The organism is Salinivibrio sp. PR5 (assembly GCF_001996085.1).
In the GTDB taxonomy this organism is placed as follows: domain Bacteria; phylum Pseudomonadota; class Gammaproteobacteria; order Enterobacterales; family Vibrionaceae; genus Salinivibrio; species Salinivibrio proteolyticus.
In genome coordinates, this window is the sequence record NZ_MUFK01000001.1 from 1 (window position 1) to 57,671 (window position 57,671).

Here is a 57,671-nt window from a genome sequence, read left to right on the forward strand (position 1 = left end):
AAATGAATTTATAGAATTTCAGGTAATAGTTGCTGGGCGATATAGTGGCTGCATTGTCATCAAGGGAATGCGCGATCATGGATTATCTCCCCCTCTTTGCTCAGCTTAAACATCGTCCTTGCCTCGTGGTAGGTGGCGGCGAAGTCGCATGGCGCAAAACGCGCATGTTGCTCAAGGTAGGTGCGGCCGTCACTGTGGTTGCCCCTGACGTCGACCGTGAAATTGCGGAGGCGAAAGCGCAAGGAAAGCTGACGGTATTGCGTGAGGCGTTTCGTCCCGATCATCTGGACGGAAAGATGCTGGCGATTGCGGCGACTGACAACGCCCTCGTCAATGAGCTGGTCTCCACTGCCGCTGATAGCCGTAATATCTTAGTCAATGTCGTTGATGATACCCCTAAATGCAGCTTTATTGTCCCTTCTTTGGTTGATCGCTCTCCCATCATTATTGCCATCTCATCGGGCGGCAAAGCGCCGGTATTGGCGCGGATGTTACGAGAAAAAATTGAAACCCTAGTGCCGCAACATATCGGCAAAATGGCGGCAATGGCGGGTGCGTTTCGCGACAAACTGAAAACGCGTATTCCGACCTTAACGGGCCGGCGCAAATTCTGGGAGGCCGCTTTTAGTGGGCGGTTTGCCGATTTAGTCGCGGCAGGCAAACACCAGCAAGCCGAGCAAGCGCTGGAGCAGCTTAGTGGACAAATCACCACCCAAGGCGAAGTGGCGTTGATTGGTGCCGGGCCGGGGGATCCTGGGTTATTGACCTTGCGCGCGTTGCAGTTGATGCAGCAAGCCGATGTAGTGCTTTACGACTACTTGGTGGCTGAACCGATTATGGAGCTGTGCCGCCGAGATGCGGAGCTGATTTGTGTGGGCAAACGGGCGAGCTACCACAGTGTGAGCCAAGACGATATCAATCGTCTGTTGGTCGAGCATGCTCAAGCCGGAAAACGGGTGGTGCGCTTAAAAGGGGGCGATCCTTTCATGTTTGGCCGTGGTGGTGAGGAATTACAAACCCTTGCCAACGCTGGTGTCTCGTTTCAAGTGGTACCCGGGATTACTGCGGCGGCAGGGGCGACGGCCTATGCCGGTATTCCGCTCACCCATCGCGATCATGCCCAGACCGCGCTGTTTATTACCGGTCATTTGAAAAAAGAACAAGACACCTTGGAGTGGGCGACGTTAGCCCGCCCGCGTCAGACCTTGGTGATCTATATGGGCTTGATGAAATCTGCCCATATTCAAAGCCAACTGATTGCTCACGGCCGATCGCCGGACACCCCTGTGGCGGTGATTGAAAACGGCACGCGTCCGGAGCAGAAAGTCTTTACCGGTCAACTCAACAACTTACCGTCGCTGGCGGACCAAGCTGCGTCGCCCGCGCTTATCGTGGTGGGCGAAGTGGCGGCACTCGCCGGTCAGCTGACATGGTTTGGCGAGGGGCGCGCGGTAAGCGATGCCGACCCCACGCAAGCCCCCACCGCTGTGGTTAACTTCGCTTAAAGGATAGTTAGGATGGATGCAAAAACACTCACTCACCTCCAGCAGTTAGAAGCCGAAAGCATTCATATACTGCGGGAAGTCGCGGCGGAGTTTGATAACCCCGTGATGCTGTATTCGATTGGCAAAGACTCGTCAGTGATGCTGCATTTGGCGCGAAAAGCTTTTTACCCTGGAAAGATCCCGTTTCCGCTGCTGCATGTCGATACCGACTGGAAGTTTCGCGACATGATTGCCTTTCGCGATCGCACCGCTAAAGAGCTCGGGCTAGATCTGATTGTGCACAAAAACCCAGAAGGGATGGCTCAGGGGATCAATCCTTTTGATCACGGCTCCGACAAGCACACCGATATCATGAAAACCCAAGCGCTGAAGCAGGCGCTGGATCAGCACAAGTTTGATGYGGCGTTTGGCRGCGCGCGTCGGGATGAAGAAAAATCCCGCGCCAAAGAGCGTGTCTATTCGTTCCGTGATAAGAACCATCGCTGGGATCCCAAAAACCAACGGCCAGAGCTGTGGCGCAACTATAACGGTCAAGTGAACCCGGGCGAGAGTATTCGCGTCTTTCCGCTCTCTAACTGGACTGAGCTCGATATCTGGCAATACATCTATCTGGAAAATATCGACATTGTTCCGCTTTATTTAGCGGCCGAGCGCCCAGTGGTAGAGCGTGATGGCACCTTGTACATGGTGGATGATGCGCGGATGCCGATTGGGCCCAACGAAACCGTGACCCATAAATCGGTGCGTTTTCGCACCCTAGGCTGTTACCCGCTCACCGGGGCGATTGAATCTACCGCGACCACCTTGCCCGAGATTATCGAAGAGATGTTGGTCGCTACCTCAAGTGAACGCCAAGGGCGGGCGATCGACCACGATCAGTCCGGATCCATGGAGCGCAAAAAGCGTCAGGGTTATTTCTAAGGAGCAGTCATGAATCCAGCAATTCAACAACAGGTGGCCGATCTGGGTATTGAGGGTTATCTGCAACAGCACCAACACAAAAGTTTATTGCGCTTTTTGACCTGTGGCTCTGTCGATGATGGTAAGTCGACTTTGATTGGCCGCTTGCTGCACGACTCACAGCAGATTTATGAAGATCAGCTGGCTGCTGTTCATGCCGATAGCCAGCGTGTTGGCACCACGGGCGAGAAACCGGATCTGGCGCTATTGGTAGACGGCCTACAAGCCGAGCGCGAGCAGGGGATCACCATTGATGTGGCGTACCGGTATTTCTCCACCTCCAAACGTAAGTTTATCATTGCCGATACCCCCGGCCATGAGCAGTACACCCGGAATATGGCCACCGGTGCGTCGACTTGTGACGTGGCGGTGATCTTAATCGACGCGCGTCACGGCATCTTGGATCAGACTCGTCGCCATTCATACATCGCTAACTTGCTAGGTATTCAGCATTTTGTGGTAGCGGTGAACAAAATGGACTTGGTGGAATATAGCCAAGCTCGGTTTGATGAAATCCAAGAGCAGTATCTGGCGTTTGCCGATCAGCTCAACCCCGGCTTGTCAGTGTCTATGGTGCCCTTGTCGGCACTGGAAGGTGACAATGTGGTCAATGCCAGTGACGCGATGGCGTGGTATCAAGGCGAGCCGCTACTCAGCCAGCTAGAAGCCATCGATATTGAAAAATCGCGCGGGACGGGCGCGTTCCGTTTTCCGGTGCAGTATGTCAATCGACCGGATCTGAACTTTCGCGGTTACGCGGGCACCCTTGCCAGTGGCGAGTTACATGTGGGCGATGAGATTAAGGTACTCCCCTCTGGGCTTACCGCGAAGGTCGCGCGCATCGTCACCTTTGACGGTGATCGTGAATTTGCCTTTAGCGGTCAAGCGGTCACTCTCACTTTAGATAGAGAAATTGATATCTCGCGTGGCGACCTCCTGGTGCGTGCGGCCGATGACGTGGCGGTGGGGCAACGATTTGACGCCGACGTGGTGTGGATGACGCAAACCCCACTGGCACCGGGGCGAGAATACGACATTAAGTTGGCCAGCAAGAAAACCTCGGCGCAGGTTGAGTCACTGTCCTATGGGGTCGATGTGAATACGCTTAACACCCATGACGCAGACACCTTGCCGCTCAATGGCATTGGTCGTTGCACCTTGACCCTGAGCGAAGCGGTGCCGCTGGATACCTATCAAGATAGCCCGAATACCGGTGGCTTTATCCTGATTGATCGTCTCACCAATGTGACGGTCGGCGCGGGCATGATCCGTCATGTGACTGAGGCGCAGCCACAAATCACCTCGTCGTTCTCAGCCTTTGAGCTTGAGTTAAACCAGCTGATCCGCAAGCACTTTCCGCATTGGCAAGCGCAGGATCTACGCCAACTGGGGTAAACGATGAGTTGGCAAGAAACCACGGTACTCACCTTGCTGGTGGCGATTGTCGCCGGCTTGGTGCTCACCCGTATAAAGCCTGTACTCTTGTTTGCGGGGGCCGCGTTTGTGGCGTTCCAAACTGGGCTCACCTCGGTTGAAGCGCTGACGGCGAACTTTACCGCGCCATCACTGCTGACCTTGGTATTGCTGATTTTGGTTTCTTGTGCGTTGGAGAAAACCCATTTGACCAGCTGGGTTGCGCAGCAGGCGTCGCACGGCACACTCCCCACCGTGATTGCCAAATTAGGCATATCGAGCGCGCTGCTATCGGCGCTGGTCAATAACACCGCTGTGGTGGTGTCGATGATTGGCGCGATCAAGCGCAACCGACGTCACTCACCCTCGCAGCTTTTGATCCCATTGTCATATAGCGCCATTCTCGGCGGCACCCTAACGCTGATTGGCACGTCCACCAATCTCATTGTGAACAGCTTTGTTGAGCGGGCGGGTTTACCCAGTTTGGGCTTTTTCACCCCAACGGTCATTGGTGCTGCTGCATTGGTGGCAGGGCTATTGGTATTAATTCCGTTTAGCTATCGGTTGCCACGCCATGATGGTGAACAAGAAGAGAGCTTGCCGTATGTGCTTGAAGCACGGTTGGCCGCCGACTCACCCTTATGCGGTCGCAGTGTGGCAGACAATGGCTTGCGGGCACTACGCCGTTTGTACTTGGCCGAAATTCATCGTCAAGACGGCGTCATTGCGCCTGTGTGTCCGGATACGCCGTTATTGGCCGGTGACAAGTTGCAGTTTGCTGGCGATGTGGAAAGTGTCGCGACCTTACAAGAGATCCCGGGCCTGACCTTGTTCGGCCAGCATCACATTGATGGGCAAAATTTGATTGAGGTGGTGGTGAGCCACAGCGCCAGCATTTGTGGCAAAACCCTCAAAGCCGCCCGTTTTCGCGAGACCTTTGATGCCGTGGTGGTCGCCATTCGCCGCGGCCATGAAAAACTCGACGGGGGACTGGGCAATATTCCTTTGCATGCCGGCGATACGCTGGTGTTGGTGCCGGGCAAAACCTTTCGCCAAGACAGCCAAGCGTTGCGGCGTGAATTCGTGCTCTTTAATGGCTTGGAAGCCAGTACCCGTCTTTCCGAGCGGAAAAGCGTTGCGGTACTGGCGGGATTTGTCGCGGTGATTGGCGCGGCCTTGCTCACTCCAATGCCGCTGCTTAATGGCTTAGCCGCTTATTTGGTGGTGTTGCTGGTCACAGGCATTGTCTCCTTGCACGATTTACAACGCCGATTTCCGGTTGAAGTGGTGGTGATTGTCGGCGCGGCGCTGACATTGGCACAACTGATGTTGGCGTCAGGGCTTTCAGCACGCTTTAGTGATTGGTTTATGGCGACCTTTAGCGCAGGGGGCGCGATAGGCGCGCTGGTGGCGGTGTACTTGCTGACTTTGTTGCTAACAGAGCTTATCACCAATAATGCCGCGGCGGCGCTGGCTTTCCCGCTGGGCTATAGCTTGGCGCTAGGGTATGGGGTTGATCCTATGCCCTTTGTGATGGCGGTGCTGTTTGGCGCCAGTGCCAGTTTTATTTCCCCTTATGGGTATCAAACCAATTTATTGGTATACAGCGTGGGTAATTACCAGCTACGTGATTATTTGCGTCTGGGACTGCCATTATCTGTGGTGTATTCCGCAGTAGTGCTCACCCTGTTACCGATTGTTTTTCCTTTAACGGCGGTCGCCCCTTGATTATGGCGTGGCCAACGAAATAGCGGAGACTTTCATGACTGACACTGTATCTGCGCCAACGGATCCCAATGTGGTCTGGCATCAGCATCATGTTGACCAAGCCCAGCGCAGTGAACAAAAACAGCAGCAACCCGTGGTGCTTTGGTTTACCGGCTTGTCTGGCTCGGGCAAATCGACCATTGCTGGCGCGCTAGAGGCGGCCTTGGTGGCCGAAGGGCACCATACCTATTTGCTGGATGGCGATAATATTCGTCATGGCTTATGTCGCGATCTTGGGTTTTCCGATCAAGACAGGCGCGAGAATATTCGCCGGATTGGTGAAGTGGCCAAGTTGATGACCGATGCGGGTCTTATTGTCTTGAGTGCCTTTATCTCACCGTTTCGCGCGGAGAGAGAGATGGTGCGCGAGTGTTTGCCAGAGGGACAATTTATCGAAGTCTTTGTTGATACGCCGCTGGCAGTGTGTGAGCAGCGCGACCCTAAAGGGCTTTACAAAAAGGCGCGTGCCGGCGAGATCCCTGCTTTTACTGGCATATCGTCAGACTATGAGCCACCGCAAAAACCGGCGGTCCATTTGACCGGTGATCACAGCGTCGCCGAGCATGTGGCGATCTGTCTTCGCGTACTGCGTGAGCGCCGAGTGTTGCGCTCGTCGGATTAAGCGTGAGTGTTGACTGTATCACCCACATCGCTGTGCATCTCAAAGCCTTCGGCGAGCAACTCACAAATGGCGTGGTGATAATCGGGATGCACGCGTTTACCGACCAGTTTTGCTAGCTCATGGCCGGTGGGGCTAAAGCGGTAGTAATAAAGACGCATCCCTTTGTGGAGCGGGGTAAGCATGTATTGGGTGTTTTGCAGTTTAAACGGCATGGCCGGTTGCATTTCAATCACGCCGGATTCGAGCTCAGTGCGCAGGATCAGCCCCAAGTCCATCAACAGCATTAAGTCGGTGTAAGACAGTTGATAGTGACCCAGCGAGAGCTTATGGGGCGGCTCTGGGCGCAGCAGTTGCACCAAGCCTTGGCGGCGGCGAAAACCGGTCACCAGCTTTTTGGTGCTGTCTTGCCCAAAGGTGCTGGACAATGCACAAGCGCGTTGCAGTGCTTGCGCTTCACGTTGCGTCATGGTTTCGAGAATGGTCAGGGCTTTAATCGAGGTGCTGCCGGGTCGTTGCATTTCTTGTTTGAGAATCTTCGCCCACAGCTGCTGCATCGCATGGCCGTGAATATTGCGGGCCAAATCGAAAAAGCGAACTAACCAGTCAGGATCGGGGGTATGGGCGGTTTCGCTGTGACACTGGTCGTAGGTCAGAGCAATGATGGCTTCGAGATTGGCCTGCTGCTTTTGCATCACATGACGTTGGCGATTGGCACTGCGATGGGCGAGATCTTCCTGCTCGACCTCTTGCAGACGCGCATCGACGTGATACTCATTGGCAATCGCTTTTAGCCGCCCTTTACTGCCACGTAGGTCAGCGTCTTCTTTATAACTATGTTCCTGATGCTGCCGTTTATCGGGATGGGCATCGATGACCACAGGTTTGTCTTGCTCTACCATGCGCGTCTCACACTGATTGTCAGCAAAATTTAATGCTGGCAAATATGTTAATTAAAGATTAAATTTGTTAACATTATGAGCGTTAACAATCAAGTGTAGGGATGCGTGTGCGTAAGCAAAAACTCAACCCCATCAATCTGCTGTTGATTGCCGTGTACATAGGCGCACTGGCGATCTTGTCTCATTATATTGCCTGACAACATCGTGTGCGCCGATCGGGCTCACTGATTGATAGGGATTTATCCGTCGTCGTAGTCAGTTAATTGTGTACCTTGTAGCACATAACCCACTTCTGCTAAGTCATGGCTGACATGTTCGGTTTTCAGCGTGCCTTCGACATAAACCACATCCCATAACTGTTGAATCGGCGCACCGCCAGCAAACTTTACATAAATTATCTGATTGGGGGGCGGGGGTGGAACATGAATACAGGCGCCAAGAAAGGGCACCAGTAGGAATTCCGTTACCACTTTGTCGTCGCCTTCTAGAGGGATCACAAAGCCGGGAATTTTGACTTGGCTGTTGTTGAGCTCAGGGCGAACTGAGCCAACCAAGCTTTGTGGGTTTTCACCATCGTGAGTAATTTCTGGCATGCCCCGACTATCGAATTGAGCACGTTCGTGCTCAGGCACCAAATCAATCCAATCCAGCGTGAGTGGCTCATTGCTCGCCCACGTAGGCGAGCTCAAAACACCGCTCAGTAAGGCAATAAGCCCGAGCATTATTCGTTTTTTCATCTGTTATACCTTAATTGTCATGCCATCGGCGAGCGCCTGTCGGTAGGCGCGCCAAGCCGGAATTAATCCCACGATAAAGCCAGCGACTAACACTCCGGCCATCAATGAAAGCTCATAAGAGGACGGCCAGTCGAGCGGTAAGAATAAGCCAAATTCACTGAGAATATAGGGCTGTGCTAGAGCGAGTCCACCATAAAGCAGGAACACGCCAGAGACGATCCCTGCAAGAGTGATCGCGACCGCCTCACTGACCAATAGCAAAATAATATGCAAAGGACGCGCGCCCATCGCACGTAAGATTGCCATTTCGCGTCGACGCTCGTTCAAGCTAGTGAGCAGGCTTGAGAGCATACCCAACAGCCCGGCGACGGCCACAAAGCCAGAGATCACCAACAGGGCTTGTTCGCCAACTCGCATCATGCCCCACAGCTCGTGCAAGGCAATACCGGGCATAATGGCGGTTAATGGTTCGCGTGGATAAGTATTAACCCAGCGTTGGACGGCAAAGGTTTTGATTTTGCTGTTTAGTCCCACCATCACCGCGGTCAGTTGTTCTGGTTGTAGCTCGCGTTGTTGCGCTTGCGCTTGGGTGAGGCCTTGGCCGAGTCGTGCGCCACTTTCCCAGCCGACATGAATCGCTTCGATGGCTTCGAGCGACACATGTACGCTACGGTCGACGGGGGTGCCTGTGGGCGCTAAGATCCCAGTGACCGTAAAGGGCAAGTTGTCATGCTGATTAAAGCCTTTGTCGGCCAGTCCATGGGCAATGACCAGACTATCGCCCATCTTGTATCCCAGCTCTCTTGCCACTTGGGCGCCAATCACGGTATCAAATAAGCCGGAAAATGGGCCGCCTTGGCGAAAGGCCAGTGGTTGTTTTTGACCATATTGATAATGGTCAAAGTAATCATTGGTGGTGCCGACCACGCGAAAGCCGCGGTGAGAGTCCCCCAGTGAAATGGGGATGGTCCAACTCACATCCGGATGCTCACGAAGGCGCTGGTAACTGTCCCAGCCGATATTGTTGGTGGCGTTACCAATACGAAACACGGAATAGAGCAGTAAATTAATGGGACCGGAGCGGGCACCGACAATTAAATCGGTGTTGGAGATGGTGTTGGCAAAGCTGGCTTTAGCTTGGGTGCGCACCTTCTCCACCCCGAGCAAGAGCACTACGGCGATGGTGACAGTCAGCAAAGAAAGCAGGGCGGTGGCGCGGCGATTCTTGAGGCTTTGTCCTGCCAATCCTAATAGTGAAATCATTGGTTAGCCTCCTCGCGTTGTATGGCGCGATTAAGCGCGAGAAGCGAGATATCGCGGTCAAACAAGGGCGCTAATTGGCTGTCATGGCTGACAAACAATAAGCTGCTATTGGCCTCTCGGCATCGGTCTTGAAGCAATTGAATAAAGGTATTGCGGGTGTCCGCATCAAGCGCAGAAGTGGGCTCGTCAGCGATAATCAATGCTGGCGCACCAATTAATGCCCGTGCCGCTGCAACTCGCTGTTGCTGGCCGATACTTAGCGCAGTGACTGGCTGATGGTAACAGTGCGCGGGAAGACCAAGCTTATCGAGTAAATTGGCCGCCTCTTGGTGTGCTGGTTGGCTGAGTGCCTGACGCCGCGTGTGAGAAAAGCGCAGCGGGACGGTGACATTATCAATCACCGATAAATAGGGCAGCAGATTAAATTGCTGAAAAATATAACCAATATGGTTAGCACGGAACTGATCCCGTTGGCGATCATTCAGTGCGGTTAGCGCTTGATGATTGACCGTCAGTGTTCCCGATTGTGGGGTATGAATGCCTGCAATCAGGCTCAGCAGGGTGGATTTCCCGCTGCCACTGGGGCCTTTTAAAAATACATGCTCGCCCTCACCGACCGCAAAGCTCTCGATATCTAAGATCGGTTGCGGCTGAGCTGGCCAAGTAAAACGTAGTTGTTCGATGGTTATCATGCCTGACAGGGGCGCTAGATGCGCCCCGCCTCCTTGTTCACTACCACTGGATGTGCGACTTGGCACGATTCAAGGTTTCAACCCAGACCTTGTCATCAGTAAAGGCCTGAATCTTCATGGTTTCTGTGTTGGGGAATAGGCTAAACCAATCAGTTTGCAATTCGGTGAAGGCTTGCGGGTTTTGGCAAACGAATTGGTAGTTCGCTGATAAGGTGTTGTGGTTACCGTGATCATGCCCATGATGATCGTCATGGTGCTCATCATGCTTGTCGTGATCATGATGGCCTTCATGCGCATGATGGCTGTGATCATGGTGGTCACCATGATCCTCATGATGAGCATCTTTGCCGTCTCGGCCATCGCGACCGTCATGGCCTGCGTGACCATCTTCGCCATCTTCACCGTGAATGCTATTGTGCTCATGCTCATGCTTGTGGTCATGGTCTTCAAAGCTGCTCGTTACCTTGACGTCGACCAGCTGGCAATTCGCCGCTTCAGCAAGCTGGAAGCGTTTCCCGCCATCGCGCAGCAGTGTATAAGCATCTTCGAGCGTTTGCTGATCCTTGGCGTTTTTAGGGTGGTGCTCAAAACCAACCACATCATGGCCGGGGGCGGTCAGTTCAATCAGCACACGCTCACCGTCTTGGGCAAGGCTTGCGGTGACTTCACCGTGCACATGGGCATCGAACGACTGATAGTTGGCTTCGTCAGCAAATGTGGCTGTGGACGCGGTTGCGATGGTCATGGCGATAACATTGGGTAAAAAACGCGTTTTCATTGGGTTCTCCTAGTGAATAAATGGGTTAAATCATTGCGGTATTTATTCGACTAGGTGGGTCGCGCGCCGAAAAGGCGATGGCGATGTGGTAAGCACGTGGTGGCTTAGAAAGGGTAATAATTGCGTTGACCACATAGGTGGGGGCCGGTGGTGAGGCCGCATACGCGATCAGTGCGGGAGGCGCCAAATGACAGAGGCTGCAATGTTCGCTGTGATGTGTGGGCGTGAAGGTATCGAGGTGATGATGCGCCCACAGCCCAGATTGGCTGAGTACGACGATCAACAGCAGATGGACGATCAATGGCCGAGTCATGCAGGCATCCACACCTTTAAGAGTAATGTAATAACATAACAATTATCACCATCGACGCCAAGTGTTGAAAAACGCGGGCTTTGCCCGCGCATGGCACTATTGATTGACCAGTTGAGTGACTAAGCTAATCACTTGGTTCACCTCGTCGGGACTTAATTTGCCTTCTTTGACAAAACGCACCGTGCCTTGGTCGTCGAGTACCGCGATCAGCGAGCTTTCTTCTTTTAAGCGCCACGCCTGTGCGACACTGCCGTTTTCGTCGAGCACAATTGAGGACCAACTAAAATCCCGCTTACTGTCTTCTGCCGACGATTTAACAAAACCGCCGGTGCCCCAAATCGCATCATCTTGATTAATGATGGTGGTGGTTTGGTAGCGAGAGTCGTCAAAGTCTGCGGCGGTGATGGCTTCCATCAAGGGGGCATTCATTTCTTTGGCGCTGCTGCGTCCGGCGATGGCTTGGATCACGCGTACTTTGCCCGGCAGTTGTTCGGTTTGCCAAGCTTGATAAACAATATCGTCGCCATTCAAGGTCAGCTCGCCGTGCTCGGCGACTTTGGCTGAAGGTAAATGTGCACCATTTTGGATCGTATGCGCCCAACTGGTGCCTGTGAATAGCGCAAAGGTGAGAGCAAGTAGGGTGGTCTTTTTCATTCTTTATCATCCATGTCTGTGGTCATTATTTGGCATCAGGTGCCAAGTTATCTATGGTTACGCCAGACGGTGAGTTGTGCCAAGTGGCAAAGGTTAATCCGTGCGCAAGATCGGACTTTTCTGCGTCGATCGAACTTACGCTGCAAAACGTATTTATCTAAATCGGGAACTTCTGTTCGCTAGCAGGCTCTAATGCTGTGATTGCCATCTTATTGAGGTGGCACTTTGCTTGCTTAGCTTTATACGCGGAGATTGCCAGATAATATTCGGCGCTCCAAGGTGGCAATATCATACGGTCATCGTGACTGTGAAAGAAATGAATTGCCGTTTCGGTCTGCTTAGACAGACTTTGAGAACAAGAAAGGGATCCTTATGCTCAGAATCTTTCGTCAATATCGGCCAACCCAGATTGCGCGGTATGTGAAACGATTTTTTAAGGGCCGACTCTATATTGAAGGTGTAGGCGCGTTTGAATTTGATGGTGGACGTTTACTGCCGCCCGGGCATAGTGATAGACGTGCACTGTCGGTGATGACTGAGGTGAATAAAGAAATTAAAGCCATGGCCATTACCGCATAAACATCGCCACACTGAAAAACACGTCCAAACGGACGTGTTTTTTTATGCCTAGCCATTTAGCAGTGGTTAATTGCCAAAGGCTTATTGTGGTGGGAAACACACACCTGTGCCACCCAAGCCGCAGTAGCCTTGCGGGTTTTTGTGTAGGTACTGCTGGTGGTCAGTTTCAGCAAAGTAGTAAGCGCCAGCCGGTGCGATCTCAGTGGTGACCGCATCTGACTTGCCGGCCTCTCTCAATGCCGCTTGATAGGTCGCCAGGCTTGCCTCGACGCTGGCTTGGTCCGCCGGATCACAATAGTAAATCGCGGAACGATATTGCGGGCCAATGTCATTGCCTTGACGCATGCCTTGGGTCGGATCGTGGTTTTCCCAGAACACCGCCAGTAGGGTGTCTAAACTCACCACGGACGGGTCGAAAATCACATTGACCACTTCGGCATGACCGGTTTTTCCCGTGCACACGTCTTGATAACGCGGGTGTTGGGTGACGCCGCCACTGTATCCGACCGAGGTCATCACGACACCCGGCTGTTGCCACCATTTGCGTTCGGCACCCCAAAAACAGCCCATGCCAAAAATAACCTGTTTTTGACCTGCCGCGGGGGTGGCCGTGATAGGCTGATTAAAGACCGCGTGCGGTTCGGCTGGAACAATCGGGTCGGTGCGATCGGCTATCGCATTCTCGGGTTGGGTAAAGGAAGATTGCATCGACATAGGCATCCTTTGACTGCTGTGGTGTAAAAGCGCAAAGCGGACTGCTGTGCGCGTCAGTGGGTTGGCATACAGGCATGGATTCCGCATCTTGTCATCAACATGATGCTGGCATCCTGCCCCGCTCAACACGTAATATGGCAAGATATCATCAATTTAGCCGGGCGACACCCGGGTATTGGATCTCACTGCATGAATATACGGCTATTCCCCCTATTCGCGATCGCTATCAGCGTGATATCTAGCATCGCCCATGCGGAAGTCGACATTGATATTGAAGGGCTCGATGGTATTGCACAAGACAATGTCGAGACCTATTTAGCCGCGATTGCTCCAGAAGAGCGGGACGGCTCCTACCGGTTTATTGCCCGTGTTGAGCAGGATGTGCGTAAAGCACTGCAAGCGGTGGGGTTTTATCAGCCTAAGATCACTATGCGAATGGACGGAGACGCTACGCTGGAAGTCAAGGTTGATCCGGGCAAACCCGTTCGTTTGGCACAAGTGGATGTGGTGTTTAGCGGTGAAGCGGGCATGGATGACGATTTTCATGCTCTCAAGGCTGACGGGCCGCAGCCGGGCGCGATTCTTAACCACGGAGACTATGAGTCCCTGAAAAGCCAAATCCAAAGCTTGGCGGTGAAAAAGGGATACTTTGACGGTCGTTTTACGCAAACACGTCTCGAAGTCTCTCCCACCCGCCAACAAGCATTTATTCGTCTGCACTTTGCCAGTGGTAAGCGTTACCACTTTGGCGCGATTCGCTACCAAGGTGCGCAAATTCAGTTGCAGCGTCTCGACACTTTACGTGATTTTTCCCCGGGCGAGCCGTATCGCGTGTCGGCATTGGGTGAGTTTAACCAAGCGCTTGCCAACACCGGGTGGTTTTCCAGTGCGTTAGTCCAAGCAGACATGGAAGAAGCCGAAGACACTGAAGTGCCGATCAAGGTGACACTGACCCCTGAAGCACGCAACAAATTTGAAACTGGGGTCGGGTATTCCACCGACATTGGCCCGCGGCTCAAGTTTAATTGGCGCAAGCCTTGGTATAACTCGCGCGGTCACAGTATCACCACATCATTGGCGATTTCTGAGCCCGAGCAGACGTTGACCTCTACCTACAAGGTTCCCTTGGAGGATGTTTCTCGCGAGTATTATCAAGTGCAGTTAGGGTTACAAAATACCGAACAACGCGATACCTCCAGCCTTGAGGTATCGACCTCGATTTCCAGGCATTGGCTGTATGATACCGGCTGGCAACGCAGTGTCTCGTTACGCTGGCTTTATGAAGACTACACCCAAGGGCTAGATGAAGATAGCGTCAGCGTGGTGCTGCCAGGGATCAATTTTACCCGCACCCGCGCTCGCGGTGGATTAATGCCGCATTGGGGAGACAAACAATCTATTACATTGGAAGCGGCCGATCCGATTTGGCTGTCCGATATTAGTTTGGTGCGCTTGCAAGGGCGGAGTGCGTGGATTCGTAGCCTCAATAAAAACCATCGCGGCTTATTACGCGTTGATGGTGGTGCCCTGATTTCTGAAGAGTTCAGTGAAGCGCCGCCATCGTTACGCTTTTTCGCCGGGGGCGATAACAGTATTCGCGGTTATGCTTTTGAAACCGTTTCCCCTGTCGATGACAGCGGTCAGCTCAGTGGCGCCCGCTACATGTTAACCGGTACGTTGGAGTACCAATATCGTCTAGGTGGCAACTGGTGGTGGGCGTTATTTGCTGATGGTGGTGACGCGTGGACCCACAATTTATCGTGGAAGCGTGCGGCTGGTACCGGTATTCGCTGGTCATCGCCGGTAGGTCCGATTCGTCTTGATGTCGCGCGTGGTTTTGATAATGACGATGATGATTTTCGTATACACCTTACGCTAGGGCCTGAGTTATGAGTCGTTGGTTAGTCAGGCTAACGTTTATTGCGTTAATCAGTATTTTTTCTTTGGTGGGGCTGGTAGCGGCCGCGCTTTTTACACCAGTGGGCTTGCAGGTCGGGATTTGGGGTGCGCAGAAAGCGCTACCTGCGTTATCAGTCGATGAGGCCGACGGCAGTCTACTCACCGGCTTTGTGCTGCAAGGGGTGCGCTATGATGATGAGCAGCTACGACTGAATGCCGAACAGCTAAGGCTTGTCATCCAAGGTAAGTGCTTACTGACGCCTGCGCTTTGTATTGATCAATTGGCCGCCGAGGGGGTCACGCTCGATATTGATTTGCCCGTGAGTGAGGAGGATACATCCTCGCAAGACGTATCCACGTCGGCTATCCAAGCGCCGCTGCCTATTCACATCAATGCCTTTGCCTTTAAGGATGTGGCGATTCAGGTTGCCGAACAGTCGGTGAGTTGGCACCAACTGCAAGGGGGCGTGCATTTTGTTGGCGACACCTTAACTTTATCGCCGACCGATTGGCAGCAGCTGGTGGTGAGCCTGCCGAGTGAGCCCCAAGAAAATACCGACCAAGCGGTCGGTAAGCCGGATAGCGCGGTGGCAAGCACGCCATGGCATTACCCAGGCCTGGAGTTACCCACGGTGGCGCTGCCGCTGGCTATCGAGGTGGAGCAGCTTCGCCTGCAAGATACGCGGATTGAAGCGGGCACAGTACAAACCCTCTCAGCGTTATCTTTGGCGGGTAGCGTTCGAGGCAGTGCGGTGACTATTGATAGTTTCTCGGTGACCGCCCCCCAAGGCACGGCAAGCCTTGCAGGTGATATTACACTTGAAGGTAAGTACCCACTTACCTTACAAACCCAGTTGACCAGTAATCTTTCCCCGCTTCAAGGCCAAGCTTTATCACTGTCGGCCTCTGGAAGCCTGGCCGCGCTTGAGCTAAACGCGACCGCGCGCGGTCCGGTGACAGCGACGCTGGAAGGAGAGGCAAACCTGCTGGCGGCAAACTTACCTTTTGCGGTGCAGTTGCAGAGCAAAGCCTTGGCGTGGCCGCTGACGGGGGAAGCGATCGCGGCATTACGCGAGCTACAATTTCACGCCGATGGGGATCTGTCCGACTATCAGCTCGGTTTACAAACCGGCGTCGAGGGCCCTGAGATTCCGACCACCCAGCTGAATTTAACCGGCCAAGGCAGTCTAACGGCGCTGACCCTCTCGCAGCTGGAGGCCAATATACTGGGTGGAAAGGTGGCCGGTCGTGCCAGCGTGGATTGGTCCAGCGAGCCTTTTTGGCAAGCTGAGTTAGGGTTTGCCAACATCCAACCTCAGCAGCAATGGCCAGAGGTCACGGGGGATTTAACCGGTGCAATCAGCCATCGTGGTCGCTTAACCGCCCAAGGCGGCTGGGATGTTTCGGTGCCTACGTTGGTGGTGCATGGGGAGTTACAAAAACTGCCGCTAGCGGTCGCGGGCGCACTTAACGCGCATGATCGTGATGGCGATGGCCAGCCGAGCGTGTCGACGCCGGGGCTGACGCTGTCGCATGGTCCCAATCACGTCACGGCACAAGGGCAAGTGCGTGATGAGTGGCAAATGGGACTGTCGGTCGATATTGCCGATTTGTCGCAATCCTTGCCGATGCTCACTGGTGTGATCCGTGGCGATGCACGATTGAGCGGGCCGTTTGCACAGCCAACCGCAAAGTTGGCGCTTCATGCTAAGCAATTGCGTTGGCAAGATGTGCGCATTAATCAGCTAACGGTAGACGGTGATCTGGCCGTAAAAGATCGCTTAGGCGGCGAGCTGACGGTGTCGGTATTAGGCGGGCGCTATCAAACCGCGCGCTTAGACAACCTTGATTTAACCGTGCGCGGTGATGAAGCGGCACACCAGCTGGATTTGCGCTGGCAAGGGGCGCCGGCGTCTGGCGCGTTACGTGTTGAAGGTGCATTGGCGCGAGACACTGGCTGGAAAGGTAAACTGCTTGATACATCGGTGAACGTGGAAGAACTTGGCGACATTGTGCAGAAAAGTGCGGCACCCATTGCGTTTAGTTTCACTGATATGCAAACCGAGGTTGGCGAACATTGTTGGCAGTGGCAAGCAACGTCTTTGTGCTTATCGCAACCGGCGACAATCGGCGAGCAAGGGGAGGTGGTTGCCAAGATTGAAGGCTTTGAAGCGAAGCAAATCGCTGCCTTCTTACCGCCGGAATGGCAAATTGATACACGTGCCAATGCCGAGGTTCATGCACGCTGGCAGCCTGACGCCTCGCCGGATGTGCAAGCCTCGATTGATATCGCGGATGGCAATCTGCGCCAGCAGGCCGACACGCCACTGGTGATTGGCTGGCAGCATGCCAACTTCAATGCGCGTTGGCATCAAGATGCACTGCAAGGTGCGTTGGCACTCACCTTGTCTGAGGGCGGCACACTGGCCTCAGCCTTTACCTTGAATGATCTGTTAGCGTCGACACGTACGATTGATGGGAATGTGCACATGAATGCGGTGCAACTTGCCAAGCTGGAGCCGTTACTCGGCGGTGACAAACAGGCCGATGTTAATGGCGAAGTGAATGCTAACTTACGCGTTCAAGGTCCGATTACATTGCCGAAAGTCTTTGGCAAGCTGGATATCAGCGCATTACGTGTGAAAGGGTTATCATCGCCGGTTGATGTTAATGACGGGCAGGTGACGGTCAACCTTGATGGTCAGCAGGGACAGTTAACCGGCCAGCTGATTACTCCCGATGGCACCTTACGCCTCAAAGGCGAGGGTCGGTGGCCGACCGTGAGAGATTGGTTGTTTAATCTGAATGTCGCGGGCGATGCGTTGCGAGTGAATGTGCCGCCGATGGTCCGTCTTGATGTTGCGCCTGACTTAACGGTTTCAGCAACCCCAGAACAAGTGGCGATTCGGGGGAATATTGAGGTGCCATGGGGACGGATTGAGGTGGAGCACTTGCCGGAATCGGCCGTCACTGTGTCGGATGATACGGTGATCCTCAATCAAAACTATGAGCCTGAAGACGCGGAACAAAAAGATGCGGTTCCTTTTAATTTGGTCACGGATGTACGCTTAGTGCTTGGTGATGAAGTTCGGCTGGCGGCGTTTGGTTTGAAGTCGCGCTTGGCAGGAGAGCTTAACATTAAGAACAACCGTAAAGGCGCCTTGATTGTCGGTAACGTGAGCTTGTTGGAAGGAACCTATCGATCATTTGGACAAGATTTGATTATCCGTAAAGGGGAAATCTTATTTAATGGCCCTGCTGATCAGCCGTATTTGCAAGTCGAAGCGATTCGCAATCCCGAGCGCACTGAGGGCGATGTCATCGCGGGGATCCGACTTACAGGACCTGCCGATGAGCCGGTGGCGACTGTATTTATGGATCCGGCCGGTTCGCAGGCCAATGCCTTGTCATACCTGTTACGCGGCCGAGCACTTGATGCTGGCGCCGGTGATGCCAATATGACCTCGATGCTGATTGGGTTGGGCTTAGCGCAAAGTGGCAAACTGGTGGGCGAAATTGGTCAGGCGTTTGGGGTCGAGGATCTTACTCTCGATACCTCTGGCGCCGGCGATGAGCAAAAAGTCGAGGTCTCGGGATATATTCTGCCTGACTTGGAAGTGAAGTATGGGGTGGGGATCTTTGATGCGATAGGGGTGTTCACGGTGCGCTATCGATTGATGAAAGATCTTTATCTAGAAGCGGTGTCGGGAGTCGATCAGGCGGTGGATCTACTCTATCAGTTTGAGATTAAATAGAAAAAAGCCCGCGTGTTGACGCGGGCTTCTAGCTTCATGGCGATGGCACGATTATTTTTGCGCGCGCTCAAATGAAGACAGGATTTCGTCTTTTGCGGCTTGGGCATCTTCCCAGCCATCCACTTTCACCCATTTGCCAGCTTCTAGCTCTTTATAGCGCTCGAAGAAGTGCGTGATTTGTGCTTTTAGCAGCTCAGGCAGGTCGTTCACGTCTTTCACGTGATCGTACTCTTTGGTCAGCTTGCTGTGCGGTACCGCGATCACTTTGGCATCTTCACCAGACTCGTCGGTCATTTTGAGCACACCAACAGGGCGGCAGCGGATCACTGAGCCGGGTACCAATGGGAATGGGGTTGGTACCAGCACGTCAACTGGGTCGCCGTCCAAAGACAAGGTGTGGTTTACATAGCCATAGTTACATGGGTAGAACATAGGCGTTGCCATGAAGCGATCAACGAATACGGCGCCGCTGTCTTTGTCGACTTCGTACTTAATTGGATCGGCGTTGGCAGGAATTTCAATCACCACATAAATATCTTCAGGCAGATCTTTGCCCGCTGGGACCTGGTTCAGGCTCATGGGATGTCCTTTTGTTTATCAAAAAAGTGTGTGCCAATTATAACCACCGAGCGTGAAAATAACAGAGGCGACCGCTGTGGTCGCCTCTTAATCATAAATTGCGGTGAAATCTCACCGTCTCACCGCACTTAGTTATCGTCGTGATCGGGGTAGCGTTCGAGGTATTCACCCACTTTGTCCACCATATTGCTGGAGCCGACAAAGAAAGGCACGCGTTGGTGCAACTCTTTCGGATCGATATCCAGGATGCGCTGGGTACCATCGGTCGCTTTACCACCCGCTTGCTCAATAATAAACGCCATGGGGTTGCACTCGTAAAGCAAGCGTAGCTTGCCGTTGGGATACGCGAGTGTGCTGGGGTATAAGTAAATACCGCCTTTTAGCAGGTTGCGGTGAAAGTCCGCGACCAAAGAGCCAATATAGCGTGAGGTGTAGGGACGCTTCTCATTAGGGACGTTTTCTTGACAGTACTTGATATATTTTTTGACGCCTTGCGGGAATTTGATGTAGTTCCCCTCATTAATTGAGTAAATGTTACCGTCTTGGGGAATGGTCATGTTCTCATGCGACAAGCAGAATAGCCCAAGTGATGGGTCATAGGTAAAACCGTGCACGCCATCGCCTGTGGTGTAAACCAACATGGTCGATGAGCCGTAAATGACGTAACCGGCAGCCACTTGGCGGTGACCCGGCTGTAAGAAGTCTTCCTCGGTGGGGGGAGTACCCACCGGCGATACGCGGTGGTAAATGGAAAAAATGGTGCCGACAGAGACGTTGACATCAATATTGGAAGAACCATCGAGTGGATCGATGAGGACCACATACTTGGCATTGCGGTTGAGCTGCTTGTTGAAAATAACCGCTTCATCTTCCTCTTCGCTGGCAACGCCACAGACGTGGTCGCGGGCTTCCATGGCGGCTTTAAACTTTTCGTTGGCGTAGACATCGAGCTTTTGCTGCTCTTCGCCTTGTGCGTTTTCTGTGCCAATCGCGCCGGCAATATCGACCAGACCGGCTTTGTTGACTTCACGGTTAACAATTTTGGCGGCCAGACGGATGGAGGCGAGAAGAGAAGATAAATCACCGCTGGCGTGCGGGAAGGCGTGCTGTTTCTCAACAATATACTCGCCGAGGGTCTTAATGTCGGGCATTCTCAATCCTTAATGATGATGAACTTTCTTTCTGATGCAATCGGATACATGGGCAGTCAGCTGCCTCTTAAAATCGCTGATATTCTAGCGCCAGCGACTTTTTAATCGTACTGAAGAAATACATGAAGCAAGGGAAGTGTGATCGCCACATAAAAACCATGTCAGATGTACGCAAGCGATAAGACCCAAGCGCCAATCCAAGGCATAATGACAGCCTTATGCCGGATGGCTGAGCAACCAATACAACACAGTGAAGGCTATGCATATTCATATTCTCGGCATCTGTGGCACCTTTATGGGTGGCGCCGCGATGCTCGCAAAACAATTGGGACACAGGGTGACGGGCTCTGATAGCCATGTTTACCCCCCGATGAGTACGTTACTCGAATCTCAGGGTATTGAGATTATCGAAGGTTATGATCCGGCTCAGCTTGCTCCCGCTCCGGACCTTGTGGTGATTGGTAATGCAATGAGTCGTGGCAATCCCTGTGTTGAGGCGGTACTAAACCAAGGCTTACCGTATACGTCAGGCCCGCAATGGTTGCATGATTTCTTATTACGAGACCGCTGGGTGCTGGCGGTTTCTGGCACACATGGTAAAACCACTACCGCTAGCATGTTGGCATGGATCTTAGAAGATTGCGGCTACGCGCCCGGTTTCTTGATTGGCGGTGTCGCGGGGAATTTTAATGGCTCGGCACGATTGGGCGATAGCCCATTTTTTGTGGTAGAAGCCGATGAATATGACAGCGCGTTTTTTGATAAACGCTCCAAGTTTGTTCATTACCAACCGAAAACCTTGGTGATCAACAACCTTGAGTTCGACCATGCCGACATATTTGATGATTTGGCCGCGATTCAAAAGCAATTCCACCATGTGGTGCGCACTGTGCCGGGGATTGGCCAAATCATTGCGCCCTCGGACGATGCCAATGTCGCAGAGACGCTTGCCATGGGGTGCTGGAGTGAATGCGTTTATGCAGGACCAGATGGACAATGGCAGACGGTGAAAAAAGATCCAGCCGGCAATCATTTTTCGGTATATTTTGCCGGCGAGCATGTTGGGGATGTGAACTGGGACTTGGTTGGCGAACACAATGTACGTAACGCGTTAATGGCCATTGCGGCAGCGCGTCATGTGGGCGTGACGCCTGACTTAGCCTGCCAGTCGCTCGAGACCTTTATCAATACCAAGCGACGCCTTGAGTGGCGCGGCGAGCAAGCCGGTGTCACTGTGTATGATGACTTTGCTCATCACCCGACGGCGATTCGACTGACCCTTGAGGGGTTACGCGCGAAAGTCGGTAATGGTCGCATTCTGGCGGTGTTAGAGCCACGTTCCAATACCATGAAGCAAGGGGTTCACAAAGACACGCTGGCGGCGTCGTTGGCTCGTGCTGACCAAGTGTTCTTGTTCCAACCCCAAGGGCTGGATTGGTCGCTTGAAGCGGTGGTGGATAGCTGCGAGCAGCCGTCGCATATTCATGCCGATATTGATGGGTTGGTAACCGCTTTATGTGAGCAAGCCCAAGCAGGCGATACCGTGTTGGTGATGAGTAATGGTGGCTTTGGTGGTATTCACGACAAGCTGCTTAACGCGCTCGGCGATAAAGGGGAAAAGCATGGCGGATAAACGCATCACTCTGGCGTGGACAGGTGCCTCTGGCGCGCCATACGGGCTACGTTTGCTCGAATGCCTGCTTGCACAGGATTATCAGGTTTTCTTATTGATCTCATCGGCAGCACGTGTGGTGTTAGCCACCGAACATGGCCTGAAATTGCCTGCCGGGCCTGACGCGGCCAAAAAGGTATTGGTAGAACATTTACAGTGCAACACGGATAAGCTAGTGGTGTGTGGCAAAGAGGATTGGTTTTCGCCAGTTGCCTCAGGGTCAGCGGCACCGAAGCAAATGGTGGTATGCCCTTGCTCCGCCGGTTCATTGGCGTCGATTGCGCATGGCTTGTCCGATAACCTGATTGAACGGGCGGCGGATGTGGTGCTTAAAGAGCGCGGACAACTTCTGTTGGTGGTGCGTGAGACGCCATTTTCGACCTTGCATCTTGAGAACATGCACAAGCTGTCGCAAATGGGGGTGACGATTATGCCAGCCGCGCCGGGTTTTTATCATCAACCCCAGTCGATAGATGATCTCGTCGACTTTATGGTGGCGCGTATTTTGGATCATGTCGGTGCTGAGCAACAGCTGGTGCCACGTTGGGGCTATGACCAACGCGAACGATGAACGGCGCTCAGGCAAGCGCAAGCATGCCTGAGCACTACACACTAAGGTTTGAGTACCATCACGTGCACTGTCGCCCCTTCGAGCACTTTGGCGGCGACGGAGCCGAGCATCATTTTATTGACGCGTGAACGTTTGTGGCTTGGCATCACGATGAGATCGCAGCCAATACGCTCGGCGGTTTTAATGATCCCCTTGTAAGGTTTCCCTTCCGCAATTGACACCTCACAGGCGATGGTTTTTGGCACGTATTTATCCGCAAAGCCTTGTAAGTTTCGCTTCATATCGCGTTTCATTTTGTTGGCGGCGTCTTCCGGGAAATAAGAGGCCACCATCGAATTGTGGATGCCTGGCAGCACGGTCAGTAGGTGGATTTTTGCGCCAGATTGGCTGGCCAGCCAGACGGCATGATCGACGGCCTTGTCAGCAAAACTCTCATCATTGAGGTCAACCGGAACCAAGATGTGTTTATACATAGCGATATCCTTTACGGTCTAAAAAAGAAAAGGGCACGCGGTAAAACACGTGCCCTTAACACTAGGCTTGGCGAATGCGACGGCGTTGATTCCAGCCGAGTAATGCCAAGAGCAACAAAGTTGGCACGAAGACCCATTCTTTCCATGGGCGGACATTATCGACAGTCACGGCTTTGATTTGCCAATCAAAATCGATACCTGCTTTGTCTGCATCACTGCCAAACTGAATCATATCTACCAAGAGTTTGCCATCTTCTTCACGGAGCATGAGGCCTGTGTCACTGATGCGTGCTTCGCCGCTTTCCAAGCTGTGATCGATGGGGAGCACGACATGTTTCGCTATCTGCTCTCCAAAGAAGTTTTCCCCTTCCACTTCAAGCTGTAACGGCTCGCCTTCAGGTAAGGTGCCTGCGATACGCACTAATTCAGTGCCCGGATAGCTGGTGGTCGGTGGGTACACTTCGTCCCACCAAAAGCCAGGACGGAAGAGCGAGAAGGTGATCACTAGAAGTAGTGCGGTTTCCCACCATTTGTTCTTGGTGAGCCACCACCCTTGTGTCGCCGCGGAAAAAGCCAGCATCGCGATGGTTGCCGACACCACGGTTAAGATCAGGTGAATGGGGCCCTCTAGGTCTAGCAACAACAACTGGGTGTTGAAAATAAACATAAACGGCAGGATGGCGGTACGGATGTCGTAGGTAAAGCCCTGCACACCGGTACGTATCGGGTCGGATTTGGCAATGGCCGCCGCGGCAAAGGCTGCCAAGCCGACCGGTGGCGTGTCATCGGCAAGGATACCAAAGTAGAACACGAACAAGTGTACCGCAATCAAGGGAATGATCAGCCCTTGTTGTGCGCCTAAGGTCACAATCACTGGCGCCATCAGGGTGGAGACCACGATATAGTTGGCGGTAGTCGGTAGACCCATCCCCAATAGCAAGCTGATGACCGCGGTAAACAGCAGCATCAAGAAGATGTTGCCGCCGGAGATAAACTCGACAAAGTCCGTCATCACTAGACCGATGCCAGTGAGGGTGACGGTACCCACCACAATCCCCGCAGCCGCAGTGGCAACGCCGATACCTATCATGTTACGTGCACCGGTCACAAAGGCTTCGGCCATATCGACCACACCGTCGCGGATTTCTTCTTTAAAGTTGCTCCGTTGATTGAAGTAAGCAATCAGCGGGCGCTGGGTGAGAATAATAAAGATCATAAACACGGTCGCCCAAAATGCGGACAAACCCGGTGAGAAGCGTTCGACGGTCAAACACCAAACCAATACGCCAATAGGCAACAAATAGTACAAGCCAGAACGTACGGTTGGGCCTGGCTCCGGCACTTCGGATAAATCGGCGGCGGCCGGGTCTTCTGCCGCTTCGGATTTGTACTGAGCGGAATAGCGCACCAACAGCACATAAGCGATTAATGTCAGCAGACCAATGATAACGGTTGCCATGGCACCGAACACATCTTTGGTCCAACCGATGCCGTAATAGACCGCGGCACTGAGGACCAGCAAGCCCACAAACACGGTCATAAATGAGAACAGTTTTTGTAGCAAGGTGCTGGTGTGGCGGCGTGGTAGGCCCTGCATCCCAGCCTTACACGCTTCTAAGTGCACGATGTAAATCAGAGCGATGTAGGAGATAAGCGCAGGCAGCAGTGCGGCTTTAATCACCTCGACGTAGGAAATCCCCACGTATTCCACCATCAAGAACGCGGCAGCCCCCATAATGGGTGGGGTGAGCTGGCCATTGGTCGAGGCGGCTACCTCAACCGCGCCGGCTTTATGGCTCGGGAAGCCCACACGTTTCATCAAGGGTATGGTAAAGGTCCCAGTAGTCACTACGTTGGCAATTGATGAACCCGAGACCAAACCGGACAGGCCGGACGCGACTACCGCGGCTTTGGCGGGGCCACCGCGCATGTGACCGAGTAGCGAGAAGGCCACTTTAATGAAGTAGCCGCCGGCACCGGCACGATCGAGTAATGCCCCGAACAGGACAAACAGGAATACAAACGAGGTAGAGACGCCCAGCGCCACCCCGAAAACCCCTTCCGTGGTGAGCCACAGATGCGACATGGCTTTATTTAAGCTCGCCCCTTTATGTGCGATCACATCCGGCATGTAGGGACCGGCGAAGGTGTAGAGCAAGAATACACCGGCGACCACCATCAATGGCGGGCCAAGTGCACGGCGGGTGGCCTCAAGCATCAACACCATACCAATGGCAGCGACCGTGATATCCACGTCGGTATAAGCGCCGGCGCGTCCAGCTAGATCGTTATAAAATAAGAATAAATACCCTGCGGCAAAGCTTCCCGCTAAGGCGAATACCCAGTCGAGTAGGGGGATACGATCGCGGGGAGAGGTTTTTAATGCAGGATAAGCGGTGTAGGCCAAGAACATCGCGAAAGCGAGGTGAACCGCGCGAGCTTCGGTGTCATTGAGGACACCAAAATCGAGCATAAAGGGGAGAGGTGAGGCATACCATAGCTGAAACAGTGACCAAAAAAGTGGTACCAGCCATAAAATGCGTCCCGGCAGTCCATGAGGTGAGCGCGCACCTGTATCCGCTTGCGCGACCATGTCTTGCACATCAGGAGACGATTGACTTGTCTTCGTCATGCAGTTTGTCCTTATTATCATTTGCACCGCGAGAGCGGCAGCAATGTCCCGAGAAAAGGGTACTCTCTGTCACAAAGCATAGCCTGTAGACAATGACATCAGTGTCAACGATGAGTACCTAACCGTTAATTATAATGGGCCGATGGGTGGCCAATGCGTTAATCGTTTGTTGGCGGTCAAACGCCGATAGTAACAGAGCGATAAAGAAAAATTAAAAGGATGTTATCGCTTTTGTGTGAAAAGGTGTGTAGCGAAGAGGGAAAAGACAGACAGGCAGCGGGATCACGCTGCCTGATAAAAAGATTAGTAGTGGTATTCAAACAGATCACAGACGGCTTCAAACAGTGCCTCTGTGGTGGTGCCACGGGTGGGTGTGATAAAGATGGTGTCATCCCCAGCGACGGCGCCCAAAATCCCCTCAGCTTTGCCAAGAGAGTCCAGTAAACGGGCAATTAATTGTGCTGCGCCTGGACCGGTGTGAATGACGACAACCGCTTCGTTGTAGTCGATTTCCATCACCAGCTCGCGCAATGCGCTGCCTGTAGTAGGTACGCCCAATTCGATAGGAAGGCAGTACACCATCTCCATCTTGGCATTTCGGGTACGTACAGCGCCGAACTTGGTCAACATGCGCGACACTTTCGACTGGTTAATGCCCTCAAATCCTTGAGCACGTAAGGCTTCCACGATCTCGCCCTGAGAACTGAACTTTTCTTCTTTGAGGATGGCTTTAAACGCCCGAACCAATTGGTCTTGTTTTTCTGAGTTACGCATGACGGCTGACTCGCAATGACAAACGAGTGGCTATTTTGCATATACATTCACCGAAGGGCAATTGCTGACCCCACAAATTGGCGACAGCATCACTGTTCCTAACTCGATTCACGCGATTTCAATGCAGCAAAAAGAAAAATGAGAGCTTTGGCTGATCATCACCGCTTGACGCTTGAGTGCACGCATAGGCGGGCATATGATGAGCCCACAGTTCGCACCATTACGTGGCGATTTGTGCCCGAACAGAAGCCGGACCGGATCCGGACTATAAGAAATATCGAAAGGAGAACGACATGAAAGTTGCTGTGATTGGCGCCGCGGGAGGCATTGGTCAGGCGTTAGCCCTACTGCTAAAAAATAACCTGCCAGCGGGTTCCGACTTGGCTCTGTACGATATCGCACCGGTTACCCCTGGGGTAGCTGTGGATTTAAGCCATATCCCAACCCCGGTTTCTATTAAAGGCTACAGCGGTGAAGATCCAACCCCAGCGCTGGAAGGCGCGGACGTGGTCTTGATTTCTGCAGGCGTCGCCCGTAAGCCTGGCATGGACCGCTCAGATCTGTTCAACGTAAACGCCGGTATTGTTAAGTCTTTAGCGGAAAAAATTGCCGATGTTTGCCCGAAAGCATGTGTCGGTATTATTACTAACCCTGTGAACACGACAGTGGCGATTGCGGCGGATGTCCTCAAAGCCAAAGGCGTCTACGATAAAAACAAATTGTTCGGCGTCACCACCTTGGATGTGATTCGCTCTGAAACTTTTATTGGTGAGCTAAAAGGCATGGATCCGCGTGAGGTTTCCATTCCGGTGATCGGCGGTCACTCAGGCGTTACCATTTTGCCTTTGCTGTCTCAGGTGAAAGGAGTGAGCTTTACTGACGAAGAAGTCGCAGCGCTTACGCCACGTATCCAAAATGCGGGTACAGAAGTTGTCGAAGCCAAAGCTGGTGGCGGTTCTGCGACCTTGTCGATGGGGCAAGCAGCGTGCCGTTTCGGCCTATCTCTAGTGCGCGCGCTACAAGGTGAGTCAAATGTGGTGGAGTGTGCCTACGTGGAAGGCGATGGTCAGCACGCGCGCTTCTTTGCTCAACCGGTACGCCTGGGTAAAAACGGTGTGGAAGAAATCTTGAGCATCGGTGAGCTGAGCGCGTTTGAGCAAAAAGCCATGGACGATATGCTCGACACCTTGCGTAAAGACATTCAAATGGGTGAAGAATTCGCGGCGAAATAGAGCCCCTTCATCGATTGAAAAACGGCGCAGTAGGCGCCGTTTTTTATGCTTGCTTGTCGCTAAATAGCAATAGACGCTTGTGGTTACTTATTCCGGTTAACCGCCAATTTTGCCAACGCGACTAAGGCGGCCTTGTAATCCGAATCTGCTAAACCATCTAGGGCGCGAATCGCCTTTTCTGATTCTTGCTCTGCACGCTCGCGGGTGTAGGACAAGGAGCCACATTGGTCCATGCAGGCTAAAATCGTCTCGAGTTTGTCCCGTCCATTCCCTTTCTCAATGGCTTCGCGGATCATAGCCGATTGATGCTCAGTACCGTGTTGCATCGCATGCAGCAAGGGGAGCGTTGGTTTCCCTTCGGCTAAATCATCGCCGGCATGCTTACCCATTTCGTCATCCGCGCTGGTGTAGTCCATGACATCATCAATCAGCTGAAACGCCGTTCCCAAATAGCGGCCATAATCTTGGAAGGCTTTTTCTGTCTCTGGATCCGCGTCGTTGAGAATGGCCCCGACCTGGGTCGCTGCCTCAAAAAGACGTGCGGTTTTAGAGTAGATCACCTGCATGTAGCTCGCTTCGCTAGTATTCGGGTCGTTACAGTTCATTAACTGCAGCACTTCCCCTTCGGCAATCACATTGGTGGCCTCACTCATCAGATCCAATATCTTCAACGAGCGCAGGCTGGTCATCATTTGGAATGAGCGGGTGTAGATGTAGTCGCCGACCAGCACACTGGCAGCATTACCGAACATGGCATTGGCCGTTGCATTGCCACGGCGTAAATCCGATTCATCGACCACATCATCATGAAGCAAGGTAGCGGTATGAATAAACTCAATAAACGCGGCCGCTGTGGTGTGTTTTTCACCTTGATACCCAAGGGCTCGCGCCGCAAGAACCGCCAACATTGGGCGTAAGCGTTTACCCCCACTGTTCACGATGTAAAAGCCAAGTTGGTTAATAAGCGCGACGTCAGAATTGAGTTGAGCCAGTATTTTTTGATCGACCTGCGCCATGTCATCACTGATCAAGGCTTGGATTGATTTGAAATCCATGAATAAAATCCGGGCTTTGTCCTAGTTGCTTGCTTGCCGCCACCAAACTGCACGTTTCTACGACGTGATGGATGAAAGACGCATGACGTATCAGCGTTGGCGTGCTTTCAGGGTCAGTATCGGCGCTAGCGCGGGGGTTTAAGGTAACAATGGTACACCAAATCACGTGCGACGAGATAGCTTTCACGCCTGCAAAAAGTGTGGGAATCTATGCTGAGCAGCTTTTCACCAATTTTCTTGCGATCCCCTCTTGCCTCAAATCAATTTCTACCGTAGAATTCGCGCCCTATTGATGAATTATATGCGCACCCCTTACTGCTCAAATATTAAACGTAGTAGGCCGTGCGGAAATGCGGAGTAAACCATGTACGCAGTTTTCCAAAGTGGTGGTAAGCAACACCGAGTAAGCGAAGGCCAGACTATTCGCTTGGAAAAGCTAGACGTTGAAACTGGCGAAAGTGTTGAATTTGACAACGTGCTGCTAGTAGCAAACGGCGAAGACGTTAAAGTTGGCGCGCCATTTGTTAGTGGCGGTAAAGTAACAGCGGAAGTTGTTACCCACGGTCGTGGCGATAAAGTGAAAGTCGTCAAATTCCGTCGTCGTAAACATTCTCGCAAGCAAATGGGCCACCGTCAGTGGTTCACTGAAGTGAAAATCACTGGCATCAGCGCTTAAGAGTTAGGAGAGAGAAGAGATGGCACACAAAAAAGCTGGCGGTTCTACTAAAAACGGCCGCGATTCAGAAAGTAAACGTCTAGGTGTTAAGCGTTTCGGTGGTGAGTCTGTTCTAGCAGGTAACATCATCGTGCGTCAGCGTGGTACTAAATTCCACGCAGGTACTAACGTAGGTTGCGGTAAAGACCACACTCTATTCGCTTTGACCGATGGTAAAGTGAAGTTCGAGACTAAAGGTCCTCAGAACCGTAAATTCGTTACTATCGAAGCTGAATAAGTTTCAACGCCAAGCGAATTTTGAAGCCCTGCCACTTGGCGGGGCTTTTTATTGTGTCTGGTGATCCCTCGTCGAGCCGCCGCCAATCCACGGTAAGCAGAAAGTCAGCCAAGGCTGAAAATTGATCCTAAGATCGATAAGATCGCCACACACCAATCTGGGATAAGGCTAGCAGCCCGGGAACGAGATGTTTCTGGCCGCTGGTGCGGAGAAGTTAGCATGAAGTTTGTAGATGAAGCGATAATTCGCGTAGACGCGGGTGACGGCGGCAATGGTACCGTCAGCTTCCGACGTGAAAAGTATGTGCCCAAAGGGGGCCCAGATGGCGGCGACGGTGGCGATGGCGGTGATGTATACCTGCTCGCCGACGAGAACCTTAACACCCTGATTGATTACCAATTCGAGCGCTTTCATGCCGCAGGGCGTGGTGAAAATGGTCGCGGTGGTAACTGTACCGGCAAACGCGGTGATGATTTGGTGCTGAATGTGCCTGTTGGTACCCGTGCTGTCGATGAAGATACTGGTGAAGTGATTGCCGATTTGACCCAACATGGCATGAAAGTCATGGTGGCGAAAGGCGGCTTCCATGGATTGGGGAATACCCGATTCAAATCATCCGTCAACCGCGCCCCACGGCAAAAAACCATGGGGACCAAAGGAGAAGTCCGTCAGCTGCGCCTAGAGCTGTTGCTCCTCGCCGATGTAGGCATGTTAGGCTTGCCGAATGCGGGTAAATCAACCTTTATTCGCGCGGTGTCGGCCGCTAAGCCAAAGGTCGCTGATTACCCCTTTACCACCTTGGTGCCAAGCCTTGGCGTGGTCCGTGTCGCTGCCGATAAAAGCTTTGTCGTGGCGGATATTCCGGGTCTGATTGAGGGCGCTGCCGATGGCGCGGGACTGGGTATTCGCTTCTTGAAACACCTTGAGCGCTGCCGTGTCTTGTTGCACATGATTGATCTCATGCCTGTGGATGGCACCGATCCAGTCGACAATGCGTTTACCATCATTGATGAGTTAAACCAATACAGTGAGAAGCTGGCAGATAAGCCGCGTTGGTTGGTCTTTAACAAAGTCGACCTCATGCCAGAAGAGCAGGCGCAAGAGCAAATCGACCGTGTGTTAGAAGCGCTCGCGTGGGATGATAAATATTACGCGATCTCTGCGATCAACAAGGCGAACGTCCAGCCACTGATTTACGATCTGATGGGCTTTATTGATACCTTACCGGCACCGACGCCAGAGGTTGAGCCAGAAGATGAGACGGTGGCCTTCAAGTGGGATGACTACCACGAGAAGAAACTCAATCAATCGGACGATGACGACGATGATTGGGACGATTGGGATGAAGACGACTACGACGTCGAAATCATCTACAAGCCTTAACCTGACAACCGCTGCTCCCGAGCAGCGGTTTTTTATGCCTATCGTCGCCATGTTTGATCGTCGCAGTATTGGCTGAGCGCAGAAAAAGGTACGCTGCCCAATTCCGACAAGGAAATCGGAGGTGTTTTATTTGCATCAAAGATTTTAAGCAGTTATTCATCAATACTGCGACAGTAGATAAAGGCGAGAGGGATAGCGGGTGACGAGACGGTTAACCGAACCAGAACAGCGTGCGATTTCACGTTTGGTCATAGAAGTCGGGCAGCGACTTTTGCAACATGGTGCAGAGAGTAAACTGGTGAGCGATGTCAGCATTCGCTTGGGCAAAGCGTTGGGGCTAGACAGTGTCGAGCTCGCGCTATCAGCCAGTTCATTGGTGGTCACCACCTTGAACCGCGGCCATTGCATTACCACCGCGAGACAGTGCCCCGACCGCGGGATCAATATGCAGGTGGTAACGGATATTCAGCGCACGGTGATCCTCGCGGAAAAGGGCATTCTCGACGCGCCAGCGGTGCGTAAACGTCTCACCCGCATCAAGCCTCATCGTTATCCTCCTTGGCTAGTGGTGGGCATGATAGGGCTTTCCTGTGCCGCGTTTAGCCGGTTGGCCGGTGGTGATGCGGTTATCTTTGCCTTAACCTTTGTCGCATCGGCGTGCGGCATGCGTGTGCGCCAACTACTTGCCCACCGTCAGTTTAATCCTTTGCTCACTTTTGCGCTTACCGCCATGGTGACCACCTTAGTTTCAAGCGTGGGGACGGTGATGAATTGGGGCAATGAACCTTTTCTGATCATGGCATCGTCGGTGTTGATGTTGGTGCCGGGTTATCCGCTCATTAACGCGGTCTCTGACATGGTGAAAGGGTTTGTCGATATGGGGATTGCACGCTGGACCATGGCGTCGTTACTGACCCTCGCCACCGCGCTCGGCATTGTCGGGGCGATGAATCTTGTCGGTGCATGGGGGTGGTTATGAGTTTGCTGCTCGCCTTATTGGAAGATATGTTTTTCGCCATGATCCCTGCGGTAGGGTTTGCCTTGGTCTTCAATGTGCCTGCCAAGGCGCTCAAATACTGCGCTTACGGTGGCGCGATTGGTCATGGGCTAAGGTTTGTGTTGATGGAGTCGGGCATGGCTATCGAATGGGCTACACTTGCGGGCGCCACCACCATCGGTTTTTTAGGGGTGTATTGGTCTCAGCGCTTTCTGGCCCATCCTAAGGTATTTACCGTCGCCGCCATTATTCCCATGATCCCCGGCGTTTACGCGTTTAAAGCGATGATCGCCTTGGTTACTATCAATAACCAAGGATACACGCCGGCCTTGTGGGCCAGCTTGATGGAGAATTTGATTAGCGCTGGGTTTATCTTGGCCGCATTAGCCATTGGTCTTGCGATGCCGGGGTTATTATTTTATCGTCGCCGACCAGTGATTTAATTCAATGAGGCCAGCGTAATGCGAGTCAGCTTAATTGCCGCAATGGCAAAAGACCGAGTAATTGGAAAAGATAACCAGATGCCTTGGCATTTGCCGGCTGATTTAGCGTGGTTTAAGCGCACCACCTTAGGACATCCTGTGGTGATGGGGCGTAAAACCTTTGAGTCGATTGGCCGCCCTTTACCAAAGCGTACCAATATTGTGATCAGCCGCGATCCTGACTATCAACCAGACGGCGTGACCGTGGTCGCTTCACCTGAGCAGGCGCTGGCCGCGGTGGGTGATGTGGCTGAGGTGATGGTGATTGGCGGTGGGACCATTTATGACGCGTTTTTACCGCGCGCGGATCGCTTGTATCTCACCTTTATCGACACCCATGTTGAAGGCGATACCCGTTTCCCCGATTGGGGTGAAGGGTGGACGCAAGTGGCCAGTGAAACCCATGCACCGGACGAGAAAAACGCCCACCCACTGACTTTTACGGTTTGGGAGCGTGGTTAAGCACCGTCACTGAGCGCTGGCTGGGTAAAGCAAACCTTGTCTTCCCAACGCAGCAAGGTTAACTCACCGCCCCAAACACAGCCGGTATCCAGTCCGTATAAGCCGGGCTGGATGGTTCCCCCTAAAGCCGCCCAATGGCCAAACACAATCGCGTGTCCCAGTGGTTGTTGGCGCGCCACCTCAAACCAAGGGATGAGACCCGTGTCTGCCGCTTTCGCAGGAGGCAACTTGCATTGCATATCGAGGCGACCATCGGGCCAGCAAAATCGCATCCGGGTCAAACTATTGATGATATAGCGGTAGCGAGGCAGGCCTTCCAGCGTTTCCTCCCAGTGATCGGGTTGATCCGCATACATATGTCGTAATAACCACGCTTGCTCATTGCTGTGCAGTATGGCTTCGACTTCTCGCGCGCAGGCGACAGCCGTCGCTTTATCCCATTGTGGGCTAATCCCCGCGTGGGTCAGCAAAAAGCCACCGTCGTCTCGCGCTGATTCGTCGATTAACAGAGGCTGGGCCGCTAACCATTGAAGCAATGTTTCTCGGTCTGGCGCGTCGAGGATCGGCTGGGTACGGTCTTTTGGCTTGGCCGGTTTAATCCCGTGTGCAACGGCTAATAGATGCAGATCGTGGTTGCCAAGGACTATCTTGGCCGACGCGCCGAGCGAATGAAGATAGCGCAACACGGATAAGGAATCCGGTCCGCGAGCGACCAAATCACCCGCGACATAGAGGGTATCGTGAGTGGGGGAGAAATCAACGCGCGCCAACAGCGCGCGCAGTTCTTGGTAACAACCTTGAATATCCCCGATAAGATAGGTAGCCATGTGTGGCCTCCTTGAGGGACGTTAGTGAAGAATGTTAGGGAGCGCGAGGCGGAACGGCTCAATTTCCACTTTAAACTGGTTATCGGCTTGATCTTGCATGGTATAGAAACCCTGCATCACACCTACAGGCGTTTCAATGATGGTGCCACTGGTATAGGTATACTTTTCCCCCGCGGCAATACTGGGTTGCTCTCCCACCACGCCTTCGCCCTCAATCTCGAGCTCTTTACCGTTGGCGTCCGTGATTAACCACTTGCGTCGCATCAACTGTGCGGGCGCATCACCTTGGTTTTTAATGGTGACGGTGTAAGAAAACACAAAGCGCTCGTTGTCCGGCTCGGATTGATCTTCGACGTATTGGGTCGCGACATTAATCTCGAATTGCGGGTTATCGGTGGCTTGCAAGTCAAGGCTCCTGTTTATTGTTGATGGTTGGCGTCCAGCCAGTTTGCCAAACTGACAAACTGTGCCAGCGTCAAATGTTCCGGACGCAAACTAGGGTCAATACCGAGCTCAGTCAGTGTGTCCACACTCACCAAGGATTTGAAACCGTTACGTATGGTTTTACGGCGTTGGTTGAAGCCCTCACGACAAACGCGCTCTAACCATTGCATGCTCGTTGCAGGGTGCGGCAACGTTTTGTGTGGGACCAGACGCACCACAGCCGAGTCCACTTTAGGCGCAGGTTTAAACGCGCTGGGTGGGACTTCTAGTACCGGAATGACCTGACAGTAATATTGCGCCATAACGGTCAATCGGCCGTACGCTTTGGTTCCTGGACCCGCCGCCAAGCGGTTTACCACTTCCTTTTGCAACATAAAGTGCATGTCTTGCACATGGCCTGCAAATGAAAACAGATGGAACATCAAAGGGGTCGAGACGTTATAAGGCAGATTACCGAAAATCCGCAAAGGCCCTTGCTTGGCAAGTTCGGCAAAATCAAACTGCATCGCATCCGCTTCGTGAACGGTTAACTTGCTGGCCATAAATGGGTGACTACGCAGGCGAGCGGCAAGATCGCGGTCAAGCTCGACCACGTTTAAATGATCCACTTGCTCAGTGACAGGCTCAGTCAACGCGCCCAGTCCCGGACCAATCTCAACCAGATTTTCACCGGATTGCGGATTGATGGCCGAAACAATGCCGTCAATGATGTAAGGGTCGTTTAGGAAGTTTTGTCCGAAACGTTTTCTGGCGCGGTGGCCTTGGTGGACTTTATCGCTCATGCTTTGCTATCTACTAATTCAATGGCGTGGGAGATGGCCGTCCGCAGGCTTCCTGTATCCGCCGTACCAGTACCTGCTAAATCCAGTGCGGTACCATGATCTACTGATGTTCTGATAAAAGGGAGACCCAAAGTGATATTCACTGAGCGCCCAAATCCTTTGAATTTTAACACAGGTAAGCCTTGGTCGTGATACATCGCCAGTACAGCATCGGCATCTTGCAGATATTTCTCTTGGAAAAGCGTATCAGCAGGGAGCGGTCCGACCAAGTCCATCCCTTGCTCGCGTAACTCGTCGAGCGCAGGTTCAATGATGTCAATTTCTTCGCGACCAAGACAGCCGTCTTCCCCAGCGTGCGGGTTGAGACCACAGATATAAATACGCGGCTGCTTGATGGCGAATTTCTCTTGCAAGTCTTGATGCAAAATCGCAATCACATCATGCAGACGCTCTCGGGTGATCGCTTTGGCGACGTAGGCGAGCGGGATATGGGTAGTCACGAGTGCGACACGCAAGCCTTCAGTGGCCAGCATCATCACGACCTGATTGACGTTTGCGTGTTGGGCAAAAAACTCCGTATGACCGCTAAATGAAACACCAGCACGGTTGATAATGCCTTTGTGAACGGGGCCAGTGACAATGGCAGCAAATTCACCGTTGAGATTCCCTTCAGCGGCGCGTGTCAGTGTTTCAAGCACGTAGCGGCCATTGGCTTCATCTAAGTGGCCCGCTACCACAGGCGCGCCGAGCGGTATATCTTCGACAATCAGCGTACCGGCTTGGTGTGGCGTGGCTGGCTGCGTGGCGTCGTAGTGCTCAAGCGTCACTGATAGACCAAGTGTCTTGGCGCGTGCTGCCAACATGTCTCGATTGGCCACCACCACCAGTTGGTGTGGCCAAGGATGTTGAGCCATCGCTAAAATTAAATCAGGGCCAATCCCCGCAGGCTCTCCCGGGGTGATGGCAATACGCTTAACGGTCATCGCCGAGTACCTCAACGTACGCACCGGCGCGTAACTCTTGCAACCATGCTTGTGCTTCTTCGTTAAACTTGCGGTTAAACAGCATACGATAGGCTCGGTTTTTCACCGCTGCATCAGTTTTATCCACTTCGCGACGGTCGGTGACTTCAACAATATGCCAGCCATGTACCGTTTTGAATGGCTCGCTGATCTGGCCTTGTGGAAGGGCATCCACTTTGGCTTTAAAGGCAGGGACGTAGACATCTGTGGTTGACCAGCCTAAGTCACCCCCATTGACTGCCGAGCCAGGGTCATCACTGTACTGTTTAGCTAAATCGGCAAAACTCTGATCACCCCGTTTGATCTGGGCGATGATGTCATTCAGCTCTTTTTGTGCGCCTTTATCACTAAGGACAATCGATGGCTTAATCAAAATATGACGCGCTTTAACCTCAGTCACCGCGACGGTCTCGAGTCCTTCTACATCGGTGATTTTAAGAATATGGTAGCCCACACCACTGCGGAAGGGGCCAATAATGGCATCTTTCCCTTGGTTACTGATCTGGTCGGCAAAGATGGTCGGCATTTCCTCTAAACGGAGCCAGCCCCAATCTCCCCCGTCGAGCGCTTTCGGCCCTTTCGAGTATGCCATGGCCAAATCGGCAACTTTTCCACCGTGACGCAGTTTGTCGACAAGCTCAAATGCTTGCTTTTTCACGGCTTCGCGCGTGGCTTTATCCGCGTCATCATCCAGCTTTAGTTGGATATGAGACAGCTTGTAGCGCACTTTTTGCAGTTGTTGTTCGTTCAGCTGCTTGGCCAAGGATTCGACTTCTTGAGGCAAAATGCTGATCCGACGACGCACTTGGGCATTGCGTGCTTCTGAAATGGTCAGCTCGCGGCGCACTTGTTCGCGGTATTGCGCCCAAGAGGTGCCTTGCGCGCTAACTTGTTTACGCAGCTCATCGAGGCTCAGCGACTGTTCTTTGGCGATATTAGTAATTGCCTGTTGTAGCTGGCTATCGTCAATTTGAATGCCTAAACGCTTCGCTTCTTGTAATTGCAGCTCTTCGACAATTAAGCGTTCGCGCATTTGCTCTTCCAGCACGGAGGCTGGTGGCAGTTGACGCTCATTTTGTTGTGCGTTCAGCGTCACGGTGCGACGCATGGCTTCCATATCACTGTTCAGCACGACCCCGTCGTTAACTACAGCGACCACGCGATCCAGCTCTTTGGGTGCTGCGTGGGAAAAAGGTGTAAGCAACACTAAAACGCCAGTGATGAGGGCGTGACTCCATTTGTTCATGCTTTGTCCACTTCTTTAAAAATCGTTCTACTGTCCAGACCACAGTGTGCCGTGTTAGTTCTTCAGCGCAAAAGGATCGCGGTAGCCAAGGGCGTTTCCTGAGTCTGTACTGAAGTTGAAACCGCTTTGTGCGCCGAGACCCAGCAGACTAAACGAGAGGGTGACGTTGTTGTCGTATTCAGGGTCGCTGTTGATGTTAGAGCGCGAGAGCAAGTACTCATTGTAGCTCAGCCCAATGACCCAGCAGTCAGAACGGTAAGTCAGGCTAAACTGGTTTTCCAGCATGACATCTTGGGTCAGATCGCGCCAGTATTGCCCTTTAAAGCTCAGCCCGTTCCAAAGTGGGAAGCCTGTCACGACACCTGCTTGCGACAATCCATCGTCCGTTAGCTTGCTGATATCTCGGTTTGGCAAGGTCGATACTATGTACTCCTGCGCCACGTAACGATAGCTGGTTTGCGCGTAAAAGCCATCCTGACGGTATTCCGCAATCGCATTACCGAATTGCAACTCACTTAAGTTGCTGTCGTACTGCATGGAGCCGCGAACAAAGAAGTTGTCGTTGAAATTGGCTTCCCCTTCGAGCGCCCACGCGGAATAGTCGAACGCATCCACATCTTCATCCGAGGAGCGATCAAAATAATAAATTTGACCAAACGACAGGTTAAAGCGCTCTTTATAACCGCTGTCGTAAAAGCGTGTGGTTGCCCCGTAGGTGAGTTGGTTAGCGGGGTTGATAAAGTCGATACTACTGAACTGATTACCGCGGAATAGGCCATAGTAATCGGTTTGTAAGCGCGCAGTATCATAGCCGCCCCCGTTGTAGTTCACCGGGTTATAGATATCACTTTGATTGACATCCTTGATATACAAGTACTGCACTTGTGGCTCAAGGGTTTGACTAAAGTTGTTCCCCATCGCCCAGAAATTACGCTCAAGCACCAGTCCTGAGTGTAACCGCAATGTGGGGATCTTCCGCTCGACTGACTTACTCAGTTTGGCGGTCGACTCCGCATCGGGTGAGGCGTTATTAAAGCGCTGATCGTAGTGAGTGTAGAGCATGCTGGCTTCGGCGGTGGCGCTAAACCAAGGACGCGTGAAGGGAATGCTTAAGGTCGGCGCCAAATGGGTCCGGGTGGCTTCAGGTTTGTTCGGGTCATCACTGGCAAACACGCTCAGTTGTGCGGGCAAACTAATATCTGCCCAGCCCAAGGTTTGCGGCGCATAGTAATTGAGGTCAACCTGCGGCATGAGGCGATAGACACTGGTATTCTCAGTCAGTGCTTGGAAATCTCGGACACGTACCGTGCTGTTCCAATCTAACCCGCGATAGCTGATTTCGCCGGTTTGTAGCAAGGTGTTGTCTTCCCGTTTACCTACATCGGAGTCGATACTTTGAAAATAAGCAATATCACTGACTTTGCTGTAATCGGCCTCATAGCGCCAGTGACCTTGAACACCACTGTGTTTCCAGTTAAACCCCCAACGCTCATCCAGTTCTGGATTGAGCTGGTCGTCAGGAAGGTACTCGGAATATAACGAGCCGCTGCCAAATGGGGCTAAATAACGAATATTGGTGTTAAGCTGAACGCCACGCTCCGACATATACTTCGGCGTGATAGTGGCATCAAGTTGTGGGTGAATATTCCAATAAAATGGGGTTTCTAGCTCAACCCCGTCCCGATCACTCCACGACACCGATGGATAGAGAAAACCCGTTAAGCGCCCATCCTCGACCGGTACACGCAAATAAGGCAGGTAAAAGACGGGCACATTCATCACCTCAAATTTGGGGTGATACAAGTCGGCGAACAGACTGTCTTCTTCTTTTTCGATTTTAGAAGCCGAAAAGCGCCAGCTTTTATCTTCATCTGGACAGGTGGTAAAGGTACCGTCTTCCATTTCATAGAAGGTAGTTCCGTTTTTAAATACCCGTTTGGCTTCACCGCGCCCCGGTGTACACAGCATTTTGTACTGTGCGTTATTGAGTGTGGTGTCTTCCGTATCAAGGTTGGCCTGCAGGTAATCTGAGGTCACCATCATTTGCCCATCATTGAAGACCACATCGCCTTGGGCGGTGACAATACGCTCAGGATCGCGCAGCGTAGCGGTGTCCGCGGTCATTTTACGATGCCCTTGGGTAACCTCAACGTTGCCGCTGTAAATGGCTTTTTCGTTGGATTGGGCTTCGGCACGATCAGCTACAACGCGAATCGGGGCGTTGTTCACATCTTGCGTTTGTTCACTTGCTGGAATACAGCGCGCCTCGCTGTCTGGGCAAGGTGTGTCGGCGGAGTCCGTATTGGCAAACGCAAGCGCTGGGCCATAGAGCGCCAGGCTGATCATGGTGGCTAAAAAGCTGCGTGCAGTCGGTGACATTGAAGAAGACATTCCTGTTTTATCTGATAGCGTGGTGTACACGAAGGCAACGCATCAGTATGCTTTGGCTGCAAAATGCGATTATCATAAATCAATTTACGCCCGGCATCACCTGTAAATGTGCAGGGTGTGAAACCAGCAATGAGACCATGGCATGCAACTATATGGCAAGGTAATTGGCGCTTTTCTCGGCATTTTACTGGGAGGCCCATTCGGTTTTTTTCTTGGCCTGTTTTTAGGTCATCAGTTTGATAAAGCCAAGCAACGCGCTTCACTGGGCGGTTTTGGCGGCGGTTTCGGTGCTCAAGGTGCCGAGGCGCAACGCGTCTTTTTTCATGGCACCTTTGCTGTGATGGGGCATGTGGCAAAGGCCAAGGGGCAAGTCACACAGGAAGAGATTCGTCTAGCCAGCTTAATTATGGATCGCATGCAGTTGCATGGGGCGGCGAGGCAATCCGCGCAAGACGCTTTTCGAGAAGGAAAAGGCGGTGATTTCCCGCTCCAAGAGACTTTGAATGGGATCCGGGCGTTAAGCCAAGGGCGGCGCGATCTGCTTAGCTTTTTCCTTGAAGTGCAGGTACAAGCGGCGTTTGCGGACGGAGAGCTGCATCCGAAAGAGCGTGAGTTACTGTATATTATTGCGGAGGGATTGGGCTTTTCCGCGCAGCAACTTGAGCAGCGTCTTCGTATGCAAGAAGCCGCGTTTCGATTTAGCCAAGGTTACCAAGGAGATTGGCACCAGCACACGGGTGGGGCGGGAGCACCACCGCGTCAACGTGAGGTGGATGATGCCTATGAAGTACTCGGCGTGGATGCCTCAGCTTCTGCTCAGGAATTGAAGAAAGCTTACCGTAAGTTGATGAATGAACATCATCCTGACAAGCTGATGGCCAAAGGGTTACCCCCTGAGATGATGGAATTGGCGAAAGAAAAAGCGCAAGAAATTCAAAAAGCTTACGATGTGATTAAAAAAGCCCGCGATATTTAGCGGGCGGCCGTGTTAATTAAGGTGTGCTGTGGTGTGCCTTGCAGGTAGCCATCAATGTTATCTATCAGTTGCTGGCTGAGCCGATTTACTGCTTCATCCGCTCCCCATGCGATATGGGGGGTGACGATTAAATTCGGCAGTGATGCGGTGATAAGCGGGTGATCATTGGGGGCTGGCTCTTCACTCAGCACATCTAGTCCGGCGCCACCAATTTGACCGGTTTTGAGGGCGTCGAGGAGCGCGCTTTCATCAACTAACCCGCCACGCCCTGTATTGATCAATAAGGCATGGTTTGGCATGCGGGCGAGGACATCACGGTTAATCAAGGCTTCTGTGGTCGGATTTAACGGGCAGTGCAACGAGAGGATATCGGCACGGCTGATCACCTCATCAAAGGGTACATAACCCTCCCGGCAATGGGTGGCCCCGCGGTGCTCCGCAAACATGACGGTCATGCCGACTGCACGCGCTAAACGTGCAACCGCCTCGCCTAAAACCCCTTTACCGATAATCCCCAATTTACTGCCCGCAACGCTGCCGATTGGGTGAGTAAAAAAGCAAAACTGACCATGCTGTTGCCATGCGCCGTGTTGAACATCGTGGTGGTAGCCGAGTAATTGACGTTTAAGTGCGAAGATCAGTGCGATGACGTGTTCAGGTACCGATTGAGTGGCATAACCTTGGACGTTACAGACTTGCACACCACGCGCGCGGCATGCTGCTAAATCCACATTGTTGACGCCAGTAGCAGCGACCGCAATCAGTTTGAGATTAGGACAGGCGGCGAGCACCGCCTCATCGATGACCACTTTATTGGTGATAGCGACCTCGGCCTCTTGCAAACGTGCTACGACCTCATCAGGCTGTGTTTCACCATAGGCTTGCCAGTGATGGGGCGAGCGAGGTGTGGGCAGCACAATATGGGCTGGAATGGTGTTACGGTCGAGAAAGACGATATTGACGGGGGTGCGCTGAGCCATGTTGATCTCCGTGTCTCAATCCATGGCTCTAGGGTGCGAAATATCGTCACATTGTGCAATCGTTTCAGCGACCACGAGGGTAATTCGGTGTGCTAGGTCGCGCTAGGTGAGGCCAGCTGATACTCATCGGCAAGGCGATTGGCGGGCATCGTGGTATAAAACTCACAGGGGGCGTGAAAATGCAGGACGTCGCCGGTAGTTGGATGTAATAAACTCAGCTCGGCCGCATGCAAATGAAGGCGAGGGGCATAGTCGAGTGCCTCGGGAGAGGCATAAAACTCATCGCCAACGATGCTATGTCCCAACGATTGCATGTGCACACGAAGCTGGTGCGAGCGTCCAGTCAGTGGGTACAAGGCCATCAAACTGGTCTTAGGGAAGGTGTGTAAACAGCGATAGTGCGTTTGCGATGGTTTCCCATGCTCAAAGCAGACCTTTTGGCGCGGGCGGTTAGGCCAATCACAAATTAGCGGTAAATCGATCTGCCCCTCATGATCAGCAGGATGCCCCCAGACTTCGGCGTAGTAAAGCTTGGTCGGGATACGATCTCGGAACTGGGCCTTAAGGTTTCGCTCAGCCTCTTTGTGGGCGGCAAAGGCCATTACTCCGGACGTCGACATATCTAAGCGATGGACCAGCTCCGCTGCGGGGAAGGCGTCTTTCACCCGTGACCACGCACTATCGTAGTGGGCCGGATCGCGGCCAGGATTGGCCAGCAAACCGCTGGGTTTATTGATCACCACCAAATCCGCATCTTGATAAAGAATATCAAGCCAAGGCTCGGTGGGAGGATGGTATTCTGTCATTGCCATAGGATATATCGGGGCCGGCTGGCCCCGCCTAACGCTAAATTATTGATGACTGACCACAATTAGACGCAAGGCGTCTAATTCAATCTGCGCGTGTTGAATGTGATGTGAAAGGGTGCTGATTTGCTCGCGTAGGGCATCCAACTCATCATCACGGATATTGGGGTTGACGGTTTTGAGTGCCTCTAAACGCGCCAAAGCTTGGGTCAGCTCGCTTTCCATTTCTTGGTGGGCACGGGTTTGAATCTCCCCCAGTGCTTTTTCAGCTAAAGGCTCACTTTTTTCAATCAAGCGGTGAACTTGGCTTTGTACCGAGTTAACCATTTTGCTGCCCAAATGGCGATTGACGGGGCTTAACTGGCGATGGAAACCTTCAAACTCCACATTGGCGGATAAATCGTTGCCATTCGCATCCAGCAAGACACGTACTGGCGTTTGCGGTAAGAAGCGATGAATCCCGCTTGATTTTGGCGCTTGGGCATCCACCACATAGATAAGCTCGAGGAACAAGGTGCCCACCGGCAGCGCTTTGTTTTTGAGCAAAGAGATCGCGGTGGTGCCGATGTTTTCGCTCAGCAGCAAGTCGATACCGCCACGCACGATAGGGTGCTCCCACGAGACAAATTGGACGTCTTCGCGACTGAGCGCCGTATCGCGATCAAAGGTGATGGTGCAGCCATCGGTGGGGAGGCCCGGATAACTCGGAACCATCATATGTTCTGATGGCGTGACTACCAGCGCATTTTCCCCTTTGTCATCTTGGTTGACGCCGATGGTATCAAACAGCCCCAAGGTAAAGGTGACCAAGCCAGTATCGCCATCTTGGTCGGCAATCGTTTGTGCTAACTGTTTCGCTGCGTCCCCACCATGTGAATGCATTTCTAACAGTTTATCGCGACCTTGCTCCATTTCTGCTTTGAGACGCTGGTTCATGGCAGCGCTGTCTTCGATCAGCGTACTGAGGGCGTCGTCTTGTTGGTTTGCGGCCAACAGGGTCAGTAAGGTCTCGCCGTATTGCTCGAACACCGCACGGCCGGTTGGGCAGGTATCTTCAAACGCGTCGAGGCCTTCGTGATACCAGCGCGCCAAAATGGTTTGCGCGGTGCCTTCAAGATAGGGGACATGAATGGCAATATCTTGTTGCTGGCCGATACGGTCAAGACGACCAATACGCTGCTCCAAAAGGTCTGGGTTCATGGGTAAGTCGAACATCACCAACTGATGCGCAAACTGGAAGTTCCGGCCTTCTGAGCCGATCTCCGAGCAGATCAACACCTGCGCACCCCCTTCCTCTTGGGCAAAGTAAGCTGCGGCTTTGTCTCGCTCAACAATCGACATGCCTTCGTGGAACACAGTGCCACGGATCCCTTCGCGCTCACGCAGCGCCTGCTCTAAGGTCAAGGCGGTTTGCGCCCGTGAACAAATGATAAGGACTTTGTCATTACGGTGCGTTTTCAGGTAATCGAGCAACCAATCGATGCGTGGATCAAAGCCCCACCAGCTGGCACTGTCGCCTTCAAACTGTTGATAAATATCTTCAGGGTAGAGGTTTTGTACCGCCTTTTGCTCCCCTGCGAGACGGCCGCCCATCATCTCGGCAACGCGCATGGCCGTTTGATACTGTTTAGGTAAAGTAAGTGCATGCATGTGCAGCTTTCTGGTTGGAAAGCCGCTGATTGCTGCACGAGTATTACGGAAGAGAACACGACCGGTACCGTGGCGGTCCATGAGATCGTCAATTAACTGTTGGCGAGCGTCGCGCTGAGTCGACTCATCATCACTGTGGATGAGGGCCAAGCGCTGCTCCAAATCGTCGCTTTGGAGCAAGGTGCGGATGCTATGTTGTGCCGCATCACTCAGGGGCGCATCGGCAAGCAAAGCTTCAACCGCTTCCGCCACTGGCGCGTATTGCGCTGCCTCTTCCACAAAGGCGTCGTAATCGTAGAAGCGATCGGGGTCGAGCAGACGCAAACGGGCAAAGTGGCTTTGTTGGCCAAGTTGCTCCGGTGTAGCGGTAAGTAGCAACACGCCCGGTGTATGCTCGGCGATGCTCTCAATGATTTGGTATTCGCGGCTAGGGGCGTCTGGTGCCCATGAGAGGTGATGCGCCTCATCGACCACTAGCAGATCCCAGTGGGTCTCACAGACTTGTTCGACACGACGGCGATTTTTACGCAAAAACTCCAGCGAACACAGGACCAACTGTTGGGTATCAAAGGGGTTGTAGGCATCCGCTAGGGCCTCCACACAGCGCTCTTCGTCAAAAATCGAGAAGTGCAGATTAAAGCGGCGCATCATTTCGACCAGCCACTGATGCTGTAAAGTTTCGGGCACCACAATCAGGACCCGCTCAGCGCGACCTGCCAGCACCTGCTGGTGGATAATCATGCCCGCTTCAATGGTTTTACCCAAGCCCACTTCATCGGCAAGCAGTACGCGTGGCGCATGACGGCGACCGACTTCGTGAGCAATGTAAAGCTGATGAGGGATCAGACCAGCACGCATGCCGGTTAACCCCCGCAGCGGGCTACGGAGTTGTTGGTGTTGGTTGGTCAGGGCGCGATAACGTAGGGCAAAGCGATCCATGCGATCAAGTTGGCCAGCAAACAGCTTGTCTTGCGGTTTGTTAAAACGAATTTGGTGACTGAGCAAGATTTCGCGCAGTGACACCTCGTCTTCGCCGGTATCATTGCGTATACCTATATAGGTTAATACCCCGTCGTTTTCCTCAACACGCGAGACTGTCATAGTCCAGCCTTCATGGCTTTCCACCTCATCGCCTGGGTTGAACATCACTCGGGTAACGGGTGCATCGTGGCTGGCATACAGCCGTGTTTCATCACTAGCAGGAAACATTAGGGTCACGGTACGGCCGTCAACAGACACCACGGTGCCCAGTCCTAGATCATGCTCCGTATCACTGATCCAACGTTGTCCAAGCGCAAATGACATAGGGGAAAACCTCTGAATTAACTCGATTGTCGAAGACGCAGCCCCGCGACAGCGGCGCCGTTTAAATACTGTGCTATTCAGTGTGGCACTGAAAAAATTGGCCGCCAATAGTACTCGAACTTGTGAGGAGCGTCACGATGAAACTCAACGAATCCCCGCAAAGGTCACGCTGACACACAAACGTCATTATCACGCGGCAAAGATAAAAGCGTGACGTGGCGCAGCGAAATAGATTGGGAATTCCCAATGCCAGGTCTACGCTTAACTTAAGCGCTGTCACCGACAGTGAACTGCCGACACAGGAGGTGCCTATGGGCGACGCCGACCGGAAGCTGTTTGTATTGGATACCAATATTCTCCTCCACGAACCCTTCGCTATTTACTCCTTCCAAGAACACGATGTTGTGATCCCCATGACCGTCCTCGAAGAGCTTGACCGCATCAAAGACAGCAAGCGTGATGTCTCACGAGATGCGCGTGTCGCGATTCGAGCGTTGGAAGATATCTTTAAAGAAGCGACTCCCGATGAAATCGGCGAGGGCATTGCTGTTGGCAAAGGCGATGCGACGGGAACCGTATCGATACTGGCCGACTTTGAAATTAAAGAAACGGTACACGCCTTTGCTGACAAGGCTGGCGATAACCGAATTTTAAATGCGGTGCTATATCTACAAACCAAACGCTCACCACGTAAAGTCGTATTGGTGACCAAAGATATTAATATGCGACTGCGCGCTAAAGGCGCGGGAGTGATGTATGTGGAAGACTATCGCACGGATCAATTGATTGACGATGTGCGATTGCTGACCAAAGGGTTTCATACCTTTGAGGGCAGTTTTTGGGACAAAGTCGGGGAATGTGATAGCCAAGCGTATGGTTCAGATACCCTCCACACTTTACCGTCTGAATTACTGGAAACACCGTTCGTTAACCAGTACCTGTTGGATGAAAGCGATGATTTCGCGGCACGCATTCAAGCCATCAATGGTGAAAAAGCGATTATTAAAGACCTTAGTCGCGAGCGACTCATGCACCGCAGTGCTTGGGATGTGAAGCCGAAAAATATCTACCAAGGCATGGCGATGGACGCGTTGCTGGACCCGACCATTGATTTAACCATTTTGACCGGACCGGCAGGGTGCGGGAAAACCATTCTGGCGATGGCCGCCGCGCTAGAACAGGTGGTGGAAAAGGGAATGTATGACAAGATCATCGTCACCCGCAACACCCCGGATATTGGTGAATCGATCGGTTATTTGCCGGGTACGGAAGAGGAAAAAATGCTGCCTTGGCTGGGAGCGGTGACCGATACGTTAGAAGCGCTGCACATGAATGATGAATGCACGGATGGCTCGATGCGTTACATCATGGAGAAAGCCAACTTACAGTTTAAGTCGATTAACTTTATGCGTGGTCGCTCGATTCAAAACGCGTTTGTGATCTTGGATGAGTGCCAGAACCTGACTGCCTCGCAACTGAAGACCATTATCACCCGCTGTGGTGAAGGGACTAAACTGGTTTGCTCAGGCAACTTAGCGCAAATCGACTCCCCCTACCTCACACCGGTTACCTCTGGGCTGACTTACATTGTCGAGCGATTTAAAAATTTCGAGGGCAGTGCGTGCGTATACCTCAATGGGGTAGTACGCAGCCGTCTTGCCGAGTTTGCCGAAGAAAACCTTTAACCGAACCGGCGGCTCAGCCGCCGTGTTTTCCTTGCGTTAAAACAGCTCGACATCGTCGGCGGCAACAAAGGTTTTGATGATGCCGTTTTCCAGCAATCCTTCGTAGAAAGCCACTTGATTGCGACCGTTTTGCTTGGCGTGATAAAGCGCCTGATCCGCATTACCCAATAAGGTACTGGTGCTTTGATGCGCTTTATCGATACGCGTTGCGCCCATGGAAATGGTCACGGTTTCCGCTGCGCCAAAGTCGCGTGCGTTGACATTGGCAATAAAGGTATTGGCTTTTTGCTCAGCCATAGCGCGTGTGCAAGGGTGAAGTAACACCACAAATTCATCCCCGCCGTAGCGAAACAGGGTGTCTTCGACAGAAAAGGTTTGTCGCATTAAAGACGCGAGCAACAAAATGACTTCATCGCCAAAGACATGGCCAAAGTTATCATTAATTTGCTTGAAATGGTCGACATCAAAAATACAAATCCAAGGATAACTCGCCTGATCCAAGTCGCTGTCCATCGCCGCGGGCGCTTGCGCTAAGCGATCACTAATCAGGTCCAACTTTTTGGTCAGCACCTTGCGATTGAATAGACCGGTAAAGCTGTCTCGCTCGCTGGCCATAATGATTTGTTGATAGTTCTCATAGATGTGAATGAGGCCAGACACCAGAGCAAGCTGTTCCTCGTTTAATTGCTCGGCGCGGCCACATAAGACACCGCGAATGTCTTCGTCTTTTTCGTAATAGATAGGGACGGCAACCAAGGTGTGATCGTGCGCCTGATGCATGGTGACCTTTTGGCTCTCGAGGCAGTCTTCCAGCAGCGCATCCACTTGTTCGATATTTTCTTGCTGAAAGGCGCTGTTGTCATTGGTACCCAGCACCGTAAAAGGGGGATTGAGTCCAGAACAGTAATCGAGTAACACCACTTCACTGACAGGCGTTAGCTCAAGGATCGACGTCAGTAGGCTCTTGGTAATCGCATCAACTTCAGTTTTGGCCGTGAAATCGACGATGGAGTCAAGTATCTGAATGCTACTGGCGGGCACAAAGCGCCTCCTTAAAAGGGTCTATTCCTGTTGTCAGTATAGAAGCCAAACGAGGAGGCGCCATCTATTAGGGGGATTCCATCATGCCCATATAACGATGCATCGCCGGTGGGGGCGCATTCAGGTCAGCGACGGGGCGAGACAAGGCAATCTGGCCCTCATCGACGTAAAGAAAACGTGAGGCAATGGCTTTCGCATCGTCGGGGTGATGGGTCACCATTAAAACGGTTGTACCTTGCGCGTGGGCGGTCCGTTTCACTAAGGCTAACATGTCTTTTTTCAACGCAGGATCAAGGGCTGAAAAAGGCTCATCAAGTAACAACAGAGGCTGTTGACGCGCAATGCTTCGTCCAAGTGCAATCCGCTGGCGCTGCCCGCCGGACAATGCGCCGGGCAAACGATCTAAATAAGGTGTTAGCCCCACCGCATCCGCGGCGTTTCTCACGCTCTCTTTTTGTGCGTGACTGAGCTTAAGTGAAGGCGAAAGTCCAATCGCCATGTTGTCAAACACCGATAAGTGGGTGAAGACATTATGCTCTTGAAACAGGATGGAGAGTGGGCGCTGGTGAGCCGGCGCGGTAGTGACTGGCTTACCTGCAATCAAAATCTCGCCACTATCAGGAGCAATTAATCCTGCAATCAGAGAGAGTAAAGTGCTTTTCCCTGCGCCGCTTGGGCCGAGTACAGCAACAATCTCTCCCGGCGCAATGTGGGCGTCGAAGTGCATCCACGCTTGCTGGTAGCGATACGTGATATTGGAAAGGGTTAGCATGCGTGTCTCCATTGGACGAGGCGGATGATCAGAGCGTAGCTGCCTAAACTGGTCGCTAATAACAGCATGGCCGCCGCGGCGCCCGCATCCATTTGATAACTGCCCATCAGACGAAATAGATACAAAGGCAGCGTTTGAAAGTGTTGGCTGCCAAATAAAGAGATGGCGCTGAGATCGCCCATCGAGAGGACAAAACTGACCGCGAGGCCACGTGCTATTGGGCGGCGTAAGCACTGCCATTCAATTAAGCGCAAGCGGGTAACCCCGCGCACGCCTAAGGTGGCACAGAGTGCATGATAAGATTGCGCCACTTGATAGGCGGGGGCACTGAGCACCTTAATCAAATACGGTAACGCCATCAGGGCATTGACTCCCATCACCAACCACAAGGCGAGGCTAAAGACATCGCTAAATTGGCGAAACAGCAAAAACAGTCCTGTACTTAATACGATACTGGGCACGACTAGAATCATGGCTCCCAGCGTCTCAATACCATCGGCTCGCCTTTTTTGACCATGAAACCGCCAGTGACGGCTGGCTAAGATCACCGCAATTGCCAACACAAATGCAATGGCGCTCGCGCCGGTGGCCACCCACAATGAGTGCATGGTGGCTTGCCATAACGCTGTATCGGCAAGGACAGTGAGCGCACTCGGGTTGAGCCCGCGATACAGCACTACACCCAGTGGCGGCAATACGAGAAGCAAGACCAAGGTTATCCAGAGCAGATCCCAGCATTTCGCCGCTCGGCTATCGAGGGCATGCGGCAATGGTAATACTTCACTGGGTGTATTCGGCACCGCGCGTGTGAATGTTTGCACTACAAACGCAATGGTGCCGCACAGCATCATCTGCCACAGCGCTAATGCCGCGCCGGTTTGCAAGTCAAAGTCAAAACGAATGGCTTGGTAAATGGCCAACTCTATGGTGGTGGCTTTGGGGCCGCCGCCAAGCGCCATGACGGTGGCAAAACTGGTAAAGCAGAGCATAAACACCAGCCCGACGATATGGGGCAAACTTTGGCGAAGATAAGGCCATTCAAGGTGACGAAAACGCTGCCAGCCACCTAAGCCCAATTGCGTCGCTAAGCGGCGTTGATCGGCGGGGATCCCCTCGAGTGCTTGCACCATGATCTGGGCGGAAAATGGTAAGTTGAAAAACACGTGTGCCAGCAAAATGCCGCTCAATCCATAAATGGAAAATGGCATAGAAAGATCAAAATGTTGTAGGGTGTCGGCGAGCAATCCGCTGCGACCAAAAATGGCTACCAAGCCAAATACCCCAATCAGCACAGGCAGCACTAAGGTCATGGCAAACAGTTTCAACAACCAACGCTTACCCGCAAACTCGCGACGCGACAGGGCGTGGGCAACAGGAATCGCCAATCCCACACTGAGGATCACTGATAAAATGGCTTGCTTGAAGCTAAATACGGTGACGTGACGAAGGTAGGCATCTTGCCATAGTGCCTGAAGGTTAAGATCTTGGCTGTGAGAGAACAGCGCCCAAAGAGCGCTGCCAATTAAAAGCACGACGAGACTGGCCGCGAGACTGCCCGGCCAAGTGCGTGAAGGGTTGAGCATGACGATTATTCAACCAACGCCGTTTGCCAGTCACGCACCCATTGTTGACGGTTGCCCATCACTTCATCGGGTTGATAAATCAAGCTTTTTTTGGGCTTACTCAAGGTATAGAAGGCATCCGGTAACGTGATATCAGTAACAGGGTACATCCATTGCGTAAGGGGAATGATCGACTGCGCTTCATCGCTGAGCATAAACTGCAAAAACGCATCGGCCAGTTCTGGCTGGTCGGTGTAGGCTGATTTTGCGGCCACTTCAATCTGCATATAGTGGCCCTCTTCAAACGTCGCGGCGGCAAAGCGGTCATCATCATCGGCAACCAAATGGTAAGCCGGTGATGTGGTGTAAGAGAGCACCATGTCCGCTTCCTTGTTCAGGAACATGTTGTACGCTTCGGTCCAGCCTTTGGTCACGGTAATGGTGTTATCCGCGAGATCACGCCATGCTTGCTGGCTTTTATCGCCGTAGACTTTCTGGATCCAAAGCATTAAGCCTTGGCCAACGGTGGAGACACGGGGATCTTGGTAAATCACACTGATGTCATCACGATCTTCAATCAAGGCTTTCAAGCTCTTGGGCGGATCGAGCAGGCGCGTGGTGTCGTACACGAAGGCAAAGTAGCCGTAATCGTAGGGGATAAAGTAGGGATTATCCCAACCGCCGGGTACCTGTAGGCGCTCCGTATTCACCGCGTGCTCGGCGACAATGCCGCTCCGCTCCGCTTCTTTCATTAAATTGGTGTCCATACCCAACACGATATCGGCGCTGGTGTTACTGCCTTCAATCCGCATGCGGTTTAGCAAGGCTGCGCCGTCTTCAAGGGACACAAACTCGACCTTACAATTACAGCGTTTCTCGAAGGCGGCTTTAATTTTTGGCCCTGCGCCCCAATCGGTGATAAACGAGTCGTAGGTATAGACAGTCAGCGGGTCGGCGGCGCGGGCGCCAAGCGATAACAGAGACAAAGAAAGTACGGTTAAAACAGACGTAATGACTTTCACAGCACGCTCCTAAGTTGGGCGTGGGTGTTGAGGCTGGTTGATGACATCATCAAGTCTCAATCCCTACGCCAGTGTTAGCTGGATCAGGTTCGATGGGTTTAGCGCGGTGCGCAATCTCAGCCAAGAGGCTCCCCAATGAGTACGAAGCCATTGTACTGATTGGCTTAGGGTTAACCAAGCCTTTTAGTCAGCGGTTCGGTTAAGCGCCCAGTCGTAGTCATAGTCTAAGCGTGCATCCTCGGGAAGTTTGATATCGCGGTATTGATTGATATGGGTGATTACTCCTTGTTCACTGCCGCCAAAATCGGCCTCAAACCACTCATAGATAGAAGAAAGCTGCCACTGACCGCCTTGCTGACTCACGCCTTTATCACTGTTAATAAAGGTATAGGCGGCTTGTTCTAATTGTGTCTCTAAGGTGTCGGCTTGAAAGGCTTGTGGCTGTAGGTTCGGACAGCCAAGGCTGGCACAATTGACCGCATAGTGGGTACGCGGATCTTGCCAGAGCGGGCGCAGAATGCGGTGCTCAATATCATTCAAGGTAAGCGGCTCTCCTGCCACCGTGACCACCTCATCATCCCAAGGTCCAAAGCTAAACAGGCCACCGAGTTTGGTGATCGAACGGACTGGATACGCATCCAAAATTAGCTTTACGGTGACTGAATTGTAGAGATTAACCCAGTACGCGTATTGTTCGTCTTTGGTCAAGGTGCGCGGGTCGCGCGCGGTGAGCATGCTAATGTAATGATCGAGAGTCGCTTTATCGGCCTCGGTGACGGCTGCGTAGTTAAATAAGGTGTGCTGTCCTTGAGGCTGTAAATACTTATCGAGTAATACTTGCCAGCTGTGATGGGTAAACGTGGCTTGGCTGGCGGGGTTGTGCGCATCCCACATTGCCCAATAATCGGCTTTCGGGGCGGCCAAGGCTGGAAAAGCAACGAGTAACCAAAAAATGAGCGTGATCCGTGTTCGCATACCGCTTCCTCAATCGCGAGCGTATCTTGTTTATATCCTAGACCAGCTTGCGCCATGTTTGCTTTCATAGCCATAAAAAAACGCTGCTCAAGCAGCGTTTTAGTGGTTAAAGCATTGTGTTATGCCAAAAAGGCGGGAATGTTTTGCTCAAAGCGCGAGATCTCAGCGTCGTGCTGAAGCGTGAGGCCAATGCTATCTAATCCTTCCAACAAGCAATGACGGCGAAAATCATCCATCTGGAAGCTAAAGCAGTGTTCACCGGCACGGATGGTTTGGGCGGGCAAATCTAGCGTTACCGTCGCGCCTTCATTTTCGGCCACATACGTAAATAGAGCATCGATTTGGCCTTCTTCAAGGGTCACTGGCACCATTTGGTTATTAATGCAGTTGCCATAGAAAATATCGGCAAAACTGGGGGCGATAATCACTTTAAAACCGTAATCATCCAGCGCCCAAGGAGCATGTTCGCGTGACGAGCCACAGCCAAAGTTTTCGCGGGTGAGTAACACGCTCGCCCCTTGGTAGCGCGCTTGATTGAGCACAAACTCGGGGTTCGGCTGTTTACCCGCATCGTCTAAAAAGCGCCAATCGTGAAATAGATGCTGACCAAAGCCTGTACGGGTGACTTTTTGCAAAAACTGTTTAGGGATAATCGCATCGGTATCGACGTTCGCCGCATCTAATGGGGCAACAATGCCGGTATGAGTGTGTATGCCTGACATAAGGCCTCCTTATAATTGGTTAACGTCGACAAAATGGCCCGCAATCGCCGCGGCGGCGGCCATGGCTGGGCTGACCAAGTGGGTGCGGCCTTCACGGCCTTGACGCCCTTCAAAGTTGCGGTTGCTGGTGGACGCACAGCGCTCTTTAGGGCCTAAGCGATCGTTGTTCATTGCCAAACACATCGAGCAGCCGGGTAAGCGCCATTCAAAGCCCGCTTCGCGGAAGATTACATCCAGCCCTTCTTGCTCTGCTTGGGCGCGCACTTGCTCGGAGCCCGGCACTACCATGGCATGTACACCCTCTGCCACGCGTCGTCCTTTGGCGACCGCGGCGGCTGCGCGCATGTCTTCAATCCGTGAGTTGGTGCAAGAGCCAATAAAGACTTTATCGATGCGGATATCTGTAATGGCTTGGCCTGCCGTCAGCCCCATATACTTTAAGGCTCGCTCAGCCGAGTGGCGCTCTATCGGGTCGGTCATGCTCTCTGGGACAGGCACGGTATCATGCACACTGACCACTTGGCCGGGGTTGGTGCCCCATGTGACTTGATGATGGATTTGACTGCCATCGAGGGTGACCACACGATCAAAGTGCGCATCGGCATCTGAGTGCAAGGTTTGCCAATACGCAACGGCTTGCTGCCATTGCTCGCCTTTAGGGGCAAATTTTTTGTCTTTTAGGTAGGCAAAGGTGGTGTCATCTGGCGCGATCAGGCCAGCTTTTGCGCCTAATTCGATGGCCATGTTGCACACCGTCATTCGCCCTTCCATCGACAAGTCGGTGATTGCGTCCCCGCAAAACTCCACCACATGCCCAGTGCCACCTGCGTGGCCAACTTTACCGATAATCGCAAGGACAATATCTTTGGCGGTGATCCCGGGGGCAGTTTTGCCCGTGACTTCAATTTTCATCGTGCGGGCGCGGGATTGCTTAAGCGTTTGAGTGGCCAGTACGTGTTCGACTTCTGAGGTACCAATGCCAAAGGCCAGTGCACCAAAAGCGCCGTGGGTTGCGGTGTGCGAATCACCACAGACGATGGTGGTGCCGGGCAGGGTAATACCAAGCTCGGGGCCCATCACATGCACAATGCCTTGGTAAGGATGATTTAAGTCGTACAGGGTCACTCCGAACTCTTCGCAGTTTTTGGCCAAGGTTTCCATTTGGATACGCGCCATTTCCCCTGACGCGTTAATGTCTTTGGTTTCGGTGGAGACATTGTGATCCATGGTGGCGAAGGTTTTGCTCACTTGGCGCACTGGGCGCCCTTTTTCCCGCAGGCCATCAAAGGCTTGTGGTGAGGTCACTTCGTGCACTAAATGACGGTCGATATACAGCAACGGCGCTTCGCCTGGCTGCTCGGTGACCACATGGGCTTGATAGATTTTTTCATACAAGGTCTTAGCGCCTTGCTGGGTGTTTGCATTCGACATAGCTCGTATCCTTACGGGTAATTATTCTGCGCCTTGGCGGATATAGGCGGCGATACGATCGCCCATTTGTTCAGTACTCAATGCGGGGCGGTTACCGGCGAGATCCGCGGTCAACTCACCGGCCGCCAGTGCTTGGCTGACTGCATGCTCAATCGCACAGGCCGCGTCTTCTTCGCCTAACGAGTAGCGCAACATTAGCGCGGCGGAGAGAATTTGCGCCACTGGGTTGGCGATATTCTTACCCGCGATATCGGGGGCAGAGCCGCCGGCGGGTTCATACAAACCAAATTTACTCGCGTTCAAGCTCGCAGATGGCAGCATGCCCATAGAGCCGGTGATCATGGCGCACTCATCGGAGATGATGTCGCCGAAAATGTTCGAGCACAGCATCACATCAAATTGCGACGGGTCTTTAATCAGCTGCATGGTGGCGTTGTCGATATACATATGGCTTAAGCGGACATCCGGATAGTCCTTGGCCACCTCTTCCACCACCTCACGCCATAGCATTGAGCTTTGCAGCACGTTGGCTTTATCGATTGAGCACACGTGTTTGTTGCGAAGCTGGGCCGATTGAAAGGCAATACGGGCAATACGCTCAATTTCATAGCGATGATAGACTTCCGTATCAAACGCTTTTTCCTCGCGGCCTTCACCTTCACGTCCTTTGGGCTCACCAAAATAAATCCCGCCGGTCAGCTCTCGCACCACCACGATGTTAAAGCCTTTGTCGGCAATGTCGGCGCGCAGTGGGCAAAAGCCTTCGAGACCGGTATGGATTTGTGCCGGACGCAAATTACAAAACAGACCAAAGTGCTTGCGTAGCGGCAGTAAGGCACCGCGCTCCGGTTGTTCGGTTGGCGGTAAATGCTCCCACTTGGGGCCGCCGACTGAGCCAAATAAAATCGCATCCGCTTTTTCACAGCCGGCCAAGGTGTGTGCTGGCAAAGGGGAGCCGTGGGCATCAATGGCGGCACCGCCTACAGGGTAGTGGTGACGCTCAAAGGTGACAGCGAATCGCTCGCTAACCGCATCAAGCACTTTTTCGGCTTGCGCCATGACTTCGGGGCCGATACCGTCGCCGGCTAAAATTGCAATCTGGTGTGCGTTAGCCATGGTTATACTGTCTCCTGTTTTAAGTGGGATTGTTCCTTAATCTGCGCAATTTTATCCGCGCGATAGATGGCATTGATCACGTGCAATAGCGCCTCACCGGAGGCTTCGATAATGTCGGTTGAGACCCCGGTGCCGTGATATTTACGGCCCTTGTAGTTGGCAATAATGTCGGCTTGGCCGAGGCCATCTTCCCCTTCTCCTTTGGCGGTCAGATCGAATTTATCCAGTTCAATGTCGTAGCCAGTAATGCGGTAGATGCACTGATAAAGGGCATCGACGGGGCCGTTACCAATCGCCGCCTCGCGTTTCTCTTCGTCGCCACATTGCAACTTGATGCTGGTGGTCGCCATTAGGCTGCCCGATTGCACGCCTAGATAGTTGAGCTTATAAAAGTCGTCCTCTTCTTTGAGGTTGTTGAAGAACATCAAGGCTTCTAAGTCGTAATCGAACACCTGACCTTTACGATCTGCCAGCTGCAAGAATGACTGATACAAGGTGTCTAAATCGTAGTCTTGCTCGGTATAGCCAAGGTTTTCCATGTGGCTTTTCACCGCGGCGCGGCCGGAGCGGCTGGTCAAATTCAGCGCTTTTTTGCCCAACCCTATCGACTCTGGCGTCATGATTTCGTAGGTATTTTTGTTTTTCAGCATGCCGTCTTGGTGAATGCCAGAAGAGTGGCTAAAGGCATTGGTACCGACCACGGCCTTGTTGGGCTGGATTGGCATGTTGCAAAGTTGGCTAACCAGCTTACTGGTACGGGCGATTTCGGTGTGGTTCAACTTGGTTTCCACACCTAATAAGTCGGCGCGGGTTTTTAAAATCATCGCAATTTCTTCCAGCGCACAGTTACCGGCGCGCTCGCCGATGCCATTGATCGTGCCTTCCACTTGGCGAGCGCCGGCTTGTATGGCAGCAATGGAGTTAGCGACCGACATCCCCAAGTCATCATGGCAGTGAACAGAAATGACCGCTTTGTCGATATTGGGTACGCGATTAAACAAGGTCGCAATGATATTGCCGAATTCACTGGGAACTGTGTAGCCGACGGTATCGGGGATATTGACGGTGGTCGCACCGGCATCAATTGCCGCTTCGACCATACGGCACAGGTTATCAATCGGGGTGCGCCCAGCATCTTCGCAGGAAAACTCCACATCGTCCGTGTATTGGCGCGCGTGCTTGACGGCGCGTACCCCCATCTCGACCACGTCATCGTAGCTGCGGCGAAGCTTATCTTTTACATGAATGGTTGAGGTGGATAAAAAGGTGTGGATACGRAAAGCGTCGGCGGCTTTGAGGGACTCAGCGGCAACATCAATGTCTTTAGGAACGGCGCGAGATAAGGCACAAACGCGCGCATGTTGCATATGCTCAGCGATGGTGCGCACCGATTCAAAATCGCCCGGTGAGGAGACTGGAAAACCGGCTTCAATAATGTCGACGCCCAGTCGGTCTAAGGCTTGGGCGATCTGCAACTTCTCTTTTACGGTTAAGCTGGCGGATAAGGCCTGCTCACCATCGCGCAAAGTGGTATCAAAGATGATGACCTGACTGTTGTCGCTCATGGGTGACTCCCTGTTGTGTTTGCTCGCCGCCTTCATGGCTCTTTTAATGGGCACTGTGTTTTATTTTGACGGCGTTAGATACAAAAAAACCCGCGTCTGGCGCGGGTTTTTGACATTTGGCATTCACTGATTGCTGCCCAATACCTACCCGCGCGACCGAGTCACGATAAGGAGGAGGATGAGGCGTAGTGTAATCAGTGTCATGAACTATCCATTCAATGTGTTTGCTGGTTACAGAAATAACAGAGCGGCGGGGAAAGCGTCAATCACAAAAAAATAAAAAAATGGATCTGCTTAGTTAACCCGCTTAAAACCAGTTTATTACACTGGTTTTAAGTGTGTAATTCGAAATAAACGGCTGTTGGTTGCGGGGAAGGTATACAGT

At 52.6% G+C, this 57,671-nt stretch carries 51 protein-coding genes and 1 riboswitch; of the genes, 19 read left to right on the forward strand and 32 right to left on the reverse strand.

Annotation, left to right across the window (positions count from 1 at the left end):
* The first annotated feature begins 77 nt into the window (after positions 1–77).
* From cysG to cysC, 5 genes are read left to right on the forward strand one after another with little or no spacing between them, the layout of a single operon-like run.
* Positions 78–1,505: a siroheme synthase CysG gene (cysG, locus tag BZG82_RS00005; protein ID WP_077764895.1), complete on the forward strand. Its 1,428-nt coding sequence runs from the start codon at positions 78–80 to the stop codon at positions 1,503–1,505.
* Positions 1,506–1,517: 12 nt separating this feature from the next.
* Positions 1,518–2,426: a sulfate adenylyltransferase subunit CysD gene (gene cysD, locus BZG82_RS00010; RefSeq protein WP_077764896.1), complete on the forward strand. Its 909-nt coding sequence runs from the start codon at positions 1,518–1,520 to the stop codon at positions 2,424–2,426.
* Between the two features lie 9 nt (positions 2,427–2,435).
* A complete protein-coding gene (gene cysN / locus BZG82_RS00015) occupies positions 2,436–3,860 on the forward strand; it encodes a sulfate adenylyltransferase subunit CysN (protein WP_077764897.1) in 1,425 nt (474 codons plus the stop codon).
* Between the two features lie 3 nt (positions 3,861–3,863).
* Positions 3,864–5,606, forward strand: coding sequence for an SLC13 family permease (locus tag BZG82_RS00020; protein WP_077764898.1), 1,743 nt, complete (start codon positions 3,864–3,866; stop codon positions 5,604–5,606).
* Positions 5,607–5,640: 34 nt separating this feature from the next.
* Positions 5,641–6,267, forward strand: coding sequence for an adenylyl-sulfate kinase (gene cysC, locus BZG82_RS00025; protein WP_077764899.1), 627 nt, complete (start codon positions 5,641–5,643; stop codon positions 6,265–6,267).
* Here cysC and BZG82_RS00030 read toward each other — a convergent pair.
* The 7 genes from BZG82_RS00030 to BZG82_RS00055 all read right to left on the reverse strand — a co-directional run bounded on the left by BZG82_RS00030 (position 6,264) and on the right by BZG82_RS00055 (position 11,603).
* Complete coding sequence (locus tag BZG82_RS00030) at positions 6,264–7,166, reverse strand: TIGR03899 family protein (protein WP_077764900.1); 903 nt, start codon at positions 7,164–7,166, stop codon at positions 6,264–6,266. The genes cysC and BZG82_RS00030 overlap by 4 nt on opposite strands.
* A 239-nt stretch (positions 7,167–7,405) precedes the next feature.
* Positions 7,406–7,903, reverse strand: a complete 498-nt coding sequence (locus BZG82_RS00035; RefSeq protein WP_077480313.1) for a DUF3299 domain-containing protein — start codon at positions 7,901–7,903, stop codon at positions 7,406–7,408.
* A 3-nt stretch (positions 7,904–7,906) separates the two neighbouring features.
* Positions 7,907–9,166, reverse strand: a complete 1,260-nt coding sequence (locus BZG82_RS00040; RefSeq protein WP_077662808.1) for an ABC transporter permease — start codon at positions 9,164–9,166, stop codon at positions 7,907–7,909.
* On the reverse strand, positions 9,163–9,858 hold the full coding sequence (locus tag BZG82_RS00045; protein ID WP_077764901.1) for an ABC transporter ATP-binding protein: 696 nt from the start codon (positions 9,856–9,858) through the stop codon (positions 9,163–9,165). Before BZG82_RS00045 ends, BZG82_RS00040 begins: the two co-directional genes overlap by 4 nt.
* A 40-nt stretch (positions 9,859–9,898) precedes the next feature.
* Complete coding sequence (locus tag BZG82_RS00050; RefSeq protein WP_077764902.1) at positions 9,899–10,636, reverse strand: ZrgA family zinc uptake protein; 738 nt, start codon at positions 10,634–10,636, stop codon at positions 9,899–9,901.
* A gap of 25 nt (positions 10,637–10,661) precedes the next feature.
* Entirely contained in the window at positions 10,662–10,949 is a 288-nt protein-coding gene (locus BZG82_RS16125) for a hypothetical protein (RefSeq protein WP_108742935.1), read from the reverse strand.
* Between the two features lie 96 nt (positions 10,950–11,045).
* Positions 11,046–11,603 (reverse strand): YtfJ family protein, encoded by a 558-nt coding sequence (locus tag BZG82_RS00055; RefSeq protein WP_077764903.1) that lies wholly within the window; start codon positions 11,601–11,603, stop codon positions 11,046–11,048.
* Positions 11,604–11,975: 372 nt separating this feature from the next.
* Here BZG82_RS00055 and BZG82_RS00060 point away from each other — a divergent pair, with 372 nt between their 5' ends.
* Positions 11,976–12,182 (forward strand): DUF1107 domain-containing protein, encoded by a 207-nt coding sequence (locus BZG82_RS00060; protein WP_069589637.1) that lies wholly within the window; start codon positions 11,976–11,978, stop codon positions 12,180–12,182.
* An 81-nt stretch (positions 12,183–12,263) separates the two neighbouring features.
* Here BZG82_RS00060 and msrA read toward each other — a convergent pair whose 3' ends face one another.
* Positions 12,264–12,902, reverse strand: coding sequence for a peptide-methionine (S)-S-oxide reductase MsrA (gene msrA, locus BZG82_RS00065; protein ID WP_077764904.1), 639 nt, complete (start codon positions 12,900–12,902; stop codon positions 12,264–12,266).
* 183 nt (positions 12,903–13,085) lie between these two features.
* On the opposite strand from msrA, the gene tamA reads away from it, so the two are divergent.
* Together tamA and tamB are read left to right on the forward strand one after the other, a co-directional pair.
* A complete protein-coding gene (gene tamA, locus BZG82_RS00070) occupies positions 13,086–14,789 on the forward strand; it encodes an autotransporter assembly complex protein TamA (RefSeq protein ID WP_077764905.1) in 1,704 nt (567 codons plus the stop codon).
* On the forward strand, positions 14,786–18,550 hold the full coding sequence (gene tamB, locus BZG82_RS00075; protein WP_077764906.1) for an autotransporter assembly complex protein TamB: 3,765 nt from the start codon (positions 14,786–14,788) through the stop codon (positions 18,548–18,550). The genes tamA and tamB overlap by 4 nt, the downstream gene beginning before the upstream one ends.
* A gap of 51 nt (positions 18,551–18,601) precedes the next feature.
* Here tamB and ppa read toward each other — a convergent pair whose 3' ends face one another.
* Both ppa and fbp read right to left on the reverse strand, forming a co-directional pair.
* The gene (ppa, locus tag BZG82_RS00080) at positions 18,602–19,129 is read right to left on the reverse strand and encodes an inorganic diphosphatase (RefSeq protein ID WP_069589628.1); all 528 of its coding nucleotides are present in this window, start codon (positions 19,127–19,129) and stop codon (positions 18,602–18,604) included.
* A 128-nt stretch (positions 19,130–19,257) separates the two neighbouring features.
* Positions 19,258–20,280: a class 1 fructose-bisphosphatase gene (gene fbp / locus BZG82_RS00085; protein WP_077481066.1), complete on the reverse strand. Its 1,023-nt coding sequence runs from the start codon at positions 20,278–20,280 to the stop codon at positions 19,258–19,260.
* Between the two features lie 259 nt (positions 20,281–20,539).
* Between fbp and mpl the strand changes: the two genes are divergently transcribed.
* Together mpl and BZG82_RS00095 are read left to right on the forward strand one after the other, a co-directional pair.
* Positions 20,540–21,913: a UDP-N-acetylmuramate:L-alanyl-gamma-D-glutamyl-meso-diaminopimelate ligase gene (mpl, locus tag BZG82_RS00090; RefSeq protein ID WP_077764907.1), complete on the forward strand. Its 1,374-nt coding sequence runs from the start codon at positions 20,540–20,542 to the stop codon at positions 21,911–21,913.
* Positions 21,903–22,523, forward strand: coding sequence for a flavin prenyltransferase UbiX (locus tag BZG82_RS00095; protein ID WP_077764908.1), 621 nt, complete (start codon positions 21,903–21,905; stop codon positions 22,521–22,523). The genes mpl and BZG82_RS00095 overlap by 11 nt, the downstream gene beginning before the upstream one ends.
* Positions 22,524–22,564: 41 nt before the next feature.
* Here BZG82_RS00095 and BZG82_RS00100 read toward each other — a convergent pair whose 3' ends face one another.
* The 3 genes from BZG82_RS00100 to argR form a co-directional block, all read right to left on the reverse strand.
* Positions 22,565–22,996, reverse strand: a complete 432-nt coding sequence (locus BZG82_RS00100; RefSeq protein ID WP_069589614.1) for a universal stress protein — start codon at positions 22,994–22,996, stop codon at positions 22,565–22,567.
* A 61-nt stretch (positions 22,997–23,057) separates the two neighbouring features.
* Positions 23,058–25,628, reverse strand: a complete 2,571-nt coding sequence (locus BZG82_RS00105) for a TRAP transporter permease (RefSeq protein WP_077764909.1) — start codon at positions 25,626–25,628, stop codon at positions 23,058–23,060.
* 303 nt (positions 25,629–25,931) lie between these two features.
* Positions 25,932–26,402, reverse strand: a complete 471-nt coding sequence (argR, locus tag BZG82_RS00110) for a transcriptional regulator ArgR (RefSeq protein ID WP_069589610.1) — start codon at positions 26,400–26,402, stop codon at positions 25,932–25,934.
* 293 nt (positions 26,403–26,695) lie between these two features.
* On the opposite strand from argR, the gene mdh reads away from it, so the two are divergent.
* The gene (gene mdh, locus BZG82_RS00115; RefSeq protein WP_069589609.1) at positions 26,696–27,634 is read left to right on the forward strand and encodes a malate dehydrogenase; all 939 of its coding nucleotides are present in this window, start codon (positions 26,696–26,698) and stop codon (positions 27,632–27,634) included.
* A gap of 83 nt (positions 27,635–27,717) precedes the next feature.
* On the opposite strand, the gene ispB is transcribed toward mdh, so the two are convergent.
* Positions 27,718–28,689, reverse strand: coding sequence for an octaprenyl diphosphate synthase (gene ispB / locus BZG82_RS00120; protein WP_077481060.1), 972 nt, complete (start codon positions 28,687–28,689; stop codon positions 27,718–27,720).
* A gap of 364 nt (positions 28,690–29,053) precedes the next feature.
* Here ispB and rplU point away from each other — a divergent pair, with 364 nt between their 5' ends.
* The 6 genes from rplU to folA all read left to right on the forward strand — a co-directional run bounded on the left by rplU (position 29,054) and on the right by folA (position 32,966).
* A complete protein-coding gene (rplU, locus tag BZG82_RS00125; protein WP_069589607.1) occupies positions 29,054–29,365 on the forward strand; it encodes a 50S ribosomal protein L21 in 312 nt (103 codons plus the stop codon).
* Between the two features lie 19 nt (positions 29,366–29,384).
* Positions 29,385–29,642, forward strand: coding sequence for a 50S ribosomal protein L27 (gene rpmA, locus BZG82_RS00130; RefSeq protein ID WP_069589603.1), 258 nt, complete (start codon positions 29,385–29,387; stop codon positions 29,640–29,642).
* 219 nt (positions 29,643–29,861) lie between these two features.
* Positions 29,862–31,025 (forward strand): Obg family GTPase CgtA, encoded by a 1,164-nt coding sequence (cgtA, locus tag BZG82_RS00135; RefSeq protein ID WP_069589601.1) that lies wholly within the window; start codon positions 29,862–29,864, stop codon positions 31,023–31,025.
* A 199-nt stretch (positions 31,026–31,224) separates the two neighbouring features.
* Positions 31,225–32,004 carry a threonine/serine ThrE exporter family protein gene (locus BZG82_RS00140; RefSeq protein WP_077764910.1) on the forward strand — a complete coding sequence of 260 codons (780 nt, stop codon included), beginning with the start codon at positions 31,225–31,227 and terminating at the stop codon, positions 32,002–32,004.
* Positions 32,001–32,465, forward strand: a complete 465-nt coding sequence (locus tag BZG82_RS00145) for a threonine/serine exporter family protein (RefSeq protein WP_077455813.1) — start codon at positions 32,001–32,003, stop codon at positions 32,463–32,465. Before BZG82_RS00140 ends, BZG82_RS00145 begins: the two co-directional genes overlap by 4 nt.
* A gap of 18 nt (positions 32,466–32,483) precedes the next feature.
* Complete coding sequence (gene folA, locus BZG82_RS00150; RefSeq protein ID WP_069589594.1) at positions 32,484–32,966, forward strand: type 3 dihydrofolate reductase; 483 nt, start codon at positions 32,484–32,486, stop codon at positions 32,964–32,966.
* Here folA and apaH read toward each other — a convergent pair.
* Genes apaH through lptD form a run of 6 tightly spaced genes read right to left on the reverse strand, consistent with a single transcriptional unit; the run spans position 32,963 to position 39,666 of the window.
* On the reverse strand, positions 32,963–33,793 hold the full coding sequence (gene apaH, locus BZG82_RS00155; protein WP_077764911.1) for a bis(5'-nucleosyl)-tetraphosphatase (symmetrical) ApaH: 831 nt from the start codon (positions 33,791–33,793) through the stop codon (positions 32,963–32,965). The genes folA and apaH overlap by 4 nt on opposite strands.
* Positions 33,794–33,814: 21 nt before the next feature.
* A complete protein-coding gene (gene apaG / locus BZG82_RS00160; RefSeq protein WP_077481625.1) occupies positions 33,815–34,198 on the reverse strand; it encodes a Co2+/Mg2+ efflux protein ApaG in 384 nt (127 codons plus the stop codon).
* A 14-nt stretch (positions 34,199–34,212) separates the two neighbouring features.
* Positions 34,213–35,019, reverse strand: a complete 807-nt coding sequence (gene rsmA, locus BZG82_RS00165; protein ID WP_077481627.1) for a 16S rRNA (adenine(1518)-N(6)/adenine(1519)-N(6))-dimethyltransferase RsmA — start codon at positions 35,017–35,019, stop codon at positions 34,213–34,215.
* Positions 35,016–36,002, reverse strand: coding sequence for a 4-hydroxythreonine-4-phosphate dehydrogenase PdxA (gene pdxA / locus BZG82_RS00170; RefSeq protein ID WP_077764912.1), 987 nt, complete (start codon positions 36,000–36,002; stop codon positions 35,016–35,018). The genes rsmA and pdxA overlap by 4 nt, the downstream gene beginning before the upstream one ends.
* Positions 35,992–37,287 (reverse strand): peptidylprolyl isomerase SurA, encoded by a 1,296-nt coding sequence (surA, locus tag BZG82_RS00175; protein ID WP_077481631.1) that lies wholly within the window; start codon positions 37,285–37,287, stop codon positions 35,992–35,994. The genes pdxA and surA overlap by 11 nt, the downstream gene beginning before the upstream one ends.
* A 54-nt stretch (positions 37,288–37,341) precedes the next feature.
* Positions 37,342–39,666 (reverse strand): LPS assembly protein LptD, encoded by a 2,325-nt coding sequence (gene lptD, locus BZG82_RS00180; RefSeq protein ID WP_077662792.1) that lies wholly within the window; start codon positions 39,664–39,666, stop codon positions 37,342–37,344.
* A 154-nt stretch (positions 39,667–39,820) separates the two neighbouring features.
* Here lptD and djlA point away from each other — a divergent pair, with 154 nt between their 5' ends.
* On the forward strand, positions 39,821–40,654 hold the full coding sequence (djlA, locus tag BZG82_RS00185; RefSeq protein ID WP_077481307.1) for a co-chaperone DjlA: 834 nt from the start codon (positions 39,821–39,823) through the stop codon (positions 40,652–40,654).
* On the opposite strand, the gene BZG82_RS00190 is transcribed toward djlA, so the two are convergent.
* The 3 genes from BZG82_RS00190 to rapA form a co-directional block, all read right to left on the reverse strand.
* Entirely contained in the window at positions 40,651–41,640 is a 990-nt protein-coding gene (locus tag BZG82_RS00190; RefSeq protein WP_443216473.1) for a D-2-hydroxyacid dehydrogenase, read from the reverse strand. The genes djlA and BZG82_RS00190 overlap by 4 nt on opposite strands.
* 86 nt (positions 41,641–41,726) lie before the next feature.
* Positions 41,727–42,446 (reverse strand): bifunctional tRNA pseudouridine(32) synthase/23S rRNA pseudouridine(746) synthase RluA, encoded by a 720-nt coding sequence (gene rluA, locus BZG82_RS00195; protein WP_077764914.1) that lies wholly within the window; start codon positions 42,444–42,446, stop codon positions 41,727–41,729.
* A gap of 39 nt (positions 42,447–42,485) precedes the next feature.
* Positions 42,486–45,395, reverse strand: a complete 2,910-nt coding sequence (rapA, locus tag BZG82_RS00200; protein WP_077764915.1) for an RNA polymerase-associated protein RapA — start codon at positions 45,393–45,395, stop codon at positions 42,486–42,488.
* Between the two features lie 311 nt (positions 45,396–45,706).
* Between rapA and BZG82_RS00205 the strand changes: the two genes are divergently transcribed.
* The gene (locus BZG82_RS00205) at positions 45,707–47,080 is read left to right on the forward strand and encodes a PhoH family protein (RefSeq protein WP_077481301.1); all 1,374 of its coding nucleotides are present in this window, start codon (positions 45,707–45,709) and stop codon (positions 47,078–47,080) included.
* 36 nt (positions 47,081–47,116) lie between these two features.
* On the opposite strand, the gene BZG82_RS00210 is transcribed toward BZG82_RS00205, so the two are convergent.
* From BZG82_RS00210 to leuA, 9 genes are all read right to left on the reverse strand, one after another.
* Positions 47,117–48,121, reverse strand: coding sequence for a GGDEF domain-containing protein (locus BZG82_RS00210; RefSeq protein WP_077764916.1), 1,005 nt, complete (start codon positions 48,119–48,121; stop codon positions 47,117–47,119).
* A 67-nt stretch (positions 48,122–48,188) separates the two neighbouring features.
* Positions 48,189–48,893, reverse strand: coding sequence for a thiamine ABC transporter ATP-binding protein (thiQ, locus tag BZG82_RS00215; protein WP_077764917.1), 705 nt, complete (start codon positions 48,891–48,893; stop codon positions 48,189–48,191).
* On the reverse strand, positions 48,887–50,476 hold the full coding sequence (gene thiP / locus BZG82_RS00220) for a thiamine/thiamine pyrophosphate ABC transporter permease (RefSeq protein ID WP_077764918.1): 1,590 nt from the start codon (positions 50,474–50,476) through the stop codon (positions 48,887–48,889). Before thiP ends, thiQ begins: the two co-directional genes overlap by 7 nt.
* Before the next feature lie 5 nt (positions 50,477–50,481).
* Positions 50,482–51,468: a thiamine ABC transporter substrate binding subunit gene (gene thiB / locus BZG82_RS00225; RefSeq protein ID WP_077765001.1), complete on the reverse strand. Its 987-nt coding sequence runs from the start codon at positions 51,466–51,468 to the stop codon at positions 50,482–50,484.
* Positions 51,469–51,520: 52 nt separating this feature from the next.
* Positions 51,521–51,622: riboswitch (TPP riboswitch) on the reverse strand.
* Positions 51,623–51,660: 38 nt separating this feature from the next.
* On the reverse strand, positions 51,661–52,452 hold the full coding sequence (locus tag BZG82_RS00230; protein ID WP_077764919.1) for a DUF547 domain-containing protein: 792 nt from the start codon (positions 52,450–52,452) through the stop codon (positions 51,661–51,663).
* 119 nt (positions 52,453–52,571) lie between these two features.
* A complete protein-coding gene (gene leuD / locus BZG82_RS00235; RefSeq protein ID WP_069590982.1) occupies positions 52,572–53,174 on the reverse strand; it encodes a 3-isopropylmalate dehydratase small subunit in 603 nt (200 codons plus the stop codon).
* A 9-nt stretch (positions 53,175–53,183) separates the two neighbouring features.
* Positions 53,184–54,605, reverse strand: coding sequence for a 3-isopropylmalate dehydratase large subunit (leuC, locus tag BZG82_RS00240; protein WP_077764920.1), 1,422 nt, complete (start codon positions 54,603–54,605; stop codon positions 53,184–53,186).
* A 21-nt stretch (positions 54,606–54,626) separates the two neighbouring features.
* The gene (leuB, locus tag BZG82_RS00245; protein WP_077764921.1) at positions 54,627–55,721 is read right to left on the reverse strand and encodes a 3-isopropylmalate dehydrogenase; all 1,095 of its coding nucleotides are present in this window, start codon (positions 55,719–55,721) and stop codon (positions 54,627–54,629) included.
* A gap of 2 nt (positions 55,722–55,723) precedes the next feature.
* On the reverse strand, positions 55,724–57,286 hold the full coding sequence (gene leuA, locus BZG82_RS00250) for a 2-isopropylmalate synthase (protein WP_077662781.1): 1,563 nt from the start codon (positions 57,284–57,286) through the stop codon (positions 55,724–55,726).
* Between the last annotated feature and the right edge of the window lie 385 nt (positions 57,287–57,671).

Bases quoted from the DNA above. Each gene is read 5' to 3' on its own strand.
- rsmA (WP_077481627.1), bottom strand. From the start codon at position 35,019: ATGAGCGATAAAGTCCACCAAGGCCACCGCGCCAGAAAACGTTTCGGA.
- BZG82_RS00020 (WP_077764898.1), top strand. From the start codon at position 3,864: ATGAGTTGGCAAGAAACCACGGTACTCACCTTGCTGGTGGCGATTGTC.
- surA (WP_077481631.1), bottom strand. From the start codon at position 37,287: ATGAACAAATGGAGTCACGCCCTCATCACTGGCGTTTTAGTGTTGCTT.
- pdxA (WP_077764912.1), bottom strand. From the start codon at position 36,002: ATGACCGTTAAGCGTATTGCCATCACCCCGGGAGAGCCTGCGGGGATT.
- fbp (WP_077481066.1), bottom strand. From the start codon at position 20,280: ATGCCCGACATTAAGACCCTCGGCGAGTATATTGTTGAGAAACAGCAC.
- msrA (WP_077764904.1), bottom strand. From the start codon at position 12,902: ATGCCTATGTCGATGCAATCTTCCTTTACCCAACCCGAGAATGCGATA.
- BZG82_RS16125 (WP_108742935.1), bottom strand. From the start codon at position 10,949: ATGACTCGGCCATTGATCGTCCATCTGCTGTTGATCGTCGTACTCAGC.
- leuC (WP_077764920.1), bottom strand. From the start codon at position 54,605: ATGTCGAATGCAAACACCCAGCAAGGCGCTAAGACCTTGTATGAAAAA.
- BZG82_RS00030 (WP_077764900.1), bottom strand. From the start codon at position 7,166: ATGGTAGAGCAAGACAAACCTGTGGTCATCGATGCCCATCCCGATAAA.
- BZG82_RS00145 (WP_077455813.1), top strand. From the start codon at position 32,001: ATGAGTTTGCTGCTCGCCTTATTGGAAGATATGTTTTTCGCCATGATC.
- leuD (WP_069590982.1), bottom strand. From the start codon at position 53,174: ATGTCAGGCATACACACTCATACCGGCATTGTTGCCCCATTAGATGCG.
- mdh (WP_069589609.1), top strand. From the start codon at position 26,696: ATGAAAGTTGCTGTGATTGGCGCCGCGGGAGGCATTGGTCAGGCGTTA.
- djlA (WP_077481307.1), top strand. From the start codon at position 39,821: ATGCAACTATATGGCAAGGTAATTGGCGCTTTTCTCGGCATTTTACTG.
- cysC (WP_077764899.1), top strand. From the start codon at position 5,641: ATGACTGACACTGTATCTGCGCCAACGGATCCCAATGTGGTCTGGCAT.
- BZG82_RS00095 (WP_077764908.1), top strand. From the start codon at position 21,903: ATGGCGGATAAACGCATCACTCTGGCGTGGACAGGTGCCTCTGGCGCG.
- thiQ (WP_077764917.1), bottom strand. From the start codon at position 48,893: ATGCTAACCCTTTCCAATATCACGTATCGCTACCAGCAAGCGTGGATG.
- BZG82_RS00055 (WP_077764903.1), bottom strand. From the start codon at position 11,603: ATGAAAAAGACCACCCTACTTGCTCTCACCTTTGCGCTATTCACAGGC.
- ispB (WP_077481060.1), bottom strand. From the start codon at position 28,689: ATGGATTTCAAATCAATCCAAGCCTTGATCAGTGATGACATGGCGCAG.
- BZG82_RS00050 (WP_077764902.1), bottom strand. From the start codon at position 10,636: ATGAAAACGCGTTTTTTACCCAATGTTATCGCCATGACCATCGCAACC.
- rapA (WP_077764915.1), bottom strand. From the start codon at position 45,395: ATGTCATTTGCGCTTGGACAACGTTGGATCAGTGATACGGAGCATGAT.
- folA (WP_069589594.1), top strand. From the start codon at position 32,484: ATGCGAGTCAGCTTAATTGCCGCAATGGCAAAAGACCGAGTAATTGGA.
- BZG82_RS00205 (WP_077481301.1), top strand. From the start codon at position 45,707: ATGGGCGACGCCGACCGGAAGCTGTTTGTATTGGATACCAATATTCTC.
- rluA (WP_077764914.1), bottom strand. From the start codon at position 42,446: ATGGCAATGACAGAATACCATCCTCCCACCGAGCCTTGGCTTGATATT.
- BZG82_RS00230 (WP_077764919.1), bottom strand. From the start codon at position 52,452: ATGCGAACACGGATCACGCTCATTTTTTGGTTACTCGTTGCTTTTCCA.
- cysN (WP_077764897.1), top strand. From the start codon at position 2,436: ATGAATCCAGCAATTCAACAACAGGTGGCCGATCTGGGTATTGAGGGT.
- BZG82_RS00060 (WP_069589637.1), top strand. From the start codon at position 11,976: ATGCTCAGAATCTTTCGTCAATATCGGCCAACCCAGATTGCGCGGTAT.
- apaH (WP_077764911.1), bottom strand. From the start codon at position 33,793: ATGGCTACCTATCTTATCGGGGATATTCAAGGTTGTTACCAAGAACTG.
- mpl (WP_077764907.1), top strand. From the start codon at position 20,540: ATGCATATTCATATTCTCGGCATCTGTGGCACCTTTATGGGTGGCGCC.
- thiP (WP_077764918.1), bottom strand. From the start codon at position 50,476: ATGCTCAACCCTTCACGCACTTGGCCGGGCAGTCTCGCGGCCAGTCTC.
- ppa (WP_069589628.1), bottom strand. From the start codon at position 19,129: ATGAGCCTGAACCAGGTCCCAGCGGGCAAAGATCTGCCTGAAGATATT.
- lptD (WP_077662792.1), bottom strand. From the start codon at position 39,666: ATGTCACCGACTGCACGCAGCTTTTTAGCCACCATGATCAGCCTGGCG.
- BZG82_RS00105 (WP_077764909.1), bottom strand. From the start codon at position 25,628: ATGACGAAGACAAGTCAATCGTCTCCTGATGTGCAAGACATGGTCGCG.
- BZG82_RS00040 (WP_077662808.1), bottom strand. From the start codon at position 9,166: ATGATTTCACTATTAGGATTGGCAGGACAAAGCCTCAAGAATCGCCGC.
- BZG82_RS00100 (WP_069589614.1), bottom strand. From the start codon at position 22,996: ATGTATAAACACATCTTGGTTCCGGTTGACCTCAATGATGAGAGTTTT.
- argR (WP_069589610.1), bottom strand. From the start codon at position 26,402: ATGCGTAACTCAGAAAAACAAGACCAATTGGTTCGGGCGTTTAAAGCC.
- cysG (WP_077764895.1), top strand. From the start codon at position 78: ATGGATTATCTCCCCCTCTTTGCTCAGCTTAAACATCGTCCTTGCCTC.
- cgtA (WP_069589601.1), top strand. From the start codon at position 29,862: ATGAAGTTTGTAGATGAAGCGATAATTCGCGTAGACGCGGGTGACGGC.
- rpmA (WP_069589603.1), top strand. From the start codon at position 29,385: ATGGCACACAAAAAAGCTGGCGGTTCTACTAAAAACGGCCGCGATTCA.
- leuB (WP_077764921.1), bottom strand. From the start codon at position 55,721: ATGGCTAACGCACACCAGATTGCAATTTTAGCCGGCGACGGTATCGGC.
- tamA (WP_077764905.1), top strand. From the start codon at position 13,086: ATGAATATACGGCTATTCCCCCTATTCGCGATCGCTATCAGCGTGATA.
- tamB (WP_077764906.1), top strand. From the start codon at position 14,786: ATGAGTCGTTGGTTAGTCAGGCTAACGTTTATTGCGTTAATCAGTATT.
- BZG82_RS00035 (WP_077480313.1), bottom strand. From the start codon at position 7,903: ATGAAAAAACGAATAATGCTCGGGCTTATTGCCTTACTGAGCGGTGTT.
- rplU (WP_069589607.1), top strand. From the start codon at position 29,054: ATGTACGCAGTTTTCCAAAGTGGTGGTAAGCAACACCGAGTAAGCGAA.
- BZG82_RS00045 (WP_077764901.1), bottom strand. From the start codon at position 9,858: ATGATAACCATCGAACAACTACGTTTTACTTGGCCAGCTCAGCCGCAA.